Source organism: Parabacteroides sp. Marseille-P3160 (genome assembly GCF_900162725.1).
Classification (GTDB): Bacteria; Bacteroidota; Bacteroidia; order Bacteroidales; family Tannerellaceae; genus Marseille-P3160.
The window spans coordinates 1-57,123 of record NZ_LT799418.1 but is presented as its reverse complement, the minus strand read 5'-3'; the positions used below and the strand labels follow the sequence as shown (position 1 = coordinate 57,123).

The following is a 57,123-nucleotide window of genomic DNA, read 5'->3' as shown; positions in this document are numbered from 1 at the left end:
AAGTCCTGAAGGATCAGTTCTTTCTTGGGATAATCCGTTTTTGTGACATCAACTGTGATGAAATCATCGTTGCCTTCTTGTCTTTGTCCGCATCCTGCCATTATAAACGGGATAAGCGCCCAAATTACATTCACTCTTTTCATATTGATTCGATTTAAGGTTCGTAATAAGCATAGTAAGCTTTATTCTTTCTTATAAGACAGCCCAAAGTTATCCTATGGCCTTTTAACGCATTAAAAATAGAACTTCGCCAGAAATATTCAAAACAACACTAGTTAATATATTCCTGAAATTAAATTTCATACGAAATATCCATGTTTTATTTCCTCGAAATTAAACTTTCAGGTCCAGAAAGTCGGAGAGATTTCCCCGGGGGGGATGCTCAATTTCTTCCGGATGGATGGCAAATAGCGGGTATAATCTTTATGGTAAGCCAGCCCCTGGGCATAGTCTTTGCGGCTCTCTTCTATCCGCGACAGGATGTTGTACAGACCGGCCGGAAAACAGGGATCGCCGCTCCCCTCAGAGACCGTCCGCGCCTTCCCGATATATAAGGAATCCGGCCGGTGGGTCGCAAGGTGCATCTTGGCAAGGTTCAAAAACAGTTTCGACCGTTCTTCGGGAGCGGCATAGGGTAAGGCCCCCCTGTAATAGCTTTCCGCCGGCGTGTATTTATTCTTTTCCGCATATAAAACGTCTATGTTCTGATTGAACCGGGCCATGAGGAGGCTGTCTTTCAGATGTCCAGCGGTCGTAATCCCTTTCGGTAAAACAACAGGGCGCTGTCTGGATTTTAAAAGAACAAACGGTCGGAATCATCCAACCACGATACACCCCTGTTTCAATTCATCAAGATTTTGTCCCTGGATTTTATTCTTTTTTATGTTCTGTTTTTTGCGAATGCTCAATATGTCTGTTATCTTTGTTACTAAAATGAAGGTCGATATATGATTGTTGCTTTTGAAAAAGAATATTTGCGCGACCTATACGAAACCGGTAAGACAATGGATAAAAAACACCGTTTTCAACCGGAAGTGGTGACAAAGTATAAAGAACGCATAAAAACCCTTGAAAATACTGAAAGAATCAAGGATCTGTTTACCATCAATTCCTTGAATTACGAAATATTGAAAGGCGACAAACAAAATATTTCATCTATCAGAGTAAATAAGCAGTATCGCATTGAATTTACAGTAACAGACAACGGTGTTGAATCGTTGGTTACAGTATGTAATATTTTAGAATTATCAAACCATTATAAATAAAAGTATTATGATTACGTTAAATGGGATTGATCCCCGCATGATAGCAAACAACCTCGAACCGTATGAACCAACGCACCCGGGGAATGTGCTGAAAGAAGAAATTGAATACCGCGGCATGTCGCAACGCAAACTTGCCAAGCAAATGGGAGTGTCATATTCCGTCCTTAATGAAGTGTTAAACGCCAAGCGTCCGGTAACAACAGAATACGCTTTGTTGTTTGAAGCCGCCTTGGGAATAGATGCCGGTATTTTTATCCGTATGCAAGCCGACTATGACATGCAAGTAACAAGGAGGAATAAAGCCTTTGCTGATCGCCTCGCACAAGTACGGAAGATCGTGGCGATGTTATGATCTGTAATCTTTATAATTTAATTTTTAACCGTCTACTTTTTAGTGGACAGCAATGATGACGCTATAGAAATTATACAATAAGTGATCATTTTATTGCCTATTACCCTATAGCTTTGTAATAGTAGATTTAAATCGGTTCTTCATATATATCTTAAGTCTTCTATTTGTAATTCTTAGTCAGTCACTTATTTGTAATTCACAAGCCAACTTTCAACTTCACTTGGATCTCCCACTCGAATAATTTTACCTGAAGAATCCAATAAAACAGAAAATGGAATTCCTATGATTGAATAAGCTTTCCTTATTTCATGTTCTGTTTCTTTGTTCCCGGAGAATAATTGTATCCATGGATTTTGTATTTTATCAAGGGATCTTTTCCATGAACTTTCACTTAAATCTAATGAGATGCCAATAATTTCGAAATAAGAACGATCATATTTTTTATATATTTCTTTAAGTTTTGGAAACCCTGCCATACAAGGGCCACACCATGAGGCCCAAAAATCAAGAAGTAGAAATTTGGGCATACCTATGTAATCAGAAAGATGACAGCTCTGACCTTCTCTATTAGTTAGAATAAAATCGACAAATTGTGTTTCCGTTTTCTGTTTTTTATCTTCAGCCTTTTTCAAATACGCAACATACTCCTTTATCCATTTCTTTTGTCTATAAATAGAATCAGCCGCATTATATATTATATAGAAAGCGCTATCTGCAGAATGAATTGAAGGATAAGCGACATCCTCACTAAATCTTTTACCTGCTTCTTTTTCAAAAAAGTATTGTCCTACTATATTATTTATATTCTTTCTTTTGAAATCTACTGTATATCTGCCTAACTCAACATGCTTTTTATATGATGAAAAGTTTTTTCTTATGGAACCTTCTGTATTATTTTCCAAACTATCTAATTCTTTAATGATTTTGAGATAGGCCGCAATTGTATCCTTATAGCCTTGATACAGATCATTTAACTTTGTTCCGGCAATTCGATTATTGTCTAAAGTAACCTCTATCTCTCCGTGTTCAAGAATCACAATTTGAGAAACTACGGAATCAGGATAATTTCCTACACTAAGAATTGCTATATCTTTTAAATTTTCTTTTCCAGCGAACTTAAAAGTCCCATTTTCAATTAATGATGTGTCAACCCGATCAATCGTATCTTCAGCAAATGAAAATAACATTATATTTTTATTATTAAAGAAAGGATTAACTTTCCCTCTTAAAACATATCTATCAGACTGACAATAAGAGTTTAATATGGATAAGAGAACAAAGAAACAGACAATACTAATTTTAATTTCTTCTGTTGCTTTCATTAAGTTCCTCCTCTTTTTTAATTTTTGTCTCAAAAAAACTTATGCCATTTCGATAACGTTCACCAAATAGGATAATGGCCTCTTTTCCAGTCCATCCATATCCGTAAGGTTCAATTTCATTATTAAAAAGCTTTTTGAAAAAAGTCAACTCAGAGACTTCAATCTTATCAATATAATAGACTCCTTTCGATGGATTCTTCGCTATTGAATCGAGCATTTCTAGTTTTCTCTCTGTCGAGATAGACTGATTTTGAGCCATGCCTATATTCAGCGTTGTAAATAAAAAAATAAATATATAATATAAAGCTTTCATGATAGGAAATGAATTCTATTTTTACATATCAACTCTTAGAAATAAGGTCATCTATAGATAAAATATTTTATAAATGAAGTGTCGCATTTTTCATCTATTATATCTCTGTTTTTTATAAAAAAAGAATGCCTCTCGCCTTCATTCATCATTATAAACGTAGAATCAATAGAAAAGCTGTTTCTAACATGCAGGAGCAAATCTCTCTTGCTTTAATAGAATCATATTGATTTGCAACCAAAATGCTAATACAAGAATTCATATTTTTATCTATACTCCGATCAAATTCATCTTTGTAATTTTTCTTCTTTTCAATGCATGAGATATTGAAAAGAGATAACAATAGCAAAGAGAAAAGAATATTTTTACTGAAATTTTCAGATAGGATCTTTTTCATTTTGGTTTGATTTAAATTTTTTGATTATCAAAGATATATCTTTCTTTTAAACAATAACCTCCCGGAGGATATGTTAAAAATCATCGTTTGTCAACTGACAAATTGATACCTCTCTTTCTTGTGCCTTATCAACAGGATAAGCATTAAAATTGGATTTGCCTGTCTCATCTCTATAGTTCGCTTATTATTTTCCATATGGCAAAGATTATTCTTTTTATATCCGGTTGATTTCGCCAGCGGTTTCCCCGGCCGGAACCGGCAGGTAGATCGTGTGCCTTCCGCGTCCCTGGCGGATCAGAAGCCCCGCTTCCACATATTTTCCCAGGCGGACTGCAGCCTGGCGGCGGGAACAACCGGTCAAAGCGCTGAAAAGACGGGGCGACATATAGCCGGTTTGGCGGAGCAATAGGAGCATATCCTCCGTCCAGTCTTTCGTGTCGATCTTGCGATATCTCTTCTCAGCGGCATAGTCGCGTTTTAACGGGGCTTTCCGGAGACGCTCCAACAACTTGGGATCGCAATGGAAATTCACGCCGTTTACCTCGATGCGCATGTGCCCTTCATCCGCCCGGATGGTGCGGAGGGAAAGGGAGAAATAGCCGACGCCTTCGAGCTTAACGTGATATCCCTCGCTCAGGCTTTCCCCCAAAGCCCAGCCGAGCGAATCTAATGCCGCTTTGACATCGGCCGGCGAAAGGCTGGAACGGGAACAAATCAACGGGCAAATACCATCGGTTCCCCGCGTACCCGGAGATTGGGCGCGGGCGTGTTGCAATGTTTTTCCTTTTTCCCCATGGGGATCCGGTATGGAATGAACGGTAAAGGTTATGGCCATCGTATTTATATTTAAGGTCGGCGGCATGAAATGAGTTTCATACCGTACTGAAATCATTTTTTCTCCCTATTCGTTTTTTTATCACACCATGATGGGCCTGCAGGCCCATCATGGTGTGACTGGTGACCAACCTTGGTGGGCCACCAGGCCCAACCGGGTAAAAGATTGGTTTAAACACTTACAAATATACAAACGGATATGCCGAATTATTCCGGCGGATAGGGAAATTTACGGATTTGCAGGTACAAATGAAGAATCATGCGCGCTTTCACACCCAAAAGGGGATTGCTACAGGGCAAACATTTAAACCCCTGTTATGTTCGGCGGAAGCTCCAGCTTGCGTCGGTGATAAAAGCGAGGCTCCCGCCTCGCAATGATTATCCTTTTTAAGGATAGGAGATGTGTCAAAAAGGCCGTAAGGGAATTCGCCCCTACACACCCCACAATGGGCTTTTGACACATTCTTCCAACACGACGGAGTGAGGACATTCCGCCGAACAAATGGGTAAATGCGTCTGCCCCGGGGATTGCTAAACAACTACGTACTTCTCGATCTCGTCTGCAATATCCCTGTTTCCGGCAATGACGGATATGTTCCTGTCCTCCCTATAGTGGTAAACCAGGCCGCCGGCTTCTTCCACAATAAGGATCCCGGCGCAGACATCCCACAGGTGCAGCGACATTTCCCAATAACCGTCCAGGATACCGCAAGCCACGGAGCACAGGTCGTATGCAGCAGATCCGAACCGGCGTAAGTCTCTTACCAGCGGAATAATCCGGCTCGCCTCAACACTATTATTGTCCGGGTTCGTCCCTTTGTCATACGGAAAACCGGTTGCAATAACGGAGCTGTCAAGTTTCCGTTTACCGGAGACATGAAGTTCCTTCCATTCGCCGCCATGATACGTCATATAGGCTCCGTCCCCCTTCGAGGCAACGAACAATTCATCGAGGTAGGGAGCATATACCACTCCGGCAATTGTTTCCCCGCGATGTTGCAAAGCAATGGAAACCGAAAAAATGGGAAGCCCCTGGCTAAAGTTGGTCGTTCCGTCAAGTGGATCTACCACCCAAAGGTAATCGCTGTCATCCTTTCCCCTGAATCCTCCTTCTTCCCCGAGGATCTTATGGCCGGGATAACGGTCGAGGATCGCCTTCGCGATCAGTTCTTCACTCTCTTTGTCGGCGCGGGTGACTACATCCGAAATATTGGATTTCGTCCGGATATCTAACTTATCCGTACGGAAATAAGAAAGTTGGAGTTCTCCTGTCTTTTTTGCCAGGGGAATTATGAAATCAAGATATTCATTGTTCATAATTATATGTTTATTACTTTTTTATCGGGATGTTTACACCAAGTAGCCGAAAAGATCGCTGTCCCGGTTGAGTACGGTAAAGTCATATTCGTATTCATACATACGGTTGATCAGGCCATCGTATTCCTCCGGACTGTCGAGTTCGATGCCGACTAACGCCGGGCCGTTCTCTTTATCGTTTTTCTTCATATATTCGAAACGGACAATATCGTCGTGCGGCCCCAGTACTTTATTTACAAAATCCCTCAATGCGTTGGGACGTTGGGTAAAGCGGATGATAAAATAGTGCTTCAAGCCTTCGAAGAGCAACGAACGTTCCTTGATTTCCTGCATCCGGTCGATATCATTATTGCTGCCGCTGATGATACAGACGACATTCTTTCCTTTGATTTCATTCCGGTAGTGCTTTACGGCAGCGGGGGCCAAAGCTCCGGCCGGTTCGATCACGATCGCATCTTCATTATAGATTCGCAGGATTGCGGAACAGACTTCACCTTCCGGTATCAGGCAGATCTCGTCTACTACTTTCCTGCAGATCGGATAGGTAATGTCTCCCGCCCGTTTTACGGCGGCCCCGTCTACGAACTTATCGATGCGCTTCAATGTTACAGGTCCTCCTGCTTCAAATGCCGCCTGCATGGAAGCGGCTCCTTCCGGCTCCACTCCTATGATCCGGGTCTTGGGAGAATACGTTTTCATATAGGCGCCGACCCCGGCACAAAGTCCTCCTCCTCCAATGGGCACAAAGAGGTAGTCCACGTCCTCCAGTTCTTCCAATATTTCAATCCCGATCGTTCCCTGTCCTTCTATGATATGCGGATGATTGAAAGGAGGAATGAATGTCATCCGGTGTTCGGACGTATACTTTTTCGCAGCTTCGGCACAATCATCGAAGGTGTCTCCTTCCAGGATAATTTCCACAGATTCCTTTCCAAACATTTTCGTCTGCCGGATCTTTTGTTTGGGTGTCGTTTTAGGCATGAAAACCACTCCCCGGATATTCATCTCGCTACAACTGAAGGCAAATCCCTGGGCATGATTGCCGGCGCTTGCGCAGACTACTCCCCGGCGGAGCGCCTCCGGCTCCAAACGATGGATCATATTATAAGCGCCCCGTAATTTGTATGAGCGCACGATTTGCAAGTCTTCCCGTTTCAGGTAAACATTGGCACCATAGAAGGAAGAGATTCTTTTACTGTATTGTAAGGGCGTTTTTTGTACCACATTCCGTATACGCTCCCGAGCTTCCGGTATGGCTAAGTTAAAATCAGTCAATAAGGACATTTTCGTTATATCTAATTTATCAAATCGTAGCAAAGATAGAAAGTTCTTTCCATATACGGCCAGATTATCCGGATAGAAAGGTATCCGGATATACCCGGAAAACCTGTACGGGGGAGCATTAATTCCTGTCAGCAAACCGATTTCAATAAAACATTTGCGAAAGGAAATATCAATTATTTTTCCCTGCAAAAGCGTATCCTTTCATCGATTGAAAAATAAATTTGGTCTGCTGATATGGGCTGTTGGACGTTCCCCATGGCTGTTTCGTATAAAAAAGGTAAAAAAAACATTCGTTCGTAAAATATTTCCGTATGTTTGCCTATCTATTACTTTATTGAAAATGAATTCAAAGGATTTAAAACAAGTTCGTTAATGAAGGGGAAAAAGGTATTCAATATTAAATTAATTAATTTCTTAATTGCTTTATTGATTGGATTTTTTATCATCTTTCCTGATATATCGAGATTACTAAGCAACAACACCCCTCTTTCTATCAAACAACAACGTATGGAAAGGCTTTTCCCATACAAACAACCCAACCAACCGCGAACCATCGATCCCGGTTTTCCTCCTCTTCCTTTCCAACGGGAACGAGAGTTTAAAGAACAGCAAAGAGCTCTGCCGTTTTGGCTGAATCATATTACAAAAGACTTTCTCTTTTTCTTTTTCCTTTCATTGGTTCTGCTTTTTTTTAATACACGAAATTTACTTTTTAAAAACCCGGAAGGAGAACATTACCAAACAAAAACTATTTTATTTTCCCTTTTAGGGAGTATCCTTATTTGTGTGGTTTTTATATGCACCTATTTCTTTTTCGATAACCGAAAGCCTTTTTTTCCCCGGATGGATGGCCTTATTCTATTCAAGTGCCTGTTTGCGTGGATCGTGACATGTTTATTGGGCTATATTTTGCAGTTGTTCTTCTATCAACAGAAAATGAAACTGGAAAACGAACGTCTCAAAACAGAAAATCTGCGAGCACAATATGATATGTTGACTGCCCAAATAAATCCGCATTTCTTTTTTAATTCGTTGAATTCTCTTTCTGCGCTTGTACGCGAGCGGAAACAAGATGCTTCACTAAAATATATAAATGAGTTATCGGATATATTCCGTTATGTACTTAATTCGGGAAAATGCGGACTTGTAACGGTACGGGATGAATTACAATTTCTGAAAGCTTATCAATTTATGTTGGAAATCCGCTTTGAAAATAAGCTTTTCTTCAGGATTGACATCCCTGATTTTTATTTGGATTACCGTCTTCCGGGTCTCTCTTTACAACCTTTGATTGAAAATATTATCAAACACAATGTTATTAGCGAACAAAGTCCCTTAACCGTACATTTATTTATTACGGAAGATCATTCACTCGCGGTCTCTAATCCTATCCAGGAAAAATACGGCACTTCTGATGAAAGCAGCGGAATCGGCCTGCTCAATTTGAATAACCGTTACCAGTTATTGCTTTCCAAGGGGATTTGCATAGAGAAAAATGAGCATTCTTTTTGTGTTAAACTTCCTCTTATAGAACCGTTGATAAATTCTCAATGAAAGCTGTCATCATAGAAGACGAAACGGCTGCCGTCCGTAATCTGAAGGCAATTCTGAAAGATGTAGCACCGGAAATAGACATTGTGGCGACATTGGATAGCATCCGGCAGAGTGTAAGCTGGTTTTCATCTCATCCGATGCCGGATTTATTATTTATGGATATTCATCTGGCAGACGGAGAATCTTTTCATATTTTCCAGGAGATAGAGATCAATGTACCGGTAATATTCACAACCGCCTACGATGAATATGCCCTAAAGGCTTTTCAAGTAAACAGTATCGATTATCTTTTGAAGCCTATCAAATCCGATGATGTTGCTTTGGCGCTCAATAAGTTCAATCGCATCAGCCAGAGTGACCGTGAACAATATATTTCACGCGTTTTGAAAACTTTAGCAGCTCCTCCGGCATTAAGAACTTTATTGATCCCTTATAAGGATAAAATCATTCCCGTCTCTTGCGACTCTATTGCCTTCTTCTATAGTAAAAATGAAAAAGTTTCGGTTTATACCCTAAACGGAATGGTTTATTCTGTTGACAAAAGCCTGAATGGCCTGGCGGAGCTGTTAGACCCGGAGCAATTCTATCGAGCCAACCGGCAATTTATCATCGCCCGTCATGCGATTCGCGAATTAACGGTATGGAGTGGAAACCGGCTGTCTGTTGCCTTAGGTATTCCTACCGAAGAATATGTGTTGATCAGTAAAGAAAGGGTTTCGGAATTTAAACGTTGGCTCGTACAATCCTGAAGAAGGATTATCTCTCTATTATACGCTTTCACCGCTGTATTTGGCTACTTCGCCCCCGAATATCGCTGCTTCATTGGCGATTAACCTTTGTTTATGATAGTTTTATCTTTCTTTGTTGCTATTATTAATCTAAGGAATAATCATTATGTTGAAGTGTATTACGTTCGATGGAGATGCCTCCACTTTGAATTCGTTGATGGATTATTTTGAAAAATTAAACGAGGCGATAGAAACGGTTCATACCATTTTGGATAAGGAATCGACAGAAGGGTTCTTTTTCATAAAGGAAGGAAGTAAAATTACACGTGTTAAATGCGACGAGATCCTTTATATCGAAGGATATGGCGATTATGTTAAAATACATCGCATTAATAATAAACCTTTGCTCTCACAAGTAAGCCTGAAACGTCTTGAGGAGAATTTGGCAGGCGCCGATTTTTGCCGTGTACATCGATCTTATATTGTGGCTATTCCGCAGATAAGTTATATCGAACGGAAACGGATTCGCATAGGAAGCGAGCTCATTCCGATCAGTGATTCGTATCTTCCCCAACTTATGAAACATCTGAAACTGCAAGAATAATCTTTTTAAAGTTTCAGCTTGTAAAACCGTTCGCCGAACGAATAGGTAAGTGCAAATCCAAGCGTGTTCCGTCTCAAGCGGCCTGTCACATTCAGATGATCATAAAAGAAGGCCGTATGCAAACAACCATTCATGACAGGAAGGTCGAGCCCTAGGCTAAGCCGGTATGCAATCCCTGAGTTTCCGCTTATTTTATAATAGGGGGTCGATACATTTACCCCTGCTTTATAGCCGACTCGTTTCCAGTAGCTATCGAATGAATGTTCGCTCGGCAAAAAGGAAAGGCCGTAACGCAGTTCATGCGAATCGTTGAATTTGACACGGCTATCCCCGGAGTTCAGGACGCTGTATTGGTAAAAAGAATAATCAAGCGCTTGTGTCCATTTCTTACGATTCAGTGCAATACCCAAACCGATATATTGGGGTAAATATTGATCTCCCGCCTTCGCCTTGCCGATAGTCGTACTACTTGAGGTCGTGATCGTAGATGTATTTTTAATGGCCAACTCCTGTTTATATCCATATACGATTCCCATACTCAGTGTTGTTTTCCGATCTATCGCCCGCTCGTATTGAAGTCCGAAATCAGCGGAAAAGGCTTTGGCATCCATTTCCTGTGCAACCGACATGGTCGACTGAGTCTCTGTTTGCTTTAACTTGCCGAACACATAATTCAGATTCACTCCAAAAGAAAAGTTCAACGGCAGGGAGAAAGCATTGGATAAATAGAGCTTTGAGAGCCCTCCGCTTCCTTCGAAAATATTGTCATAATACGAATCAACGGTTCCTTCCAACGGAGTCTTCGTCTGAAAATAATAACCGACAGAGCTGTAGGGAAGGAGCCCCACCGAGGCATACCAGTGCTTTTTTAGGCGTCCCCCCAACACAATAGCCGAGAAATTACCGGTTAATACGTTGTTGGAGTTTCCGCTCGACCGGTAAGATTCGTTTTTCAGGAAGGAAGATATTTCACCCAGCAGAGAACTGCTATCTATTGCGGTAAGCCCGGCCGGATTGGCGGTATTCAGCCATTCGCTTTTCCTTATGCCATAAGAAACTCCTCCCATGGAAATATTAGCCCCATACAGGCCGGAAGCCATTTCTCCTATTCCAAACATGGAATAAGGAGAAGAAGTCATGACATTTTGGGCTGAAATACCGCTTGCAGCCATCCATAAGATGACAACAACCATATAATTAATAACTTTCATAAATTCGATAGGTTATTTGTAAAACGATTGGGGAACGTCCGGCTTGGTCATTAATCGTTAGATTTTTAAATGTCTTTGTGATATCATTTTCGTCAAAGACCAACAGTAAATTATGTTTATATTTACCGATTGTCCCTAATTCGTCCTGCATAAAATTGGAAACATCAAAATAATAATAAGTATTCTCTTTGTATATATTATCTTTTACTAAAACGCCCCCTTGTACTTCCGTTCCCAAATAATCATTGACTGTATTTATAACAACGTTATTTTCATCGACAATATATAAGAACAGACTATCCGGCAAAGGGTTAAAATCAGAGTAAGTATTGGGCTCCGGATAGATTTTCAATAACGCCTGGCTTATTTCGACCTGTTCCCCTTGTTGCATCAGATTGTTCAAATACGGAAAAGACAAACGTGTATACCAACCGATCCCCCCGAAAAGGAATCCTCTGTTGCCAATTTCCGCCGAAGGTATTTCTACTTGTTTCGTCGGATAGGATTCCAAAGGTGTTCCTTTGCGATCATGGTCTATATGGTTAAACTGATTAGCGGTCTTAACCGGGAAAACCAAAACCTGGCTATTTTTCAATCCATCGGCAAGATGATAATAGAGTTTCAATGAAGAGGCCGTGTCTCCTACGGCCAATCCTTGAATCGTTTGGCTGTTTTCTCCCGGAAGAATAACGATCCCTTTAAAATAGTCTTCAAAAAAATCCGCTGAAACCTCTTGGTCCCTCCGATGAAAACGGGTTAATAGATCTTTTCCTAAAGCATCGGGCAAACGTATTTCGAGAGATTCGCCGCTCTTGGGCTTAGGCTTGAAAGACCGGGTAGCCAAGGGAGTCGGATCATAATTGAATGAAGAGTTACTGTAGAGATAATCATTATCGTTCAATACCACTTTTTCTTTCAGTTGATGAAGTTCGATCTGTTGGATAAGGGTCGTATCTCCGATAAAATAGCCGGAAAGATTCATTGAAAACACAAATGAATCCAATTCAACTACTTCTTCAATATCCGTACTATAAGAAGGGTGGCTGTAAGGAATATAGGCAGAAGAAATTACTTTCCCCCATAAAGGATGGGTATATCGTCCGACTAATCCGATACCTTTAGCTGAAGTTTCAACGGAATCAATCATCACAGATGTTACCGTAACCGTACTGCTGTCAATTAATATCGTCCGAAATGAGGACTCAACCAGATCTTTTCCATAAGAGTTTGTCTCATCATAGCAGGAAGAGATACCAAAAGCCAATGTCAGATATAGAAATAAAGAATAAAGAAAGTCTGCTCTTTTATACATTCTATCGATTGAATTAATATTACAAAAGACCGATATCTCTTCACTTTATCCAACTCTTACCTGCCAATGGTTTTTTATTTTCTATTAAAGGCATGTTTCAACCCGTTAGCCTTCTCTCGGAAATCCTTCATTTGATTAATCAGTTGCAATAGCCTGCCGGACGACAAAAACAGATAATCCACCGATTCGATTTGTTTACTTACCCGCCACCTCCTTTTTTTGTATTTCCAAACAGTAACAGTAATACATTAGATAATGGTAAACAAACATTCTTTAGTTTTTCTCTTAATACTACTTCCTGTCATTTTCTCAGCTTGCTCAGATGACGACGATGATGATTTAATCGGTAAATGGTATCGAGTATCCGATTTCGACGGATTGACCCGCAGTGGCGCATCCTCTTTTACAATTGGAAACAAGGGCTATCTGGTCTGTGGTTTTACCGGAAAGGTATGGTTGAATGACCTTTGGGAATACGACATGGATCAGGATTTCTGGACACAAAAAGCCGACTTCCCCGGTACGCCGCGTAATTTGGCCGTTTCCTTTGCAATTGGTCAAAAGGGATATTCAGGCACCGGATATTATGATACTACTTATTTTAATGATTTCTGGGAATACGATACGAATTCGAATACATGGACACAAAAAAGTAATTTCCCCGGTTCCGCTCGTTCCGGTGCTGTTGGTTTTGGAATCGATGGTAAAGGATATATAGGCTGTGGGTATGATGGAAATTACCTGAAAGACTTTTATGCATTCAACCCTTCAACCAATAGTTGGTCGCAAATTGTCAGTATTGGGGGAAGCAAGCGGAGAGGGGCGACAAGCTTTACCATTGATAATACAGTCTATGTTTGTTGCGGGGAAAATAACGGGGATTATGTCAGTGACTTTTGGAAGTTTAACGCCTCGACTGCCACTTGGACCCAATTGCGTGACATAGCCAACACTTCCGATGATGATTATGATGACGACTATACAATCGTCCGTACGAATGCTTGCGCCTTTGTTATAGATGGTAAGGCTTATCTGGGATGCGGAGAGAGTGGGAGTGTGCGCAGTGATACCTGGAGGTACGAACCGAGCACCGACTTATGGGTAAATGTATCCAAATTCAAAGGTACCGCCCGGAGTTTAGCCGTGGCTTTCTCTAACGGGGAAAGAGGATTTATTGCTACCGGCAAAAGCGGTACGCTCTACTTCGACGATATTTGGGAACTCCATCCATATGAATATGATGAAGATGAATATTAAGAGAAGAAGAAAGACGGCCTTGCTCCTCTTAACGGCATTTCTTATTCTACTGGCGGGGAATCTATGGATCCGGCATTCCAGCGGGCCCCGATTAGAGACCTTTCAGCTGGAAGAAGGCGGATGGGGATATCAGATCACAATAAACAAGAAAAGACTGATCTATCAGCCGACTATACCGGCTTACGACCGTTCCGTCTCTTTCCCTGACGAAACTTCTGCCCGCGCTGTAGGCCAACTCGTATTAGAGCGGATCAATAAAAAAGAAAATTTTTCGGTTTCTAAAGAAGAAGTTTACGCCAAGCTCACATCAAAGCCTGAATCCTGCAAATGAGTCCGGCAATCTATCCCTTCCTGTTTCGCGGATGGTGATTGATGATCTCTTCCCGGAGAAATTCGCGGTCGATATGCGTATAAATTTCAGTTGTGCTGATGCTCTCATGCCCCATCATCAACTGGATGGCGCGGAGATCGGCTCCTCCTTGCAGCAAATGGGTGGCGAAAGAATGGCGAAACGTATGCGGGCTGATATTCTTGCGAATACCGGCCAGCTCCGCTTGTTGCTTAATAATATGGAAGACCATGATCCGTGAAAGTGCGGTTCCCCGGCGGCTGAGGAAAAGGATATCTTCAAATCCTTTCTTGACCTTTACCAGATTCCGGTCGTAAAGATAGTTTTTGATTTCATGCAGGGCCGGTTGTGAAATAGGAACCAGCCGTTGCTTGCTCCCTTTCCCCTCTACCTTGATAAACTCCTCCTCGAAAAAAACATCCGAATACCGGAGGGTCACCAGTTCGGAAACACGCAGGCCGCAACTATAAAGCACCTCCAGCATAGCCCGGTTGCGCTGCCCTTCCGGCTGGGACAGGTCGATGCTGTCCAGAATATCGTTGATCTCACCGACGGTCAGCACTTCCGGTATCTTGGTGCCGATTTTGGGAGATTCGAGCAATTCAGTCGGGTCGGCAGTTACATATCCGTCCAGCAGCAAGAAATAGTAGAACGACTTGATGCCGGAAATGATCCGGGCCTGGGAGCGGGCCTGGATTCCCTGGTCTTTGAGTTGGGCGACAAATTGCTGTAAATCGCCATAGGTGAGATTCTGCAGGCTCAGATCCGGGCGGCGGCTCTCCCTTTCCGACTGAATAAAGGAAAGCAGCTTGTCGAGATCCTGAAGATAAGCCTCCACTGTATTTGAGGCAAGCGACTTCTCCAAGAGGATGAATTGCTTATATTTCCTGATGATGTTATCGGATTCTTTCATCTGTACCTAAAGAGAAATGAAACATACTGTTTTTTTCACTATGAAGTAACCGGATTAAACTTCTATGTTCCAAATTAAATCATTACTTTTGCGCTATATTTCGATTTTGAAAATAGTCAGGCAAAGGTAATAAACTTATGCTAAAAATGAAGAAGATACAGATAATCAATGGGCCTAACTTGAATCTGTTGGGAAAACGCGAACCGGCAGTTTACGGAAGTACTGCGTTCGAAACCTATCTGGCAGAACTAAGGGGAGGATATCCCGAATGCGAGATTTCCTACTATCAAAGTAACATCGAAGGCGAGTTGATTAACAAGATACAGGAAACCGGTTTCGATTATGACGGGATCATACTCAATGCCGGTGCCTATACACATACCTCTATCGCCTTACATGATGCGATCAAGGGAGTAAATACTCCGGTTGTCGAGGTACATATCTCGAATGTACACGCCCGGGAGGCCTTCCGTCATGTATCCATGATATCGGCGGCCTGCAGAGGGGTCATCCTTGGATTTGGTTTGGATTCGTACCGCTTGGCGATCGAATCGTTCCTGTAGGGGAAAGAACCGTTTCCTTTATATTATTAATTTAGATAAAAGCTTTTTTTATGTTGAAACATACAAAAATCGTAGCAACTATTTCAGATCAGCGTTGCGAAGAACCGTTCATCCGTTCCCTTTACAATGCGGGGATGAACGTAGTACGAATGAATTCGGCCCATCTGAAAGAAGAAGGGTTCACAAAGATTATAAACAATGTCCGCGCCGTATCCAACCGGATCGGTATCCTGATGGATACCAAAGGCCCGGAAGTGCGCACCACGACCATCGACGGCGAAGCTCCCCTCTCTTTCAAGAGCGGAGATATCATCAAAATATATGGCGACCCGGACCGCCTCTCAACCCAAGAAGCGATCAGCGTCACGTACCGGAGTTTCATCGCCGACATGCATGTGGGCGGGGATATGTTGATCGATGACGGGGAAACCGAATTAATTATCCGGGAGAAGCATGACGACTATCTGGTTGCGGAGGTGTTGAATGACTCTACAGTAGGCAGCCGCAAGAGTGTCAATGTCCCCGGTGTACGCATCAACCTTCCCTCTTTGACGGAAAAGGATCGCAATAACATTATTTTCGCTATCAAAAATGACCTGGACTTTATCGCCCACTCGTTTGTCCGGAATAAACAGGATGTGCTGGATATCCAGAAAATATTGGACGAATATGATAGCCCGATCAAGATTATTGCCAAAATAGAGAACCAAGAAGGCGTGGATAATATTGACGAGATACTGGAAGTCGCCTACGGCATCATGATTGCCCGCGGCGACCTGGGAATCGAAGTGCCTGCCGAAAAGATACCGGGTATCCAACGGGTATTGATCCGCAAATGTGTCGAAGTAAAGAAGCCGGTTATCGTGGCAACTCAGATGTTACATTCGATGATTTCCAATCCGCGTCCGACGCGTGCGGAGGTAACCGACATCGCCAACGCTATCTACTACCGGACAGACGCCCTGATGCTAAGCGGCGAAACGGCTTATGGGAAATATCCGCTGGAAGCGGTGCAGACCATGACGAAAGTGATCCGCGAAGCGGAAAAGACAAAGTTATCGGCCAACGACATCCGGGTGCCGATTGAAGGAAATGACCTGGATGTGACCTCTTTCCTTGCCAAGCAGGCCGTCCGCTCTTCCTCCAAATTGCATGTAAGGGCGATTATCACGGACAGTTATACCGGCCGTACCGCCCGTTACCTGGCGGCTTTCCGCGGGCCGGCGACCGTCTTCGCCATCTGCTACCGGAGCAACCTGACTCGCATGCTTTCCCTCTCCTATGGCGTCTGGGCGGTTTACCAGCCCTACGACAACAGCCGCCGCCGTTATTTTTACAGCGCACTGAATGACCTGATTAATATCGGGAGGCTTACCCGCAACGATATGGTGGCCTATTTGAGCGGCAGTTTCGGGGAAGGCGGAGGCACCTCCTTCCTTGAAATCAACAATGTAGGTAAAATATTGGATTCGGGCGACGAATATTCGCTCCCGACATTCAAGAAAATATGATGGAAACCGAGCGGATCGAGGAATATCTTCTGGCACATAGTGATGAGGAAAGCGAGCTGCTGAAAGCCCTGAACCGGGATGCCCATGTGAACCTGCTCCGCCCCAGGATGATTGCCGGCCACCTGCAAGGACGCGTCCTGAAAATGTTTTGCCGGATGATGCGCCCGGAACGGGTACTGGAAATCGGGACTTATACGGGGTATGCCACGCTTTGTATGGCGGAAGGCCTGGAAGAGGATGCGCGCATCGACACGATCGAGATAAACGACGAAATGGAAGACTTCATCCGAAAATATCTCGATCCTTCGCCGGATAAAGGGAAGATCCGCCTGCATTTCGGAGATGCAATGGAAGTCATTCCCCGGTTGGAAGGGACGTTCGACTTGATTTATATCGATGCGGATAAGCGGAAGTATGTAGACTATTACGACCTGGTTTTTACCCGTCTTCGCCAAGGTGGACTAATCTTAGCGGACAATACCCTTTGGTCGGGGAAGGTGGTGGAAGAAGGCTCCCATACCGACGGGCAAACGGCCGGGATATTGGAGTTCAATGAAAAAATTAAAAGGGATACGCGCATAGAGAAAGTGATTCTTCCCCTGCGTGACGGATTAACAATGATATGGAAAAAATAACACGATGGAAAGTACAAGATTAAATAAAATAGGACGTCTGCTCCAAAAAGAATTAGGCGATCTCTTCCTGAAAGAGGCGAAATCGATGCATGGAACGCTAATTACGGTGACCGCCGTACGCGTCAGTCCCGATCTGAGCGTGGCGCGGGTCTACCTCAGTATCTTTCCCCCGGAGAGGAGAGAGGAACTGCTGAAAGCGATAGAGGCCAACGCCAGGACTATCCGGTATGACCTGGGGCAGCGGGTGCGCTTGCAGCTTCGCAAGATACCGGAACTGAGCTTCTTCATCGATGATTCACTGGATTATGTCGACAATATCGACAAATTGTTATCAAAATAAATAACCCTTGAATCTCTCCTTTTATATTGCCCGGCGATACCTGTTTGCCAAGAAATCGCATAATGCGATCAACATCATTTCGATGGTTGCCGTTTGCGGCGTCGTCATCGCAACGGCAGCTTTGGTCTGCGCGCTTTCGATATTCAACGGCTTCAGGGGACTTGTTTCGGATATGTTCAGCAGTTTTGACCCGGAGTTGAAGGTTGTTCCCGTTTCGGGGAAAGTTTTCGACCCGACCGCCGATGCCTTTCGGAAAGTAAAGGAATTGCCGGAAGTTTCCCTTTTCTGTGAAACACTGCAGGAGAATGCTTTGTTGCGCTACCAGCAGCGGGAAGAAATCGTAACGATCAAGGGAGTGGATTCGACTTTCCACGAGCTGGCGCAGATAGACAGTGCCATTTTCGACGGGCGTTTCGCCCTTCAGGAGGGCGATGTGAGTTATGCTACGCTCGGGATCGGTGTCGCCTCCACGCTTGGAGTGAACGCCGGTTTTGTTTCTCCGCTCGAAATGTACGCTCCCAAGCGGGACGAAAAAGTCAACGTAGCGAATGTCGCGACTTCCCTTTCCGTGGAATATGCCTATATCGGCGGTGTCTTTTGCATCAACCAGGCCGTCTATGACGATAATTACGTTTTGATCCCTCTCGCTGTCGCACGCTCCTTGTTCCATTATGAAAAAGAGGTTTCTTCCGTCGAGCTGAAGATCCGCCCGGAAGCGGATCTGTTGCAGGCAAAGAGGAAGATCGCGGACATCCTGGGAAAAGAGTACGACGTGCTCGACCGCTATGAACAGCAGGCCGATTCCTTTAAGATGATGGAAGTAGAGAAGGGTATCACCTATCTCATCCTCTGCTTTATCCTCATGCTGGCCACTTTTAATGTGGTGGGCTCCCTCTCCATGCTGATGCTGGAAAAACGGGCGGACGTGGAGATCCTCCGTACGATGGGGGCGAACGAGCGGCTAATCCACCGGATCTTCCTTTTCGAGGGTTGGTTAATTTCCATCTTCGGCGCCATCATCGGGCTTCTATTAGGGGTAGGGCTTTGTCTCTTGCAGCAGAAATACGGGCTGATCAAACTGGGGCAAAGCGGCTCGTTTATTACAGATGCCTATCCGGTGCAGGTGGAAATCTCCGACCTGATAACCACCTTCCTCACCGTACTATTTATCGGCTTTATCTCCGCCTGGTATCCCGTACGCCATCTAAGTAAAAAATGGTTTCGTAAAGATTAACTGAAAGAGAAGGTGTGACAAAAGGGTCGGTCGTAAGGGAATTCCGTAGGGGCGAATGCAATTCGCCCCTACGGAATTCCCTTACGGCCCTTTTGACACACCTTCTACAATTATCGCCATCGGATGCCTTCATTGTTCTGACAATATAAAAGACCGCATGGAATGGCTGCGTAGAGCTTTTCTTTAAGGCGGTTAACATAAGTTAACCGCATAATGTAGTTCTTTTTACGATATTACCGTAGATTTGGAAACGGTTTCCTTTCCAAAAGAAATTGCAGAAAGAGGCTCGATTTAAAACATGCGTTATATGAGAAAATACAACTACCTTTTGTGTATCTGCCTCCTATCCGTCCTCGCATTGCAAGGGCAGGAAGCAGCCAATAAAAGAGACGGGGAGTGGTTATGGAAGAAGTTCTTCGACCCGGTACTCCTGACGGCGGACAGCCTGACGAAAACGGACTCCATGAATATCGACTTGATGCTTGCCGTCGGTAAAAACTATGAAAACTTACTGGATTACGGGAAGGCTTACCGGACTTACCAGTATTGCTTGACTTTGGATACGGCAAACCTCGGGATACTCTCTACGTTGGGGCGGGCGGCTCTCTCCTTAGGGAAGGCAACCGAAGCCGAGCGCTATTTCAGACAAGTACTGGAGCGCGACAGCAGTCATTTCTTTGCCCGTTACCAATTGGCCCAACTCTATTACCAGAGCGGAAATTATCCGGAAGCGGTCATTCAACTGGAATTCCTGCAAAGGCATTTTCCGGAGAATGCGGCAGTCGAATACGAATTGGGAAACTGCTGCCTGAAACTGCAGGATCCGCTCTCCGCCTTTTTTGCCTATTCAAACGCTTTCAACCTGAATAAGGAAAATCCCCTCTATGCTGCGGCGGTTGTCAACATCCTACTCCGGAATGGAAAGGAACAGGCCCAGGAATCGCTCGCCATCTGCGATACGGCGTTGGTTTACAATCCGGCAAACCGCACCCTTCTGCAATACAAGGGTATGGGGTATTATATCAATGAGGAATATTTGCAGGCGGACACGATCTATACCCAGCTGCTTGCCGCCGGCGATTCTTCGTATATGACGCTCAAATATGGAGGCGCTTCCCGCTATTACGCCGGGTCGTTCTTCAACAGTATCGACCTTCTGGAAAAGGCCTATCGGGAAGATACGACTTCCGCCGAGGTCTGCATGTTGCTGGGTTCTGCCTTAGGCAGGACCTATGACCGCCAACGGGCTTTCTTCCTGTACGACCGCGCGGAGGAAAACATGAAACCGCCCGCCGGTATGGTTAGGAAACTGAGTGTTTTCCGCGCCGAAACATTGGAAAAGGACGGGAAACGCGAACAAGCCATTCCCATCTATTACCAACTCTGGAAAGAGGACCCCGTCCAGGGTTTCGCTTTCCTCACCAAGCTGGCTTATTTTTATTCCTATCCCGCCGTCTATCAATACCCGGATGAAGAGCAAAGGCAGCGGGGACTGTTTATCAACTATCTGTACGGCAAAGAACGGCTCCGCACAGGAAACGATTCGGTCAATATCCGGATGAATCGCAACGCCTTGCAATCATTCCATGATTATATGCTGGCTCGGAACGTTTCCGAACTCCCGACGTTGGCTCCCGATTCGACTACAGGGATCCTGACGGCCGATTCGCTGAAAGTATTGCTCGCCCGCCTCCCGTTCGAAGAGAAAAGGAGCTCACAGCCATTCGGACCCGAAAATTATCTGGCGGACCAGTATAAGCATTGGAAAGAAAAGCCAGAGGATCTACGGATCCTCTACCTCTTGGTTTCATCTTCTTACCGCGCTACGGACCAGGCATATATCGTGAGGGAGGAAGATCGCGGGCTGATCTTATATCTGAACTATCTTTATGCATCCGAATGGCTGAAGCAGAAAAGCAACCGGCCCGAACCCTTGTCGAAAGAGGTGTCGCAATTGCTACGCTCTTTCCATGAATACATGCTGGACAACCAGCTCTCCGAGTTGCCGATGTTTACCCCCGATAAGAAACGGCTCAGCCTGAAAGAGGAGGATTTGGGGCGGCTCTTGGAAATGACCAACGATGAACGATGAGCGCGATGATGGCCCGCAGGGTGATCACCCGGTCGCCTGCTGTAACCGACCGGCCATTTTCATAAGCGACTTGTTTCATGCGCCTGTAATTTAGCATGATATCTCCTTTAGCCAAAATTTATTTAACAATGAGGGGAGAAAATCGGTTCTCCTATGTATCTTTGGTATAAAATGCTATCGGATGAGGAGGTATTTTATTTTAGTAATATTGGCTTTGATTACGTTATGCTGCGTGACCGGCCAGCGGAAGAAAGTAGGGCTTGTTCTGGGAGGTGGCGGAGCTAAGGGCGTCGCCCACATCGGAGTACTGAAAGTACTTGAAGAGGCCGGCATCCCCATTGACTATATCGCCGGAACCAGTATGGGAGCCATCGTGGGGGGGCTGTATGCTATCGGATATGATGCAGAGGCCATCGACAGTCTGGTAAGGGTGCAGGACTGGAGTGCGTTGCTCAGCGATAAAATCCAACGGAACAATCTTTCCTATAACGCCAGGGAACGTTCGGAACGCTATTTCCTGACTCTCCCTTTCGGATTGACAAAAGAAGAACGGCGAATCCGGGGAGTGATTGAGGGACAAAGCCTCCAAAACCTTTTCTCCGACCTGACTGTCGGTTATCATGACACAACCGACTTTAACCGTTTCAGAATCCCTTTTGCCTGCATAGCCGTGGATGTCGTTTCCGGGAAAGACTTTGTATTCCATCAAGGTAATCTGCCGCTGGCGATGTGCGCCAGCATGGCGATACCCGCCGTATTCACCCCCGTCCATCTGGATGGCATGGTCTTGATTGACGGAGGTCTCAACAATAATTTCCCGGTAGATGTGGCGCTCTCCATGGGAGCGGATATTATCATTGGAGTGGACTTGGGAACCAGCGATCTGAAGGACCTGAAGGCCATAAACACGCCGAGTGATGTCCTCGGTCAAATCGTTGCCCTGCATGGAAACGAGAAATACGAAGAGAATATCGCAAAGACTACTTTGCACCTCCGCCCGAATCTGACGCCTTACAGTTCTGCCAGCTTCAATGCTCCTGCTTTGCAAACCATGATCCAGCGGGGAGAATGGGAAGCACGAAGCCACTGGAGCCGGTTGATGGCGATAAAAAAGGATATTTTTGGGACAGATTCTCTCCCGTCTTCCTCCGGATGCTACCGGCCCGAATATCCCCCGGCGAGGCGGGACTCGCTGTCTATCCGTCGAATCCGCTTCGAGGGTATCGATTGGAGGGATGAAAAATGGTTGTTGAAAATCAGCCGGCTGAAAGAAAATAGCCGCATCTCCATCACAAACCTGCAGGAAAGTATTTCCATCCTGGCCGGTACGGACTTGTACGCCAAGGTGACTTACCGCCTCTTAAACCAGGAGCCGTACGACCTGGTGGTAACCATGCAGAAAAAAACCAGTAGTTCACTTAATGCCGGGCTCCGGTTCGATTCGGATGAACAGGTGGCCGTACTGCTTAACGCGACCCTCGATCTCAGGTCAAGATACCAAACCCGCCTGGCCTTTACCGGTCGCGTAGGAAAAAGAACATCCTCCGTTGCGCTTGACTATGCCGCATATAGCACCCTTTCGCGAAACATCAATATCTCTTACCAGCTGGATTACAAAGACTTGGATATTTTCAACCATGGTGATAAAATGCTGATTACAAGCTATTTGAATCATTTGCTTGAAATAGGTTACTCGGACATGAACTGGCTGGGCTTTATGCTGAATGTCGGCGTACGCTACGAGTATTACGACTATACATCTTTTCTGTACCAGAATGCGGAACAGAACTACCAGGTAGACCCTGATGGGTATCTCAATTATTTTCTCAAGGCGCGCTTCGAAACGTTGGACCGGCAATATTTCCCGACTACAGGAATCTCCCTCGAAGGCGATTATATGCTATATACCGATAATCTTTTCCAATATAAAGGGCAGGCTCCTTTCTCTTCCGCCAGGATTGGAGTGACTTCCGTCCTTCCACTCGGCAGGCAGATCAGCCTCCTTCCTTCCCTGTATAGCCGGGTCTTAATCGGACGGAATCCGGCCTATCCGTATTTCAATGCCATCGGGGGGGAAGTTACGGGCCGCTATCTGTCGCAACAATTGCCTTTCGCCGGAATCCAGAATCTGGAAATCATCGGAAACGCCGTCGTCATCGGCGGGCTTCATCTTCGCCAACGAATCGGAACGGCTCATTATCTATCTCTCAAGGGAAGTTTCGGGATGTATCATGACGGTATAATGGATCTTTTAAAAGGGGAATACCTTTGGGGAGCCAGCTTCGGTTATACGTACAACAGTTTGATCGGCCCGCTGGGAGCAAACATTGGTTACTCTAACCATACAAAGAAACCGCAATTATTCTTAAATTTGGGATTCTATTTTTAGGGAAACAACAAAGAGTAAAAACAAGGTACAATGAATGAGCAGATTATTTCATTTTTAAAGGATTTACAAGAGAATAACAACCGTGACTGGTTTCAGAAAAACAAAGAAAGATTCGACACATTGCGCCATTTCTTCCTGGAGGAAGTCCAGTTGTTAATCAACCGGATTGCATCCTTCGACCCGAAAGTTGCCGGTGTGGAAGCCAAAGATTGCATTTTCCGGATTTATCGTGACATTCGCTTTTCTCCCAATAAGCTGCCCTATAAGAATCATTTTGCCGCTTATATCTCAGCGGGCGGGAAGAACAGCGAGTACGCCGGGTATTATCTCCATATGGAACCTGGAAACAGCCTGCTTTCCGGCGGGATCTGGTGCCCTCCTTCCCCTTTGCTGAAAAAGCTCCGGCGGGATATATACGATAATATGGATGAATTTCTGGAAATTATCGAAAAGCAGGAATTCAAGGCGGTTTATCCGGAATTGGACGGAGAGCAACTGAAACGGATGCCGGTCGGTTTCCCTGCAGACTATCCCTACGATTATATTTTGAAACATAAGGATTTTTGTGTCTATACTTCCAAGCCGGACTCTTTCTTTGCACAACCGGACTGGATGGAGCAGGCAGTTGAGGATTTCAAGAAACTATTCCCGTTCAACCGTTTTCTGAATTATTCGGTAGATGAATTCAACGGACGCGTATAGAAATGGGATGGAAAAAAGACGACTATCGAAAGATATACCACGGTAAAGGACATGGAGTCCATTCTCCCTTTGCATTCCAATTAATCACGAAAGTCATCAAGGAGCATTGCCCTTACTATTGCTATTCGGAAATAAAGAAGATAAGAAAAGAAATCGCGACGGTTATACCGTCCGGCGTCTTCAGGAAAGAGGCCATGCGCTCGCGGGATGGGGAATTGCTTTTCCGCCTGGCGAACTATTTCAAGCCGGAAAAGATGCTGTTGCTCGGCTCTTCCTTCGGTTTGGCGGCGTTATATCTCACTGCCTATGCTTCTGGGTTGCATTGCATTGCGTTGGAAACCGATCGCTCCTATCTATCTTCCTTCTTGCCGGTTATCCAAAAAAAGGCGCATAATACGGTCCGTTTTTACGTCGGGGATTATAGAAGGCTTTTGCCCACGGCAGTGGATGAGTTAGGACAGCTCGATTTCATATTCATCGATTCTTATAATGAAGGGGAAACGATCGATTGGATTCTGGAAACCTGTCTTCCCGCCCTGCACGAAAAGTCCGTATTGGCCATAGGCGGCATTCACCAATCCGCCGCATTCCGGGAGTCTTGGAAAACATTGCGCGTTCATCCGGGTATTTCGGTTACCATCGAATCCGGCTTTTTCGGCATCGCCTTTTTCGACCTTAAGCTAAAAAAGCAAAACTATATCTCTCCTTTTTGAGGTACCTTCTTATCGACTCGAACTCATTTGTTTAATCGTCTGTAAGGAAAAGCAAACGTGTCTTGCTTTCTCTTTATAGAACAAATATCAACCTTATAATTATTACACACTATGACATCTGTTAAAATTAAATTCAGGCCTTCCCATGTTTCACACAAGGAGGGAGTTCTCTACATTCAGCTAATCCATGAGAGAAAAGTGAAGCAAATTACTACTCATTTTCGACTCTTGCCGACGGAATGGGACCGGAAAAAAGAGACGATTATCGTCGATTTAAACCGGACCGAACGTTGCCCTTATTTGATCGAGATAAAAAAAGGATTGGAAAAGGAAATGACGTTCCTGAACAATCTCATCGACCTGCTCGAAAGGCGGGGAAGTTATACCGTCGACGAATTATTTTCCTTCTACAGAAGCCGCGTGCTAAACGGCTTCTTTTTTGTTTTTATGGACTACCGCATCAAACAACTGATCCAAAAAGGGCAGGAAAAAACCGCTTCCATCTATAAGACGGCTATGAAAAGCTTCCGTACATTCCTGGAAGGCGAAGACATCCGCATCGAGAAGATCGAATCGAAGCGAATGGAGCAATACGAGAGCTGGCTGAAAAAGAAAGGAGTCGTTCCGAACAGCAGCTCTTGCTATATGCGCGTCCTACGGGCAGTTTATAACCGAGCGGTGCAGGAAGGACTGGCAACCCAAAATTATCCTTTCCGGAATGTCTATACAGGAATCGGAAGGACGGCCAAACGGGCGGTGGACAAATCGGTCATGATACATCTGAAAGACCTCGATCTTTCCACCCATAAGCGGCTGGCTTTTTCACGGGATCTCTTCCTGTTCAGTTTTTATACGAGGGGCATGTCTTTTGTCGATATGGCGCATCTGAAGAAGTCAAATATAAAAAACGGAATGCTCTATTATACAAGAAGCAAGACAAAGCAAAATCTGGTTATCAAAGTGGAAGAAAGCATTCAGGAAATCATCGACCGGTACAGCCGCCTGACTCGAAACAGCGATTGGCTCTTGCCCATCCTCTATACGGAAAAAGATAATTACAGCAGCGCCCTGCGCAAATATAACAAGCGTTTAAAAGATATCTCCCGGTTGCTGCAACTGGATACTCCGCTTACGTCGTATGTCTCCCGCCACTCCTGGGCAAGCCTTGCGAAAAGGACTGGCATCCCGATCCAGGTCATCAGCGAAGGGATGGGGCATGAAAATGAGAAAACAACCCGCATCTACCTGGCCTCGCTGGATCAGAACTTGATCGACCAGGCCAATAGCCAGGTGATTTCCCTGATCTAATCCTCTCTGCATATTGAAACCCAGTGGGTGCTAACCGGTTTTTCCTTTGGCGCTATTCAATTCATCTTTTGACAGCTGTTGAGTTTATATTTAACAGCTGTCAAAAGATTCAAAGAGCCTACTTTAGTAGAGATTCTCAAACGGGAATAATAACATTCGGTAGGGCAAACGGAGAAAACGATGAATGTCTTTCGCCGGCAATTTGTCTATCGATTTATATTCCCGTACTCTGGCATGACTGGCCCATATTTGAAATTTGTTCAACGACGAACAAGGAAAATCAGTTGGCGAATGTTATATTTGCGATAAAAAAGGAGGAAAGATGCTGGAGAAAATGAAAAACAGGCGGACAATCCGTAAGTATACGAAGCAGGAAGTGCCCGAAAGTCTCTTAAGAGAACTTCTGGAAATTGCTGCACGGGCATCCAATACGGGCAATATGCAATTATATAGCGTGGTCGTCACCCGGGATTCGGAAAAGAAGAAGGAATTGGCGCCGGCTCATTTCAACCAACCGATGATCACAAATGCTCCCGTCGTCCTGACCTTCTGTGCCGATGCAAACCGTTTCGTCAAATGGTGCGGGCAGAGGAATGCAACCGCCGGATTCGACAATTTCCAAACGTTCATTGCGGCGGCCATTGACTCCATGCTTTTTGCGCAAAGCTTTTGCACGGCTGCTGAAGAGAAAGGGTTAGGCATCTGCTATTTGGGTACTACCACCTACAACGCCCAACCGATTATCGACGCGCTTTCGCTACCCCGATTGGTTGTGCCCATCACCACCGTAACCATCGGCTATCCGGCCGACCTGCCGGAGCAACCCGAACGGCTTCCGCTGGATGCCATTCTTCATAATGAAACCTACACCGATTATACCCCGGAAGCCATCGAGCGCCTCTATCAGGCCAAAGAAGCCTTGGAGGCAAACCGCCAGTATATCCGGGAGAATAAAAAGGAAACGCTCGCGCAAGTCTTTACCGACATCCGTTACACAAAGCAAAGCAACGAACAGTTCTCTGAAATCTTCTTGGGAGTCCTGAAAGCACAGGGATTCCTCTGATTTAACAAAACCCACGTTCCCTATTATTTAATAATCGTCCATTAATTTATAATAGGATATGTGCATTCTTATTTTTTATGTTGTTGCTTTTATGTCAATCGGAAGAGTTTCTTTTTCTGATTTAGCGATCATGACGGCGACACAGGTATCGCTGTAGACATTCACAGCACTTCTCATCATATCTAATATTCTATCTATCCCCACGATTAAGCCAATTCCTTCAAGTGGGAGTCCGACTGCATTTAACACAACGGTCATCATAACTAACGCGGCCATAGGGATTCCTGCTGCACCGGTAGTACACATCATTACTGTTAAAGCAACAAGAATTTGATGTGAAAAAGAAAGCTCTATGCCATATGCCTGGGCAATAAATAATGTTGCTACACATTCCAACAATGCTGCACCATCCATATTAATCGCAGACCCAAAAGGTATGCTGAAATTGGTTAATTCTTTTGACACGCCGTCTTTCTGTTCTACTGCATAAAGAGAAGCAGGTAAAGCTGCACTTGATGAAGCTGTAGAGAACGCAGTAAGTATAGGGGTCAACATATTTTGAAAATGTTTTATGGGGTTTACTCTAAACCCGATCCGCAATATAAGAGGCAACCATACAAACATATGGATCGTAAGGCCAATCGCCACAGTCAAAACATACAACATCATATTATGAATCAAAGATACTACATCGGAAGTTCCGCTAAATTGTTTTACTATAATAGAAAATATACCAATTGGAGAAAAACGGATTATGACATGGGTAATTTTCAACATTAACTCCAGTCCCCCTTGAAATATATCATTAAATAATTGCTGATATTTATTTTCCAATTTAGGGACATTAAGTGCTATAAGAAAAGCAATAAGAATGATAGGTAATGTGTAATTCTGCGTAAATGCATCAAACATGTTTTTAGGTATTATACCTACAATCATTTCAATAAAAGACGGCTCCTGCAACTGAGGCTGAGATTTAAGTGCGTTATCAATTATGATTCCTTCTCCCGGTTTAATAATGTTCACTAAAATCAGGCCTGTCGTTATGGCTAACAGCATTGTAAGAATATAAAAACTTATCGCACGGACACCTATTTTTTTTAAATTAAACCGTGAACTTTGTATCCCGATTATACTGGTGACTACGGAGCAAAAGATAAGAGGGATAACTATCATACTCAACGCATTAAGGAATAAATCACCAATCCAGGAAATATACTGAGACAATCCCGGGAGAAAAATTCCTGTAAAGGCTCCTAAAATCAGACTAATAAGAATAAGCCAATGCAATTTCATCTTTGTTTTATAAAACAATTAATACTTCTGAATAGGTAACATATTCATATCTAATAAAAAATCTTGTCGTTTTACATTTTCTTACAGATTTATGAATGATATAAATTTATGGTGCAGTTATATTATCAAAATATTTATATCCGCTTCCGGTATTCAATAATAGTACGGTTTCTCCTTCTTTGATCCAACCCGTTTGGTTCAATACTTTGTAAGCATGCCAAAGGGCAGCTCCTTCAGGTGAAACTAATAGTCCTTCACCTGCAGTTAATTCATGTAAAGCTATTAATATATCCGGATCAGAAACACTTACTGAATTTCCATTACTCTCTCTTAATACTTGTAAAATGACACTATCAGCATAAGGTTTAGGTACCCTTAACCCATTAGCAACTGTAAAGCCATTGTCTATGTAGGTTGCATGTTCTTTTTTTTCATGGAAAGCTGTATAAATGCCATTGCAACTATCACTTTGTACAGCAACCATTCTGGGACGTTTTCTCCCAATCCAGCCTAATTCTTCCAATTCATTAAAAGCTTTCCAAATGCCGATGATTCCCGTTCCACCACCAGTAGGATAGAAAATGATATCGGGGACATTCCACTCCAACTGTTCCGCGATTTCATAGCCCATTGTTTTTTTCCCTTCAAGACGGTAAGGCTCTTTAAGAGTGGAAACATCAAACCATCCATTTTCATTGGCCAACTGATTTGCTATTTTGCCGCAATCACTGATATTACCATCTACTTCCGTCACTTGTGCACCTAACAATTTGGCTTCTATTTTAAAAGCAGCAGGCGTGAGTTTAGGCATAAAGATATATGCCTTCGATTTTGATCGTGCGGCATAAGCTGCTAATGCACCACCTGCATTACCAGCGGTAGGAATGACAAAGGTGTTAACTCCCAGCTCTTTTGCTTTAGAAACCGCTACACTTAATCCTCTCGCCTTAAATGATCCGGTCGGATTATTAGATTCATCTTTAAGTAAAACTTTTTTCCCTTTTAAATGTACTCCTAAATTATGGAGTTGTAGTATAGGAGTAAAACCTTCACCTAAAGTAACGATATTTTCTTCATTAAATACTGGCAGAAATTCTTTGTATCGCCAGAGTGATGCCTTTCGATTTTTTAGTTCCTCTGGTTTTAATTGATTTTTCTTGAGATCATATTGGGAGGATAGGATGCCTTTACAATTTTCATCTTCACAGACAGTATGTGTTGTCAGTGGATCATAGATCTTTCCGCATTTTAAACAAACCAGATGTGTAAATAGACTTTTTGTTTTCTTTTTTTCTGACATTATCGATTTTTTTTAAGAAACAGTTTTTAATTTTATTGCTTATTCCCTTACGGCCTTTTTGACACACTCTCATATACCGTTTGGTTGTTATTAAATATCGTTTACGGTAATTTTACGGCTGTAGCTCCTGCATAATAGATACCGTTGAAAAGGAACTTGAAAGTACCGTGCGGCTGTGCACGAAATGTAATCTCAGGGCCGAAAAGGAAGACCTTGCCTTTACCCACAGACGCTTCGACAATCGCGGCGCCGCCGTTGAGGTAATGCTGGCCCCATGCCCATCCGCTACGCAGGGGTTCCGTACCGGAAAACCAAGCGACGGCATTCACTCCTTTCAGCTTTGCGTCGGGCAGCAGGCGGAATACGGGATTATTCCGATACATGATATCGAGATCTTCCGAAACGCCGTAAGCAATGGGCGTGGTGTTATCCACTTTCACTCGTACAACCGATCCGGGTATGTAGAACTTATCTGTAGAAAATTTCTTTTCGGAACCGTCAGGTTTGATTTCCGCAAGAGCATCTGCAATAGGCAAACCAAGATACTTGCCAAAACCGGTAGAATTCCCTATCGTCAGCACTACACCGCCTTCTTCGACAAATTTGCGCAACTGAGGTGCGGTTTTATCCAGGGTAATGCTTCCGACACGGTTTTTGAATTCGTCGGGAACATTCTCCGGTACGGCAGATCTGCGATCTCCTCGTCCTTCAGTGTTATTTTGCGGGAATGCTCCTTCGGGCAAAATCAGCACATCGTATTTGTCGCGTAATTTTCCGGCATCCAGAACGGGTGGATAGACCACTTCAAAAGGAAACGGGAATTGCTGTTCGAGCAACCAGCGAATCCAACCGGAATCCATAGAACCACCGTACCTATCCCACAACGCTACCCGGACGGTGTGAAGTTTTAAAGCTTCGCCACGAGGTTTGGACGAAATAGCATCAAAGCTCAGTCCGACTTCACTTGCTAACTTCTGCAACAGAGCAGGTGTCGATGATTTGGCCGGGATATAGATTGTGCCAACCGGATAATTTTTGCCATCGGCAGTAAACGGCGAAGTGAGCCAATAAACGTCCTCACCGGTTGCAAGCAATCGGGTAGTACCGACAAAAGCATCGTTGACCTGATGGCTGAGCAGATAGCCTGCCGGTTTTGAGTTCCCCGTGATTTTTCCGGCAGGAGCTATAATCAAGTCCGTTATTTTTTCAAATGGCCCGTCGAAACCGTCTAAAATGCGGTCGAACTTCACATCCATCTGGAATGCCAGGGTATAACCGGCGAGGTCGTAAGGAGGTTTGGGAGGGCCGCCGGGGTACTGTAAATCGCTCGGATGGTCCTGTGGTTCGAACATATCGCGCAAATGCGGACGGAATGCCTGCGCAGCTTTTACCACATACGAATTTGCCGGATAGGTTTTTCCTGCGACCTGAAAATCTTTCGTAGCACGATGTACATCCACGCCGGCTTTCAGGAGTGCGTTGACAAATTTGGTGGCTGTCAGGAAATCCGCCTGGTCGGAAGGAATAATATAGCCGCGCGGGTCGCGGGTTTCGGGCGTATGCAGTTTATCCCAAAATTCAACAGGAATACCCTGACCTCGTCCACGGGCATCTACAGGCGGTTGATGATTCGGGTTTTTCTTCTTCTGTTCTTCCTGATACTTCGCATAGTCGGCTTCCAACTCCGTTATCCGTTTGGGTGTCAAAGTCCAGTAATCCTGACTTCCCCGTTCGATGGAATTTTTGCCCATGCGATAAATGCGATACAGGAAATCTTCCCGCATTTTTGCTGCAATATCAAGAATTGCGCGGTCGGCAGAAATAATATATTCAATGCTCTGACGCTGATGCCATGTCTGCTTCGGTCCGATAGGCAAAGGCTGGTCGCCATTAGGGAGTAGTTTTGATGAAATGAGCGGAATATTTATGGGAGTGGGGTTGCCGATGATTTCGGACAACAATCCTATTTGGTTATGAAATCCCACCGTTGTCCGGTCTCCGCCGTTGAACCAAGTGGAATACGGAGCCGCATTGCGCATAACTGCTCCCGCTTTTCCTTCAGCCAAAAACCGGTTGTGGACGGCAGAGCCGACGAGATCGATGCCGATAGGTACCAACGGGTCGTGGTTATAATTGAACGGGTCGCGGAATGGAGACATAAACAGCACCGCTCCGGCGGGACCGGTTTGATGTTGATTGTACATGATTTGCGGAATCCACTCGATATACATCTGCCTGTTGATGATTTCCGTTTCCAACAGATTGGCGATATAGGAATCCCTATTATTGTCGTGTCCGACATATTTCTGATAAAGCCGAGGAATTGCCATATTACGTTTTTTCGGGTCACTCTCACGCATGTACCAGTCCGATACGAGATCCATACCGTCGGGATTTGCCGGAACCAAAAGTAGAATAACATTGTCCAAGATACGCTGTGTTTCTTCATCGTTGCGACTTAGAAGGTCATATGCTTCAATGAAAAGCGCCTGGGAATTGATAGCTTCCGTAGCGTGCAGCCCGCCGTCAATCCAGACTACGGTCTTTCCTTCGGAAGCGAGCGAGCGCGCCTCGTCGTCCGTCAGGCCTTCGGCTTTGGCAAGCTTGACGGAAATCTCCTGGTAGCGTTTCAAGTTTTTATGATTCTCCGGCGAGGTGATGATTGCCATCTTCATCGACCGCCCTTCGGGTGTAGTACCGATTTCGACGAGTTTGAGGCGGTCGGATTCTTTTTCCAGTTTGCTCCAATACTCAAGGAGCTGGGTGTAATTGGCAAGAAAATAATCGTCTCCGACCGTATATTGGCCAAATTTTGGTTCCGATATAGGATCGGCGGCAACAATGTTTACACTGAATAAGAGTGAAAGCAAAATAAAAAAAAGGTTCTTTTTCATTTTTATTTGTCTTTATTTTATTACTCGATAATCTAATTCAGGGCCTTTGTCCGGAACTATAGGTGTATATTTAAAGTCCTTTCCTCGTGACTTATTGAAATCAGTTTTTATAGGCTCCAATAAAGTAGGATCCGAAAACAAATCAATAGCCGTCAGGGCAAAGACTTTAGAGGCATTAAGTAATCCTTTTGTTCCAATAGATGTTCCGCCTGCCGCAACATTTTGCCAAGAGTGTCCAGGAGAACCAGGAACAAATGTTGCTGCAACAAAAGATCCTACGGGAACATTCCAACTAACGTCTGCGACATCAGTAGATCCTGGAGAAAGTCGACCAAAAGAATCTTCGTCATATTTTTTCACCGTTTTAACTTTATCAAGATCTTCCTGACTGGTATTGGTTGTTTCTGCTATTTTCTTTGCATAAGCCGACTCTCTTTCGTCCCATTCAATGCCACCGACCCGTTCAAGGTTCTTTTGTATTAATTTTGTGAAAGGTTTATTTAACAGAAGCGGATAAATAGCACCTCCCAAGCGATTTTTCGTTACAGTTGTGCCTGTACCAAGCGCAGCACCATCAGCAGCGTTATCTACCCGTTTAAGGATATCAAATAACTCTTCTGTATTTTTAGCCCTTACATAATATGACACTTCTGCTTCTGCAGGAACTACATTTGGAGAAAGCCCTCCTCCATTCGTTATTACGTAATGGATACGAGCGTCAGACGGTATATGTTCACGCAATGCATTCACCATCTGATTCATGGCTTCCACGCCATCCAAGGCCGAACGACCTTTCTCCGGATTACCGGCTGCATGAGCCGCTTTCCCGGAGAAATGATAAATTATGCTGATACGGGCTAGAGATGTTTCTGTTCTTACAGCATTCCGGCTTGCCGGATGCCAGTCCAAAACAGCGTCGACTCCGTTAAAAAGTCCCCCTTGAGCAAAAAAAACTTTTCCGCCGCCGCCCTCTTCAGCGGGAGTACCGAATACTTTTAAAGTCCCTTTTATTTGAGCTTTTTCAAGCCATTTCTTGATTGCAATAGCTCCGGCAACGGCACCTGTACCAAGCAACTGATGTCCGCATCCATGTCCGTTTCCTCCTGGTATAAGTGCTTTCTGATACGGAACGGTATCTTGTGAAAGTCCGTTAAGAGCATCAAATTCAGCTAAAATACCAATTACGGGAGAGCCACTACCATAAGTGGCGACAAATGCGGTTGGTATCCCTACCACTCCTTTTTCTACCTTAAAACCATTATCAGCAAGATGTGCTTGAAGTAATGCGCTGCTCTTTACCTCAAGGAAGCCTAACTCGGGGGTCGACCAAATTGTTTTTTGGATTTTATCGTAAGTATCAAATGAATTATTAAGATACCCAATTGCAATCTCTTCCCCCTTGATCTTCTTTTGCTTTTGAGCTTTCAAACTCATTGGCAAAACGAATAATCCGAGTATCCCAATCAATACGAATTTATTACCTATCATATTCTATTTTTAATATTGTTACTTTTTTATTTTTCTCTCTTTTAGATCGTAATGTTGTTTTTTATGCAAAAAGAAGAATGGGGATGAGTGATCATAGATAGCAACCACAGATTTACCTATCACTTCTAAATCATCTTTTTGAACAACAACGGCTGTAGACTCATCTAAACCAAGTCCTATAAATTGAGGTGCTTGCTTTATAAAATCGACTAAATCAAATTGCCTGTTACGGACTATTAAATGTTGGTCTATCGCAGAGTTTTTTAAAAAACCTAATCCTTGCGTATGATCCCCGATAAGAATATTGGGGCCCGATGTATCGCCACGCCACAGAAACGAGCCTTGAATGCTTGCTCCTGCAGAAGATCCTGCAATAACACCACCGCGGCTTAATAAATTGAAAAATTCTTGATGAGCTAACGTATTAAGGTAGGCGTCAGCAATACGCCATTGGCGACCTCCACTAAAATAAATGCCTGTTGCTTGCCTTAAAACTTCAAGCTCTTTCGAATCATTCGCATCGGAGATCGTTTTTAAATGAAAACGTGTTACTTTATCGGCTCCTAACCTACGAGAAAGAGTATCAATTGCTGCCGAATGAAAGTCTTCCCCTTCTCCTGAAGCATTAGTCACTACGACAAAGCGTGCTTTATCTGCTCCTCCTCCTAGTTTGATAATTTCATCCCATATTTCCGAGACAACAGTTCCTCCCCCGATAATTACCAAAGAACCGTTATCCGGCCCATGCACTGCCTTTGAAGGCAGAATTTTTATAGGATTTTGGGCATATGTATAAATTCCAAATCCGTATGCAATAAAAAAAATAATTAGTTGTTTCATCAAAAAACGATCTATAGATATTTGTTAATATACCCCGTCGCCGTTTTGTTCCAGGTCAGGGTCATTCTTCAATTCACTCGTTGGTATGGGAACTACCCAGTAACGAGGATCTTTATAGACCGGATTTTCTGCTCCGAATACTTCACCTGCCCTTTTAGTACGGATAATATCCGGATAGCGATGCCCTTCAAAAGCAAACTCATACCGATTTTCATTTTCTAACGCGAGTAATAATTCGTCTTTGCTTAATGGGATGTCCAAACTAAGTAAAGGCACACCAGCTCTTGCTTTAATTGCATTAATATCATTTATCGCCCCTTGGATATTGGAAGATGCTTTCTTTAAACGAGCTTCTGCACGTATCAAATATTGTTCCGCCAAACGAAAAAGAAAGATTGAAGAAGAACGATCTGATTTATTATATATACGTATTAACCATGCTGCGAGAGAAGTGTCATATTTCAAATAAAGAGATCGTTTACCTCCAATATTCGGATTATTTATTAAATCAGCTAAAACAGGATTGGCACTGTAATCACCAAGCCCCCCTTCTGCGGCAGGAGCAAAATTGGAACGGATTGGATTCGCTTCGGCAGTACTACAAGCAATCTCGAAAATACCTTCTTTTGAAAATTGTGTTATAAACCAACTATCCTCTTCAGCAAGGTTCGTTAATTGTAAATCTGGATTATTAATCAATTTAGAAGCATATGTTTCAGCGTCTTCCCACCTCTCCAAATAAAGATAAAGACGAGCTTTGAAAGCATAAACGGCCCAGATAGAAACTCTTCCTTTATTAGCACTCCATCCTGTCCCTTCCAATTTTTTTTCCGCTTCATCCAGATCATTTTCTACTTGTTTTAATACATCGGATTTGGGGCTTTTTTTTATGCCAATTTGATTTGTTGCTGTTGAGGGAGATAATACAATTGGAATATTACCATAAGTCCGTGCCAAGTCAAAGTAAGCTAAAGCCCGAAGTGTATAGGCCTCTCCAAGAATTTTGTCTTTACTTCCTGCCGTAAACAGATTTCCATCCAGATTATTAGTCGCAGTAATAACATGATTGGCACGATTGATTGTGGTATAATAACTACCATATCCTCCACCATTCGTCCGATCGGCTCCTCCTGTGACACCCCCATCTGCTTTTAAAGTTGGTACGACTACTGTCCGTAAACTATTTAGGATGACATTGTCGGCAGCCGTTTCATATGTTAGAATGGCCGTACCCGAATTACTACGAGTGGAGGAATAAATTCCAAAGAGGGCTTTCTCTGCAGAAGATTGGCTAATAATAATATCACCATCTTGAATTGCAGTTTCTGGAGGAAAATCCAACAATTGGTCCTCACAAGACACAAATACGAATATGGAAACAAGAAACAAAGCATATATCGCTTTTGATTTCAGACATTTTATATAGTTTGCCATTGTTGAGATTATTTTTGATATTTTTTATTCAATTAGAATGTGACATCTAGGCCTAATAATATAGTTTTTGGTTGTGGAGGAGTTCCAAAATCAAGCCCTTGTACAATACCGCTACCGGCATTAACTTCCGGATCCGGCCCTGTATAATCGCTTATTAGCAATAAGTTTGTTGCTGTTATATGAAAACTGGCTTTTTGAATATTAAGACGGGAAATCAACGTGCGTGGAAAAGCATATGACAGCGTTACATTCTGTAAACGAATAAATGAACCATCTTCCAAATTACGGGTGGAACGTTGCTCATAATTTGTAGAGCCGTCAGGATTTTTTATTGATTTAGGTCTAGGTAATACATCCGTAATGAGACCCTTATCATTTACTCTATAGGTATCTTTATTCTCTTCTTTCCAGTAATTGATCGAGCTTTTTTGTATACTGCGACTTAACGTACGAGTACCGCCTGATTCTAAGAAAGATCTTGTATAATTGAACACCTGATACTTGTATTTATAATAAAAGCTGAAATCAAGTGCAAAACTTTTATATGTAATTGTATTCTTAAATACACCTTCAACGCGTGGCCAAGCATTCCCAAAAATCTTTTTGTCGGCTTCCGTAATTTTCCCATCAGGTTTTCCATCCGGCCCCGTCCAATCATCATAGACCGCATCACCCGTTTCAGGATCGACACCTTTATAATCATACAAATAAAAAGAATGTAAAGGATAACCTTCTCTCGCAATAGAACCATAGCTTGCATTCAGTTGCTCAATGGGAAGTTTTACTATTTTGTTTTTATTTCGCGATGCCGTAAAAATTGTTCTCCAAGAGAAATCCCTATTGCTGATATTCAATGAAGTCAAAGAAAATTCGAACCCTTTATTACTTATTTCCCCTGAGTTCTTAGTGACCGAATTAAAGCCTGTCTTCCCAGGAAGAGCTTCACTCAAAAGTAAATCATACGTAAACTTATCATAAAAGTTCAATTCAACCTCCAAACGATTTTTTAACAGGGACGTATTTATTCCAATATTCCATTGTCTGGTAGATTCCCACTTTAAATCAGGATTCCCTAATTGAGAAGGAGCTAACCCCGATTGTCCATCATATGTACTTCCTCCACTCCATAGACCGAGGTGTGCATTACCGCCTGATATATTCCCTACGATACCATAACTACTTTTCAAACGCAAATCATTTATAATATCTGTTTTAGGGAAGAAAGCCTCATTAATAGGGTTCCAGCTTACTCCAATCGAGGGGAAATAACCGGCACGATTATTTGCTCCTAATTGGGAAGAAGCGTCACGACGTACTGTTGCTTCAATGCTGTAACGGTTATCATACGAATAATTAGCGCCGCCAAAGTAAGAAACTAATCCTGAACCAGAACCACTGGCCGAACCAGTCTGAGTGGCAGTAGACGCCACCCGTTTGAATGCATCACTCGCAAATCCTCTACCTAAAACGCTTACATCTTCATTGGTTTTCTTCACATAGGCATAGCCGGCATAGGCAGATACACTGTGTTTTCCAAAAGATTGCAAATAATTTAATGTTTGTTCCGTTGTGAAAAGATTGGAAATACCTATTTCATCTTCTGCCGCACCATCAGGATATCCTTGACTTAGTAAAGGGCTATAATAATATGTATCATGCCCGCTATTTCTATCATTACTCCATGAAGACTTAAAAGAAAGATAATCCGTTATTTCATATTTTGCATAAAAATTATTTGTCACACGAAATCCTTTAGAGCCGCCATCCCAATTTTTCAGGATAGCGATATGATTATTAAAGGCTCCCGCTGAATTATAACTTCCATCTTCTTTATAAACTGGTAGGAAAGTAGGAGTATGCAAAGACGCTTGAAAAAAACCGGAAGGACCATCACCCACTTTTACATTACTACGATGATTGACAGATATAGCGTTACTTGTTCCAATCTTTAACTTTTTGGTAATGGAATGATCTACGTTGATACGTAAACCATAACGTTTAAAATCTTCCAATTTTAAAGTAGCCTCCTGAAAGGTATAATCACCTCCGATATAAAAATTTGTTTTTGCATCACCGCCAGATACTGACAAATTATAGGTATGTTGAAAAGCTGTGCGGAATACATCCGGAACGCGATAATAAGTACCTTGTTCTTCAGGAAGACCGATTCCTCCCTCACTCACAGGCTTAAAAGGCCTCTGATCCCATTTCCCATCATTCTTATATGCCTCGTTTACAATTTCAGCATGTTCGGGACCCGTAGTTAATTCCCATAACTTGCCAGATTTAGATAATCCAATCTCTGCCTTAAAGTTCACACGCGTCTGCGAATTACGAACCCCACGTTTGGTTGTAATAAGAATTACTCCATTGGCTCCCCGAGCTCCATATGCTGCTGTCGCACTTGCATCTTTTAGTACGGTGATTGTCTCAATATCTTCCGGATTAAACTCAGCCAATGGATCGGCGCTTTGAGATTGATCTATCTGTTGGGAACTACCCGTGGTAGCTACACCATCTATGATATAAAGAGGGCCTCCTCCTCCAAGTGATGTTGCACCACGTAAACGAATAAAAGAGCTTGCACCCGGAGCTCCCGTATTTCGAGCTATCAATAATCCTGGAACAGCTCCTTGTAATTTTTCTGTAATACTGGCAGAAGGTACATTGTCAATTTGATCTATCTTAATTGTAGATACAGCCGAAGTAACTGTATTTTTCAAAGATTGAGCATAACCGATAACAACTACTTCTTTCAGCTTATTAGCATCCTCTTTCAACGCAATTTGAATCGCCTTAGTCTCAAACACGAGAGTTTCCTCCGGCCTATAGCCCAGATACGATGTTTTAATCGTAACCGGCAATGCCTGGTTCACTCTAAGGGTAAATTTCCCATTGGCATCTGTTGCGGTTCCAATCGTACTACCTTCAACAATTACTGTGGCCCCAATAACTGGTTGCTTTGAATAAGAATCATAAACATACCCTTCTAAAATAGGGCTTTGAACATTTTGGGCAAATGTTTGGATGGTAAAAAAGAAAGAGAGGAAAGTTACTATCATACCCAATCCCCATAACCTGTTTGTTTTTATTTTGAACAGGTTGTTGATAAAGAAATAGAAAAATTGCTTGGAACTCTTTAGGAAAAAATATAAATTTGCCATATCTAAATGAAAATTTAGTGTCGAGTATCTCTTGAAGCCAATTGCAGTCGGATGAAAGAGATACTCATTTTTATTATAAGTAAATATTTTACTATTTTATGCACTTATAAGAACACAACATTGCATTGTACCGCTTAGAAGTGTGATTTTTGGTTTTTTTCTGATTAATTTTGAATACTAGTTGACATATGCATTATTTAAGTGCAAAGTAAGACTTCTTAACAACACTAAAAAATACCATAAACAGGGTATTTTTATGATCTTTTTTGTTAAAATAGCCATTTTAATCATTTACGAATATGTCTTCAGTAAATTAGGAAGATCTGAAACTGAAAGGGATAGAAGCTCCGGTAAAATCTCTTTATTGCTAAATTTTGATCATATACGATCCAAGACAAGCTCTATCAGGCGGGGAAGACTGTCTTTATAGTCTGTGTTCATCCGCTGGTCGACACGGCCGGCGATGATGCAGCATACCGTCATTGCTCGGTGTCCCATTAAGGCGGCGAGACCGGACAGGGCGGAACTCTCCATCTCATAGTTGGTAATGGAACACCCGTTAAAATCAAAGGCTTCAATTTTCCGGTTCAGCTCCGGATCCGCCAGCGGAAGGCGCAATTCACGCCCTTGGGGACCATAAAAACCATTGGCGGCAATGGTCACGCCCCGGAAAATATCTTTCTGCGTGATCTGTTCGATAAGAGAAGCGTCCGCCGATACGACATAAGGATGCAGTTCCTTCACTTTCCAATCCAATCGGGCAAGTAATTCTTTTTCAAAAGCAGTGTCGCGCACTTTCTCGTTTCCCGCATAGAAATAGATGACTCCGTCGAACCCGATGGATTTCTCGGCGGCAACATAACTGCCGATCGGGACAAAAGGTTGCAACCCTCCCGAAGTGCCGATACGCACTAAGGATAATCGGGTAAATGCAGGTTTGATTTCCCTCGTCTGGAAATCTACATTCGCCAGAACATCTAATTCATTCAGGACAATGTCGATATTATCGTTTCCGATCCCATGGGAAACGACGGAAATCCGTTTGCCTTTGTATCGGCCGGTGACGGTATGAAACTCCCGGCTGGAAACATCGCATTCCACGTCCTCCAGGTAGCGGGCAATCATCGTGACCCGGTCCGGATCTCCGACCAAGATCACTCGCTCCGCCAACTGCTCCGGGCGGAGATGGAGATGGAAAACACTACCGTCGGAATTGATTATCAACTCCGACGGAGGGATAATTCGTCCCATGGAATTAGTCCTTGATGGGTTTGGACGGACCGCTTCCCGGTTTGGCGATTGAATCGCGCATGGAGGTATCCGCCTCGATATTCTTCATTCGGTAATAGTCCATGATGCCTAAATTACCACTTCGGAATGCTTCGGCCATGGCTTTGGGGACTTCGGCTTCCGCTTCGATCACTTTGGCGCGGGCCTCCTGAGCCTTGGATTTCATCTCCTGCTCGGAAGCGACTGCCATGGCCCGGCGTTCCTCGGCCTTTGCCTGGGCGATATTTTTATCAGCCTGCGCCTGATCCATCTGAAGAACGGCGCCGATATTCTTACCGATATCGATATCGGCAATATCGATAGACAGTATCTCAAAAGCGGTACCTGCATCCAAGCCTTTACTCAGAACCAGTTTCGAGATGGAGTCCGGATTTTCCAATACGCTTTTATGGCTACCCGACGAACCGATGGAAGACACGATCCCTTCTCCGACACGAGCCAGAATCGTCTCTTCGCCGGCTCCACCGACGAGCTGTTTGATATTGGCGCGGACCGTTACACGCGCTTTGGCGATCAACTGGATGCCATCTTTTGCCACGGCCGTTACGGGAGGTGTGTCGATGACCTTCGGATTAACCGACATCTGTACGGCCTCAAAAACATCCCGGCCGGCCAGGTCGATCGCGGTCGCCATCTGGAAAGATAGATCGATATTCGCTTTTGAAGCCGAAACCAATGCATGTACGACACGTTCTACATGGCCGCCGGCCAAGTAGTGCGCTTCCAATTCGTCACGGGTCAACGTTTTCAATCCGGCCTTATGCGCTTCAATCATCGCACGGGCAATGATTCCGGGCGGGACCTTACGGATCCGCATGAGAAATAACTGTACCAACGATATGTTTACGCCGGATACTTTGGCTGAAATCCAAAGGAGAAAGGGTACATAATAGAAGAATATGCACAATAAAATAAAGGCGGCGCCTAATAGTAGAATAGGCAAAATGCTTAATTCCGTCATCTTTCTTGTTTTTAATTATGGTTTGTATTATTAATGTCTTCCTTCACTTTTACAACTACGTTATAACCGTCGATACGGACAATAACGACAGGGGTATCCACATCAATGAATTCGCCCGTCGATTTCGCTTCGACGGTCAGGTTTCCGAAACGGGCCTTCCCGATAGGTGCCAACCGTGAAATGGCAATACCTTCTTCCCCGACTTCCAGGCCCATATTCCGAACGGAAGCCAGCGTCGAATCGACATTTGTTTTCAGCGCTACCCGGCTGAACGATTTGGAGCGAAGCAACCAAAAGAACAATCCGGTAAAGATAAGAACCGCTAAAGCCAGTGTTACATGGCCGGCCATCGTCCCTATCGTATAAGCGAATATGATTCCTCCCAAGCCAAACAAAATCCCTCCGATGCCGGCAATCGTAATACCGGGCAAAAGAAAGATTTCCAACAAAAGGAGAAAAATTGCCAGAACAATTAAAAAGATAATAATGATAATATTTAATAGCATAGGCTGGAAAATTATAGAGTAGATTATTTTTTTCTCAGATATATAATTTCTGCATTCCGCGCTTTCTTTTCCAATTCCCTGGGTTGCGGATACAAACCGGCCAGTTGTTCTTCCGCCTGAAGAATGGTTGTTTTCAGTTGTTCACGAACAGCGGGGCTTCCTTTCGTATACTTTGCCCGCAATTCGGAAACTTTCTTCTCCAATCCGGCAATCTGCTTGTTCAATGCCAGCGCCTTTTCATAGAACCCTTTTGCTTCCGGGCTGTTGATTTCATTAAGCGTGTAATAAACAAGCGAATTGTTGATTATAAATTCAAAGTCCTTCTGCCTCTCCTTTTTGCCGTAAGGCAAGGCGGCATGAGCCAGCTCGACTTGTTTGCTGTAATCCGCTCCGGGCTTCCAGGACGCCGCAATGGAAGTCAGCATCGCCCTGTTTTTCTTCCATTCGTAATCCTCGCTTTCAATCCGCTTGCGCGAAGGATCTGGTATGAATAAATAGGCGCAGGCCTGCCCTTCCGGCTGGTTCCGGTCGGTCACAAACCATCCCAGCCCCTTTGTCTCGTCAATGACGATCATATAATCGTTCGCCACGGAATTGAAAGGCATCCCCAATTGTTCCGGCGCCAGGAATGAATCGTTGCTCGTATTATAGCGAGTCACAAACAGATCATATCCCCCGATAGAGCCGCTCCCTTTCGAAGCATAATAAACCGTTACCCCGTCTGAAAGGACATAAGGATAATTATCATCTTCCTTGCTGGATGGATCCACCTTCAATTTACGTTCGTCTCCCCAATTATCCATCAGCCTCGACTGGGAATAGAGCGAATAAACACCCTTCTCATCGGGGCGCCCGAAATAGATCTTGTCGGCTTTCTGATTAATGTAGACCGTCGATTCCACTGTTTTCCCTCCCTCGAAGAAATTCCGGTAGGGGAGTAACGTCCCGCTTTCTTCGCTCAATTGGTAAGCCGTAAGGAAATCCTCCTTATTTACCAGGACGCTGTCGATGATCTGTACGTCCTCCGTCTTGTCTACCATCCGTAAAAGATTCTGGGCCTGTTTCAACCGGGCTTCATATTCTTCCGTACTTTCTTTCTTCTTAGTTAAGAGATCGATATATTGCTCCCATAGATCCGTAGCATCCCCAAAATCGTACTCGCGCATATGAATCTCGGCCAGATAGCGGTAGGCTTCCTGAACTTTCTTCTTCATCGCCACGGTCAGATGCTTCTTGGCTTCTTCAAAATCGCCTGTCTCATAGCAGCAGACGCCGTACCAATGATTGTAGGAGGAGTTATTCGGAGATTGCTTTACCAATTTCTCAAAGGCCGGCTTGGCCTCTTCATATTTCCCTTCATTGTACAATTTCTTTGCCTGGTCCAAGCTTTGCGCTGAAATGTTCAAACAAAGAGAGAGCAGTAACAAAACGGCATATATCTTTCCAACTTTTTTTCTCATTTGCTTTTCAATAAAAATTGATGCACTTCAAAGATAGCAAATATTTCAGAAGCAATGCTTATCCTTCTTTAAAAAGTACAAAAGCCTTGGAATTACATCTCTTCGGAATGCTTTTCTATTCCTTTTTAATTAGTTTTGTAACTTCATATAAAGAATCGAATATGCTTGAGTTCTTGATGCAGTATGGCTATGTGGGCCTTTTTACGGCCTGCTTCCTGGCTGCAACCATCTTACCTTTCAGTTCGGATTTTATCTTCGCCGGGCTGCTGGTGGCCGGACTGGCTCCCTGGCCGTGTGTCGTCATTGCAACACTGGGCAACTGGCTGGGCGGAATGACCAACTATTTCCTGGGACGGCTCGGCAAACTGGAATGGATCGAGAAATACCTGAAGATCGACCCCGCAAAAATTGAAAAGATGCAGGTTTGGCTCAATAAGAAAGGCGCTTATATGGCGCTGTTCAGCTTTGTCGCTTTCGTTGGGGACGTGATGGCTGTTGCCTTGGGGTATATGCGCGCCAATCTATATATCGTGACGATTTGCATGCTGATCGGCAAGTTCTGCCGGTATGTCGTCGTGATGTATGCGGTTCAATATGGCGTCAGTTTGTTTTAATTGGATTTTTTTTATTTGTATCTTTGCCGAACGTACCCAAAAATACTCGGCTTATGAATTTTAGTGAAAGAAGTTACAGCATATTCGAGAAGGCGACGGCGGACTACCATCTGAAAGATGATGTAAATGCAACCGTACGTAACCCATATGAAGTAAAAAGCATCGAGTTTTACCTCTACCTGAAGAATTGGATCGACGCAGTCCAATGGCATCTGGAAGATATCATCCGGAACCCGTCGATCGATCCGGTCGAGGCGCTGGCGATAAAAAGGCGTATCGACAAATCGAATCAGGACCGTACCGATCTGGTTGAGTTGATCGACAGTTTCTTCTTCGAGAAATATAAAAAGATACAGCCTTTGCCGAATGCAACGATTAATACTGAAAGCCCGGCGTGGGCAGTCGATCGCCTGTCGATTCTGTTGTTGAAGATTTATCATATGCGGCAGGAGGCGGAACGGACGGATACGGATGCCGTACACAAGGAAAAATGCGAGAAGAAGCTGGCCGTCTTAATGGAACAGAAAAAGGACTTGTGCACAGCGCTCGACCAACTGCTGGATGACATACAGGCCGGACGAAAATATATGAAGGTCTACAAACAAATGAAAATGTATAATGACCCGACGTTAAACCCCGTTTTATACGGGAAATAAAACCGGATGGCAAACGTTTTAGTGATACGTCTTTCCGCTATCGGGGATGTCGCCATGACGATCCCCGTCATCTATTCTGCGGCCAAAGCAAATCCTCAGGACTCTTTTACGGTTCTGACGCAATCCTTTTTGATGCCTATTTTCCTTCATCGCCCCTCGAATGTAAACATTATCGGAATTAACACGAAGACTTCCGAAAAAACTTTATGCGGGCTCCTGCGCTTTGCCACCGCTTTCTCACGGTACGATTACGACCTCGTCCTGGATCTGCACAATGTGATCCGAACCAAGATCATCCGTACCTTTTTCCAATGGAGAAAGAGGCCGGTCTATGTCCTGGACAAGGCCAGGAAGGAGCGGGAGGCGTTGACCCGGATGTATCACAAAAAGCTGAAGCCTCTCCCGTTGATGACCGAACGCTACGCCGATGTCTTCCGGAAAGGCGGATTGAAATACGAGGACACCTTCCGGACGCTGTTTTCGGAAGAAAAACCGGATAGGAAGGCTTTGGAAAGCATCGCCGGGGTCAAGCAGGAGCCATGGGTTGGCATTGCTCCTTTCGCCAAACACCGGGGAAAGATCTATCCGCTGGAAGCGATGGAAGAAGTTGTTGCCGTACTTTCTAAAAAAAAGCATTTCCGCCTTTTCCTTTTCGGAGGAAGAGGGAAGGAAGAAGAGATGCTGGCCCGTTGGGAAGCGAAATACCCACATGTGAAAAGCATGGTCGGCATTTGTTCGCTGGATCAGGAGTTGATGCTGATCAGCCGGTTGGATGTCCTGCTCTGCATGGACTCTGCGAATATGCACTTCGCCTCCCTGGTCGGTACACCGGTTCTCTCCATCTGGGGGGCGACTCACCCCTACAGCGGCTTCTATGGTTACCATCAGGACTTGGAGAATGCCATTCAGTTGGATCTCCCTTGTCGTCCCTGCTCCATCTATGGGGAGAAGAAATGCTACCGGGGCGATTGGGCCTGTATGACGCAGATCCTTCCCATGGATGTGGTAAAAAGAGTGGAAGCCTTTCTGCAAAAACAACAAACAGACAGAGATGAGAACCATTATAAATCCTGAATATAAACAATATACCTCCTTTATCCATCAAATCCCCGATCGGTTTGCACAAGGAGGAACGACGATTTATCAGGGAAGAAATGAAATAAAAGTATTCGATATAGAGGGAACATTGCTGAATGTGAAGCAATATAAGGTTCCGATCTGGATCAACCGGCTGGCATATACCTATCTTCGACCGCCTAAAAGTGTACGAGCCTATGCGTATGCCTTAAAACTACTGAACTTAGGTTTCGAGACCCCCAGGCCGATCGCCTCTATTTTGTTAAAAAGAGGCGGACTGATCGAGAGAAGTTATTTTGTCAGCTTACAATCTCCCTACGAACGATGTTTCTATGAGTTTGGAGAAGGAGGAATTGCAGGCAGGGAAGATATTATTGTTGCCTTCGCTAAATATACCGCCCGCCTTCATGAAGCCGGTATTTACCATCAGGACTATTCTCCGGGGAATATCTTATTTCATAAAGAGCAAAACCTGATTTATTTTTCTTTAATCGACCTCAACCGGATGGCTTTCGGCCCGGTCTCTTTAGAGAAAGGTTATCGTAACTTTGCCCGTCTTTGGGGTAAAGAAGATTTCTTCCGTTTATTGGCCCGGGAATATGCGACAGCCCGCGGAGCGGATATAGAAACAGCTACACGTAAAATTCTCTTATACCGGGATCAATTCTGGCGCTCTTATTCCAAGCGAAAGGAAATGCCTTTTGAATATGATTAAATATGTGTAAATATCCTCCGATATTAAATTAACTTGCCTGGTTAATGTAAAAAGAGGCGTACATAGCGCCGCTCTAAAAACAGTATTATTCTTTTTCCAATCGTTTTTCAATATGGTTTAGTGCATGTTTTAAATAATAACCGGTAGATAGCCTCTCGCTTATTTTTATTGTATTTTCTTTCATGACTACATATTCATTTCTCGAAACAGAAGGTATAATCTCTTTTAAATCCTGTAAAGAATTTATACAAATTCCTATTCCATTCTTTTCCACAAAAGAAGCTAAAGCGGCTTGTTTCCAGATGATAACCGGAAGATGGCATCTAATATAAAGAGACATCTTGTGAGGATTATTATATTTTAGGTATTCACCGAAATTGCCTGAACAGGTTGTGATAGATTCCCCGTCCCAAACTAAACCATAATCTCCTTGTGCTGTAGCGATCAGTTGATCAGAAGGGACAAACCCTAAATAATTAAAACAGTCTTTATTTTTAATGCGATCCTTTTCAAATCCGCTTCCGTACAAATTAAAATACCATTTACTAATATAGGTATCCAAAGCATATAGAAATCGGTTCTTTTTATAACTCAACCCTCCTGCATATATAACCTGACAAGGAATATCCGGGATTTTATGATCCAAAGGGAGTGTTTTTGAAAGATAATCAAAGATTTCCAAACAGGTCATCGGATTTCGATAGCCTTGGTCAGACAACCATTTTTCCATGAACCGATTATGTACGATTAAGAAATCAGAAAAACTCAATCGCTTTATTTCCTGAGCCGCAGTAAGTCTCTGTCTGCGAAAAGTGCCCAAATCATGAATTACGGTAATTACTTTGCATCCACGAAGATGAGCCATACGACATGCAAAATTATAATATTTTTTAAAGGGATATTGTAGTACCAAAATACTATCCTTAGATATGGAAAATGGTAATTTCAGCACAGAGATTAAAGTTAAAAAGAATCCGGATATATTGTTTTTATTTATTGTTTGCTTTATGCCTGCATTTTTAAACCCTAATTCTACAAGAATTTGTTCTATATCAGTCTTGGCTTTGTTTCCGGCGCTGGATATTTCTTTATAATTTTTAGATAAATAAAATTTCTTCATCCGATACTTTGTTTATTTATAGAATTCTCTTTGAGCTAACTTTAATGCCGCCGCTATCGTATCATCCATATCAAAATAGGCATATTGTGCCAATCGACCGCCAAATAATTTATCGGGACAAGAGGAAGCACGTTCTTTGTATAAATTGAACAATTGAGTGTTTTTTTGATCGTTGACCGGGTAATATGGCTCATTATCCGCATGATACGATTGCGGATATTCTTTTGTTATAACAGTGAAAGGCTGTTTGCCGAATTGAAAATGTTTATGTTCAATGATACGGGTATAAGGAATTGCCGATTCATCATAATTAACGACCGCATTTCCTTGAAAATCTTCTATATCCAACAGCTCGTGTTCAAAACGTAAACTTCGATATTCTAAACATCCATATTCATAATTGAAGAACTCATCAATACAGCCAGTAAACAATATCTTATCCGCCAGATTATCAAAATAAGGCCTGTTTTGAAAATAATTAACATCTGTTTTAATCTCTATCCCTTCTAACAGATTACTTATTAACGAATTATATCCTTCTATCGGTATTCCTTGATACGGATCATCAAAATAGTTGTTATCGTAGACGAAACGAAAAGGTAGACGTTTTATAATAAATGCCGGTAATTCTGTGGCAGGTCGTCCCCATTGTTTTTCAGTATATTCTTTGATAAATATACGATAAATCTCTTCTCCACATAATTTCAAGGCTTGTTCTTCCAGATTTACCGGATTAACAAGGTGAACATACGGTCTTCGTTGCTCTTCTAATTTTAATTTTGCTTCTTGTGGCGTGTTTACTCCCCACAGCTTATTAAATGTATTCATATTAAAAGGCAGATTATATAGCTGTCCTTTGTATTTGGCAAGGGGAGAATTTATATAATGATTAAACTTTGTAAACCGATTTACATATTGCCAAACCTCTTCATTATCCGTATGAAAAATATGCGCTCCGTATTCATGTACCAAGATACTGTTTTTATTTTTGCAATGAATATTTCCTCCGGTATGGCTACGCTTATCTATAACCAAACAACGTTTCCCTTTTTCTTTTGCTTTTTGAGCGAAAACGGAGCCGAACAAACCCGATCCGACAATAAGATAATCGTATGTTTTCATTGTTTCTATGATCTATCGCATTGCTTACAAAAATAGATAATCTTTTTGTTCAATATAAATTTTCAACGGATCTTATTTAAGATTTACATAGAGATTCATGATCTGTGATGCGATTACTTCGTCTTCAAACCGACGGACATATGCGTCTCCTTTCAGGCACATCTGCTCTGCAACAGACGGATTCTGCAGGATATGTTCTATCAACTGCTGTAATTCTTCAGGATTATTGGGATCTGTATACAACGAATCCGGACCACCCGCCTCTTCCAGGCATGAGCCTGTTGCTCCGATGACCGGAATATGAGAATACAACGCTTCGACGATAGGAATTCCAAATCCTTCAAAAAAAGAAGGATAGACGAATAAGGAAGCCATCTGATAAAGAGCAGGCAAGTCCGCAAACGAAACGTTGTGGAGCAACAGAAGCCTGCCTTCCATTTTATTTTCTTTTATATACGATTCGACCAGAAAGGCGTAAGGCGTTCTTTTACCTACCGCAACAACTTTGATATCTTCCCGGATATTTTTTAGGGCTTTGGCAAGTAGTAGTAAATTTTTCCGCTGTTCCATGCTTCCTACATATAAGATATAAGCGGAAGGGAGGTGGTATTTCTCTTTGACACGCTGTCTGTCCTGTTCTGTTTGGCGCTGCTTAAAGGTAGCATGACAACTTTGATAAACGACCTCTATCTTGTCTTCCGGAATAGGATAAAACGAAAGAATATCCCGGCGCGTCATCTCACTGATCGCAATAATCTTATTTGCATTCAGACATGCTTGTTTAAATTTGTAGTTATAGATAACCCGGTCTATGCTTTTATAATAGGACGGATAACGGAGAAATATGAGATCGTGGATCGTGACGACCGAAGGAACTCCACTCTTCTTTATATTGAGCGGCAGTTCGTTACTAAGTCCATGAAACAGATCGGCCTTCTCCTTTTTCAAACTGGACGGGATGCCCCATGTTCTCCAGATAGAGGACTGTAACTTACCACCCGATCGGGGATAAATATAAGAAATGCTGTCGTCCTGCTTCACCTGATTCCTTAATTCCTCTTTCCCCCGATCAGGAGCATAAAGCAGATAGTCATTGCCGGGGAAGAAGGTACAAAGTGTATTTACCACAAAACGGCTGTAATTTCCAAGTCCGGTACTATTGTGCGTTATACGTTTCGCATCAAATGCTATTCTCATTCCTTGTTTTTTATTCTTAATTAACTGTTTAAATTTTCCGAAAGCATTTTAAGAAAGGCATTTCGTTATTTGTTTGTCTTGTTTTTGTGTATTTGCTCCCTTTGCTTAGTTCAAATAGCCCGCTATTCTCACTTCGCAAATGAATCAACTACCCTAAAAAACAGAGCGAAACAAATTAACGAGCAAAATTTAAACAGTTATTATCTAAACTATACGATTGAAAAGTCAAATCTACGATTTATTATTCAACATTCTCCAATAGAGAACAATATATAATAGAAATAAGAAAAGAAGCCTACTAATTCCATGATCCATTTCCTTTATAACTGCAACATTTTCTCTGAGCCCTGCATTTCTATTCCGGTGAGAAATGCCTGACCGATCATAGATTACAATCGGATAGTCCAAATGCTTAAAGACGCAATCGGCATAAAAGCATTGCTTGAAAAATTTAAGGTCCGCAGACATTTTATAGCGAGTATCAAAAGGATACTTCTGTAACCATTTGATGGAAACAAATGCACTTTGATGGCAGAAAAACATACGCTGCTTGTTGGTCGGTTCCGAAGCTTTCTTTTCTTTTAATGCGTTTTCCGAATTCTTCACGCAAATATTACCATAAAAGATACTTGCGTCCTTTCCTGATGCTATATCCTTTACGACCTGCTCGATCGTATTATCAGAGACTAGCATATCTCCACTATTAAGAAAGCAAAGATAATCTCCTGAAGCCAAACGAGCCCCTTTATTCATCGCATCATAGATTCCTTCATCTTTCTCCGTAATCCACTTTGTTATATGTGATTCATTCTTTTTTATTAATTCAATAGAATGATCCGTCGAACCTCCATCTACAATAATATATTCAATATTACTGTAGGTCTGATTTATAACCGATAACATTGTACACTCAAGTAATTCCCTATGATTTAATGTAACGGTAACAATTGACATTTTAAACATTAGCTTGCTAAATTATAGATTATTATTCTATTTCCGGCCGAAGTCCGCGGGTATTTCGCCCCATTCGACCGTCTCCCACTTTAGTATCTGTGTAGTTAAATATTTGTATGCAACCACCGTTCCGCCCGCTCGATGAGATCAAAGATCGGCTCATTCTTCGGTACACGCTCCAACAGAGTTTTGCATTTCTTGTTTCGTACCCATAGGATTGCAATCCTGATCGGTAAAGATCAAATAATCCGCCTCCGTATTCATAATCGCCCGGTTGAGTATCTCACATTTCTGGAAACCGTTATCCGGATGCCAGACGTGTTTGATCGTTAATCCGCTTGACCTTTGGAACTGCTTGACCAGCGTTGCCGTCTCTTCTCCGGAGCCGTCATCGGCAATCAGCACGTCAAAGTTTTTATACGATTGGCATTCATATCCCCACAGGGTTTTCTCTAACCATTCGGGATGATTATAGGTCGAAATAATAATGGAAATATGTTTCGGCGCGATGTTTACCATATCAATCGTTTTCCGTCTATTATTTGTAGGTTATTAATATCCCGGATTCTGCTTCGCGTTAGGGTTTCGCATTATTTCAGACAGAGGAATTGGGTATAGAAGTTGATAGGATTGTATCCCCAATTCACTCGTTGCAATTCCATTGCGTTTTAAAAAAGGAAAATAGGTGCCACTTCCTTTTAGCTCGCTCTTCCAAGCCGTTTTTAAGTCCGTTAAAAAACTGGAAGATTGGGCTAAAGGAATGTTACGAACCTTATTTACTTGATTCAAGAAAGAAACGGCTTGGCTAATATTATTCAGTTTGTACTCACATTCAGCAATACTCAATAGTACCTCTGTAAAAGAAAAAACAGGTATAACGTCATTTGCTTCAATAACTTTTCTAAATATATTCTGATTGCCGGACTCTGATAGGTAGGCATAAATAAGTTCTTTGCTTTTATCCTTCAAAGAAGCTTGTCTTGTCGATTCCAAAGAGTAATTTCCCTTGTTAATTATATCCTTCAATAAAGATAATGCTTGCGAATATTTTCCTAAATGCATATATATCCGTATTAAAATCATGGAAGGAAAATCCTCATTCGGAAAGGCCATATTATATGTTGTAAAGTCCCAATTGTTTTTTGAGAAGGTTGATATGGAGTATAACAAATCACTTTCAAAAAGAGGAAAAAGTTCTTCTGCCTCCATTTGTCGGCTATTCCAGTTTTCTTCCCAATTTGTCGAATTGACATAAAAGACATTTCCCCAAAGTACCTCCATCTGGTAATATAGTAGAGCCTTCAGCGTTCTAAATGCCGAAATCACATATCGATCTTCGGAGCGTTCTTCAAAGATATTAAGTTGATTAATTATTGCATAACTCTCAGAAAAAAGATCGTTTATGTAAGGGTCGGATGGATTAATCCTATGTTTAAAATAATCAGGAAAATCATGATCCCAACATTGGGTATAAAAGGCTTCCATCGTATACATTAAAGAAGAATAATTGTTCATTCGATCCATTAATGTTGAGAGAGCACCTATTCCTTCTTTTGTGAAAGATACGGGTTTCGTCAGATCTCCTTCTTGCACGATCACTAGCCGGGCGCTTCTTTTTCCATCCATGCTATAAATCGTAATCTCGGAGGGTTCCATCAAACGGGAAGAGGCAGGACGAATGCTTATATTTATGTAATTATCAGATGTCAGTTCTTTCCTTGAATAACCGATCGAATCTTTTTCATATATATAAAACTCCTCTGGTATATAAATGCTATAAGGCGGTTCTTCTAAAGAAATTGGATTCAAGCTTATAGGAATGTTTGTCTCGATTTTTATCTTATGATCTCCGCCCGAAGAGGGAACAAATAAGGTGTCTATATCAAACTTAAGGATCGGGGTTACTCCTTCTTCTCCTAATTCATTGCCTGCAATTCCGTCTTTGTCCCAATCAATAAACCAAGATAAATCTTTTACTGAAATCTCTTTTCCTAACTCTTTATATCGGTCAACGACATTACTTTTTATTCTGTCCCAATCAATCTTTATAGCGTTTCTCCATAATTTTTCCCTTGCTGATTCTCCTAAAGATCCGTTGTCTGTAAACTCTTTCCGGATCGAAGCCATATATTCTGTAACTTCGGCATCCGATTTATCGGTTAAAAGAGTAGAGGAAACGGCAATTAATGCGCCGGCCTCATTTGTTCCTAAAGTAATTGAGAAAGAACTAACGGTAGAAGAAGAATATGCCTGAAGTCCAAAAAGAGTTAGCAATTCTTTTTGGGCCTGCTTATTTGCATCGTTGAAGGACAATCCGTTTTCTTTTATTAATTTCAGAACCCGATCTTTTATTAAATGTGTAAACATATTTATATTTACATTCTCGGCATCCGAGAAATCTGCCAACGCTTGTAATGTGATTTGCCCGCTGGACAATCTTCCTTCAACTTCATTAAAATAATATCCGTTTGAGGTTAAAAGAGCATAGGGGGAATTTAATTCAGTAGATCCCATGAGAAAATTACCTTCATTATCCGAGATAGTCTCATTAAATGTACGTCCGGTTGGGTTCATTGAAGCATCTAATTCCTGAACGGTTATGGTTGAACCACTAACAAAAGGCCCCTTTTCAACTTTACCTTGTATATTATAAATCACCGGTTCTCCGAATTTATCCTCTTTTGAACAAGAAAGAAGAAAATTAATTGCGATTAAAAGGAAGCATATGTTTCTCATTTTTATGTGTTTTAGCAATATCTAATTGTAGGTTGTTTCAATATTTCTTTTAATGATAAGATTATGCAAAGGAAGTAAATCTTTTAATTATTTCAAAGGACGATCAGGCTTTGATGGAATGGCCATGGTTCATCTTTTAAATAATCATGGCTCAAGCGTAAATTTATACTGAATCCTGCGGCTTAAATCACAATTGTAGTATTAATTCTGTGGTTTAAACCATAAAATTATATCGAATTTTGCGGTTTGCTTATTCTTGTTATTAACTTTGCAGAAAAAGAATTTATGATAAAACGAATAATTAAGGACTTAATATTGGCCGATTACGGGCGTAAAAAGGTGATTGTCCTGCTGGGAGCAAGACAGGTCGGGAAAACGACATTGCTTTCCGAACTGCAGGACGGGACGGACAAAGCGCTTTTCTTGAATTGCGACAATGTAGACGATGTCCTTGCTTTAGAAGGAAGGACCTCTACCGAGTTAAAGCATTTGCTCTCGTCATATGATTTGGCCTTTATAGACGAGGCCCAACGAGTCAAAAATATAGGTCTGACCTTAAAGATGATTGGCGATTTGAAACTGTCGACACAGGTTGTTGTCACCGGATCTTCTTCACTTGATATGGCGGATGAGATAAATGAACCGGCAACGGGTCGATTGATAGAGTATAACTTATATCCGTTCTCTTTGTCCGAATTGGCCGTAGCTTCTTCCGAAAGAGAAGAAAACAGGTTGCTTGAAAGCCGGATGATTTATGGGCTTTATCCGGAAGTGGTGACAGAGCCGGCTAATGCGAAGCGCACGTTAATGGCTCTTACCAATAATTATTTGTACAAGGATTTATTTGCCTACAAGGGAATAAAGAAACCGGAACTTATCCAGAAACTGGTTAGGGCGTTGGCTTTGCAGTTAGGAAGCGAGGTGTCATATAATGAGTTGAGTAATCTCTTGGGAGTGGACCGGGGGACGGTTGAAACCTATATCAATTTATTGGAGAAATGTTTTGTGGTGTTCCGCTTAGATTCGTTCAGCCGGAATCTGCGAAATGAGATTAAGAAAGGGAAAAAGATATATTTCTATGATAACGGCGTAAGGAATGCCATACTGTCGAACTTTGCCCCGTTGGAGTTGCGAAATGATGTCGGTGCGTTATGGGAAAACCTCATGGTAAGCGAGAGAGTGAAGCGAAACTCCTATTCATCTAATTTTGCGCAGCTATTTTTTTGGCGTACCCATGAGCAACAAGAAATAGACTTAATAGAGGATCTGGATGGAGTCTTGCACGCGTTCGAGTTCAAATGGAATGGCAAGGCAAAGAGCCGTCCGCCGAAAGCCTTTGCGGTTACCTATCCCCATTCGACCTATGAGGTCGTTACACCCGAAAATTATTGGCCGTTTGTGAAGTAGGCGGCTGCTTTTTCCAGTAGGAGTTCGTTCCGCCGGGAGGAGAGGTAATGTCTTTCGTTTATTTCCGTCCGAAGTCGGCAGGGATTTCACCCCAGGCTTCCGTTTCCCACTTCAGGATCGGGGTGGTATAAGTATTTGATTGGAGCCAGTGCTCCGCCCGTTCGATCAAGTCGAAGATCGGTTCGTTCTCCGGCAAGCGTTCCAATTTTGTTTTGCATTTCTTGTTTCGTACCCATAGGATGGCATTCCGGCTGTCGGAATAGAGAGGCAGATCCGAAGTGTTTTTCTTCAGGAAAGCCAGTCCGTGTACGATTGCCAGAAACTCACCTACATTGTTTGTGCCTTTTTTCATCGGACCGACGTGAAAGAGTTCCTGGCCATTCGCTGCATAAACGCCGCGGTATTCCATATCCCCCGGATTACCGCTGCAGGCGGCGTCTACCGCAAGACTATTCAGGATCGGCTTGCCGATGGCTCCATCTGTTTTTTTCACAGAAGCTTTCCGCCGCCCGGGATACGCCGGTGCGCCTTTTGCCCAAGCTTCCCGAGCCTCCTCCGGGCTCTCGAATGACTTGTAGCGTGCGCCTTTCTGTCCTTCCACCTGTCTTTTGCACTCTTCCCAGTTGTCGTAAACGCCCGGATCAAGTCCCTTCCAAACCACATAAAACTTCTTTTTAGCCATTCTTCCATGCAATGAATCTACCGCAAAGATAAGAAGCTTCTCTCGTAACAGATGCATTTTCAAACAGACATTTGCAGTCACTCATATTAATTCTTCGTGATTCTGTCTATTATTCGACTTTAGTTGATCACCCGGGATTAATCAAGGTAGAGCTGGTTCCTGGGCCAATGCGTTTCCCCATTTCCCCGTACTCGTTTTTTTATTACACCTTGGTGGGCCTGCAGACACACCAAGGTAGGCCTGGTGGCCCATCATGGTGAGCCACCAGGCCCACCTTGGTAAAATAAAACATGGAGTACCTGAAAATACGGCACCGGATTGGCCGAATGATCCGTGTGGATATGTAAATTAGCCATAATCAGTTTATTCCCATGTCTTTGATGCAGTCGAAGGCTGTTTTTCCGCCGTTTTTCCGCTTTTTCCCCTTGCCTCTGGCGGAAGAAAAACAGCCATTCCCCCGTTCAGAAAGAGCGTTTAATTACGAATCATCTCCTCTCTATTCCATTCTATCCCATCCCTTTATATTTTCCCTGTAAAAAAAGCTCAAAAAAACCGGTAAAAAGATTTGTACAAGCCAAAAAGAAGGTTTACTTTTGCACCCACGTTCGACAATAACCAGCCGGACGCAAGCAAAAGAGTTCATTGAAAGAC

General features: G+C 43.1%; 50 protein-coding genes and 2 pseudogenes. 23 read left to right on the top strand and 29 right to left on the bottom strand.

Annotated features, from left to right (window positions below):
* Window positions 1–341 precede the first annotated feature (341 nt).
* The gene (locus BQ8014_RS00290) at window positions 342–722 is read right to left on the bottom strand and encodes a hypothetical protein (RefSeq protein ID WP_080902600.1); all 381 of its coding nucleotides are present in this window, start codon (window positions 720–722) and stop codon (window positions 342–344) included.
* Window positions 723–947: 225 nt separating this feature from the next.
* Here BQ8014_RS00290 and BQ8014_RS00285 point away from each other — a divergent pair, with 225 nt between their 5' ends.
* Together BQ8014_RS00285 and BQ8014_RS00280 are read left to right on the top strand one after the other, a co-directional pair.
* A complete protein-coding gene (locus BQ8014_RS00285) occupies window positions 948–1,265 on the top strand; it encodes a type II toxin-antitoxin system RelE/ParE family toxin (RefSeq protein ID WP_080902599.1) in 318 nt (105 codons plus the stop codon).
* A 7-nt stretch (window positions 1,266–1,272) separates the two neighbouring features.
* Window positions 1,273–1,617: a HigA family addiction module antitoxin gene (locus tag BQ8014_RS00280; RefSeq protein WP_080902598.1), complete on the top strand. Its 345-nt coding sequence runs from the start codon at window positions 1,273–1,275 to the stop codon at window positions 1,615–1,617.
* A 185-nt stretch (window positions 1,618–1,802) separates the two neighbouring features.
* On the opposite strand, the gene BQ8014_RS00275 is transcribed toward BQ8014_RS00280, so the two are convergent.
* From BQ8014_RS00275 to ilvA, 6 genes are all read right to left on the bottom strand, one after another.
* Window positions 1,803–2,939, bottom strand: a complete 1,137-nt coding sequence (locus BQ8014_RS00275) for a TlpA disulfide reductase family protein (protein WP_080902597.1) — start codon at window positions 2,937–2,939, stop codon at window positions 1,803–1,805.
* Entirely contained in the window at window positions 2,917–3,252 is a 336-nt protein-coding gene (locus BQ8014_RS00270; protein WP_080902596.1) for a hypothetical protein, read from the bottom strand. The genes BQ8014_RS00275 and BQ8014_RS00270 overlap by 23 nt, the downstream gene beginning before the upstream one ends.
* A 148-nt stretch (window positions 3,253–3,400) precedes the next feature.
* Window positions 3,401–3,646 (bottom strand): hypothetical protein, encoded by a 246-nt coding sequence (locus tag BQ8014_RS00265; protein ID WP_080902595.1) that lies wholly within the window; start codon window positions 3,644–3,646, stop codon window positions 3,401–3,403.
* Between the two features lie 214 nt (window positions 3,647–3,860).
* A complete protein-coding gene (locus BQ8014_RS00260; protein ID WP_139785042.1) occupies window positions 3,861–4,481 on the bottom strand; it encodes an HU family DNA-binding protein in 621 nt (206 codons plus the stop codon).
* 530 nt (window positions 4,482–5,011) lie between these two features.
* Window positions 5,012–5,797 carry an inositol monophosphatase family protein gene (locus BQ8014_RS00250; RefSeq protein WP_080902592.1) on the bottom strand — a complete coding sequence of 262 codons (786 nt, stop codon included), beginning with the start codon at window positions 5,795–5,797 and terminating at the stop codon, window positions 5,012–5,014.
* A 33-nt stretch (window positions 5,798–5,830) separates the two neighbouring features.
* The gene (gene ilvA / locus BQ8014_RS00245) at window positions 5,831–7,270 is read right to left on the bottom strand and encodes a threonine ammonia-lyase IlvA (RefSeq protein ID WP_234997944.1); all 1,440 of its coding nucleotides are present in this window, start codon (window positions 7,268–7,270) and stop codon (window positions 5,831–5,833) included.
* A gap of 183 nt (window positions 7,271–7,453) precedes the next feature.
* Here ilvA and BQ8014_RS00240 point away from each other — a divergent pair, with 183 nt between their 5' ends.
* The 3 genes from BQ8014_RS00240 to BQ8014_RS00230 all read left to right on the top strand — a co-directional run bounded on the left by BQ8014_RS00240 (window position 7,454) and on the right by BQ8014_RS00230 (window position 9,967).
* Window positions 7,454–8,635 (top strand): sensor histidine kinase, encoded by a 1,182-nt coding sequence (locus BQ8014_RS00240; RefSeq protein ID WP_139785041.1) that lies wholly within the window; start codon window positions 7,454–7,456, stop codon window positions 8,633–8,635.
* On the top strand, window positions 8,632–9,384 hold the full coding sequence (locus BQ8014_RS00235; RefSeq protein ID WP_080902590.1) for a LytR/AlgR family response regulator transcription factor: 753 nt from the start codon (window positions 8,632–8,634) through the stop codon (window positions 9,382–9,384). The genes BQ8014_RS00240 and BQ8014_RS00235 overlap by 4 nt, the downstream gene beginning before the upstream one ends.
* Window positions 9,385–9,529: 145 nt before the next feature.
* A complete protein-coding gene (locus BQ8014_RS00230) occupies window positions 9,530–9,967 on the top strand; it encodes a LytR/AlgR family response regulator transcription factor (protein WP_080902589.1) in 438 nt (145 codons plus the stop codon).
* A gap of 5 nt (window positions 9,968–9,972) precedes the next feature.
* Here the strand turns inward: BQ8014_RS00230 and BQ8014_RS00225 are convergent, their stop codons facing one another.
* Both BQ8014_RS00225 and BQ8014_RS00220 read right to left on the bottom strand, forming a co-directional pair.
* A complete protein-coding gene (locus BQ8014_RS00225; protein WP_080902588.1) occupies window positions 9,973–11,178 on the bottom strand; it encodes a hypothetical protein in 1,206 nt (401 codons plus the stop codon).
* Complete coding sequence (locus BQ8014_RS00220) at window positions 11,165–12,490, bottom strand: DUF4270 family protein (protein ID WP_080902587.1); 1,326 nt, start codon at window positions 12,488–12,490, stop codon at window positions 11,165–11,167. The genes BQ8014_RS00225 and BQ8014_RS00220 overlap by 14 nt, the downstream gene beginning before the upstream one ends.
* Before the next feature lie 255 nt (window positions 12,491–12,745).
* Here BQ8014_RS00220 and BQ8014_RS00215 point away from each other — a divergent pair, with 255 nt between their 5' ends.
* Both BQ8014_RS00215 and BQ8014_RS00210 read left to right on the top strand, forming a co-directional pair.
* Window positions 12,746–13,747, top strand: a complete 1,002-nt coding sequence (locus BQ8014_RS00215) for a Kelch repeat-containing protein (protein WP_080902586.1) — start codon at window positions 12,746–12,748, stop codon at window positions 13,745–13,747.
* Window positions 13,737–14,078, top strand: a complete 342-nt coding sequence (locus tag BQ8014_RS00210) for a DUF4907 domain-containing protein (protein ID WP_234997943.1) — start codon at window positions 13,737–13,739, stop codon at window positions 14,076–14,078. Before BQ8014_RS00215 ends, BQ8014_RS00210 begins: the two co-directional genes overlap by 11 nt.
* A 10-nt stretch (window positions 14,079–14,088) precedes the next feature.
* On the opposite strand, the gene xerD is transcribed toward BQ8014_RS00210, so the two are convergent.
* Complete coding sequence (gene xerD, locus BQ8014_RS00205; RefSeq protein WP_080902584.1) at window positions 14,089–15,009, bottom strand: site-specific tyrosine recombinase XerD; 921 nt, start codon at window positions 15,007–15,009, stop codon at window positions 14,089–14,091.
* 146 nt (window positions 15,010–15,155) lie between these two features.
* Between xerD and aroQ the strand changes: the two genes are divergently transcribed.
* From aroQ to BQ8014_RS00150, 11 genes and pseudogenes are all read left to right on the top strand, one after another.
* Window positions 15,156–15,572 (top strand): type II 3-dehydroquinate dehydratase, encoded by a 417-nt coding sequence (gene aroQ / locus BQ8014_RS00200; protein WP_080905726.1) that lies wholly within the window; start codon window positions 15,156–15,158, stop codon window positions 15,570–15,572.
* Between the two features lie 50 nt (window positions 15,573–15,622).
* The gene (pyk, locus tag BQ8014_RS00195; RefSeq protein WP_080902583.1) at window positions 15,623–17,083 is read left to right on the top strand and encodes a pyruvate kinase; all 1,461 of its coding nucleotides are present in this window, start codon (window positions 15,623–15,625) and stop codon (window positions 17,081–17,083) included.
* Window positions 17,080–17,718 (top strand): O-methyltransferase, encoded by a 639-nt coding sequence (locus BQ8014_RS00190; protein WP_080902582.1) that lies wholly within the window; start codon window positions 17,080–17,082, stop codon window positions 17,716–17,718. The genes pyk and BQ8014_RS00190 overlap by 4 nt, the downstream gene beginning before the upstream one ends.
* Window positions 17,719–17,722: 4 nt before the next feature.
* Window positions 17,723–18,058 carry a 30S ribosome-binding factor RbfA gene (rbfA, locus tag BQ8014_RS00185; protein WP_080902581.1) on the top strand — a complete coding sequence of 112 codons (336 nt, stop codon included), beginning with the start codon at window positions 17,723–17,725 and terminating at the stop codon, window positions 18,056–18,058.
* Between the two features lie 7 nt (window positions 18,059–18,065).
* Window positions 18,066–19,292: an FtsX-like permease family protein gene (locus BQ8014_RS00180; RefSeq protein WP_080902580.1), complete on the top strand. Its 1,227-nt coding sequence runs from the start codon at window positions 18,066–18,068 to the stop codon at window positions 19,290–19,292.
* 298 nt (window positions 19,293–19,590) lie between these two features.
* Window positions 19,591–20,118 (top strand): annotated as a pseudogene (locus tag BQ8014_RS19965) (tetratricopeptide repeat protein); the annotation flags it as partial.
* 1,447 nt (window positions 20,119–21,565) lie between these two features.
* A complete protein-coding gene (locus BQ8014_RS00170; RefSeq protein WP_080902578.1) occupies window positions 21,566–23,773 on the top strand; it encodes a patatin-like phospholipase family protein in 2,208 nt (735 codons plus the stop codon).
* Window positions 23,774–23,803: 30 nt separating this feature from the next.
* Window positions 23,804–24,475, top strand: a complete 672-nt coding sequence (locus tag BQ8014_RS00165) for a DUF2461 domain-containing protein (RefSeq protein ID WP_080902577.1) — start codon at window positions 23,804–23,806, stop codon at window positions 24,473–24,475.
* A 2-nt stretch (window positions 24,476–24,477) separates the two neighbouring features.
* Window positions 24,478–25,188, top strand: coding sequence for a class I SAM-dependent methyltransferase (locus tag BQ8014_RS00160; protein WP_080902576.1), 711 nt, complete (start codon window positions 24,478–24,480; stop codon window positions 25,186–25,188).
* 111 nt (window positions 25,189–25,299) lie between these two features.
* Window positions 25,300–26,496 carry a site-specific integrase gene (locus tag BQ8014_RS00155; RefSeq protein WP_080902575.1) on the top strand — a complete coding sequence of 399 codons (1,197 nt, stop codon included), beginning with the start codon at window positions 25,300–25,302 and terminating at the stop codon, window positions 26,494–26,496.
* 322 nt (window positions 26,497–26,818) lie between these two features.
* Window positions 26,819–27,559, top strand: coding sequence for a nitroreductase family protein (locus tag BQ8014_RS00150; RefSeq protein WP_080905725.1), 741 nt, complete (start codon window positions 26,819–26,821; stop codon window positions 27,557–27,559).
* Window positions 27,560–27,634: 75 nt separating this feature from the next.
* Here the strand turns inward: BQ8014_RS00150 and BQ8014_RS00145 are convergent, their stop codons facing one another.
* The 11 genes from BQ8014_RS00145 to BQ8014_RS00095 all read right to left on the bottom strand — a co-directional run bounded on the left by BQ8014_RS00145 (window position 27,635) and on the right by BQ8014_RS00095 (window position 44,192).
* Window positions 27,635–28,855 (bottom strand): dicarboxylate/amino acid:cation symporter, encoded by a 1,221-nt coding sequence (locus BQ8014_RS00145; RefSeq protein WP_080902574.1) that lies wholly within the window; start codon window positions 28,853–28,855, stop codon window positions 27,635–27,637.
* Between the two features lie 106 nt (window positions 28,856–28,961).
* Window positions 28,962–30,155 (bottom strand): threonine synthase, encoded by a 1,194-nt coding sequence (locus tag BQ8014_RS00140; protein WP_080902573.1) that lies wholly within the window; start codon window positions 30,153–30,155, stop codon window positions 28,962–28,964.
* A 101-nt stretch (window positions 30,156–30,256) separates the two neighbouring features.
* Window positions 30,257–33,049 carry a M14 family metallopeptidase gene (locus BQ8014_RS00135; protein ID WP_080902572.1) on the bottom strand — a complete coding sequence of 931 codons (2,793 nt, stop codon included), beginning with the start codon at window positions 33,047–33,049 and terminating at the stop codon, window positions 30,257–30,259.
* 12 nt (window positions 33,050–33,061) lie between these two features.
* Window positions 33,062–34,537 (bottom strand): amidohydrolase, encoded by a 1,476-nt coding sequence (locus tag BQ8014_RS00130; RefSeq protein WP_080902571.1) that lies wholly within the window; start codon window positions 34,535–34,537, stop codon window positions 33,062–33,064.
* An 18-nt stretch (window positions 34,538–34,555) separates the two neighbouring features.
* Entirely contained in the window at window positions 34,556–35,377 is an 822-nt protein-coding gene (locus BQ8014_RS00125; protein WP_080902570.1) for a cyanophycinase, read from the bottom strand.
* Window positions 35,378–35,401: 24 nt separating this feature from the next.
* Window positions 35,402–36,811 carry a RagB/SusD family nutrient uptake outer membrane protein gene (locus BQ8014_RS00120; RefSeq protein ID WP_080902569.1) on the bottom strand — a complete coding sequence of 470 codons (1,410 nt, stop codon included), beginning with the start codon at window positions 36,809–36,811 and terminating at the stop codon, window positions 35,402–35,404.
* A gap of 32 nt (window positions 36,812–36,843) precedes the next feature.
* Window positions 36,844–39,975 (bottom strand): SusC/RagA family TonB-linked outer membrane protein, encoded by a 3,132-nt coding sequence (locus tag BQ8014_RS00115; protein WP_080902568.1) that lies wholly within the window; start codon window positions 39,973–39,975, stop codon window positions 36,844–36,846.
* Window positions 39,976–40,353: 378 nt separating this feature from the next.
* The gene (locus BQ8014_RS00110) at window positions 40,354–41,226 is read right to left on the bottom strand and encodes a nucleoside phosphorylase (protein WP_080902567.1); all 873 of its coding nucleotides are present in this window, start codon (window positions 41,224–41,226) and stop codon (window positions 40,354–40,356) included.
* Between the two features lie 4 nt (window positions 41,227–41,230).
* Window positions 41,231–42,226, bottom strand: a complete 996-nt coding sequence (gene floA, locus BQ8014_RS00105; protein ID WP_080902566.1) for a flotillin-like protein FloA — start codon at window positions 42,224–42,226, stop codon at window positions 41,231–41,233.
* A gap of 11 nt (window positions 42,227–42,237) precedes the next feature.
* Window positions 42,238–42,732, bottom strand: coding sequence for an NfeD family protein (locus tag BQ8014_RS00100; protein WP_080902565.1), 495 nt, complete (start codon window positions 42,730–42,732; stop codon window positions 42,238–42,240).
* Window positions 42,733–42,755: 23 nt separating this feature from the next.
* Window positions 42,756–44,192, bottom strand: coding sequence for a tetratricopeptide repeat protein (locus BQ8014_RS00095; RefSeq protein ID WP_080902564.1), 1,437 nt, complete (start codon window positions 44,190–44,192; stop codon window positions 42,756–42,758).
* A gap of 161 nt (window positions 44,193–44,353) precedes the next feature.
* On the opposite strand from BQ8014_RS00095, the gene BQ8014_RS00090 reads away from it, so the two are divergent.
* From BQ8014_RS00090 to BQ8014_RS00075, 4 genes are read left to right on the top strand one after another with little or no spacing between them, the layout of a single operon-like run.
* Window positions 44,354–44,806 carry a YqaA family protein gene (locus BQ8014_RS00090; protein ID WP_080905724.1) on the top strand — a complete coding sequence of 151 codons (453 nt, stop codon included), beginning with the start codon at window positions 44,354–44,356 and terminating at the stop codon, window positions 44,804–44,806.
* A gap of 53 nt (window positions 44,807–44,859) precedes the next feature.
* Window positions 44,860–45,462, top strand: a complete 603-nt coding sequence (locus BQ8014_RS00085; RefSeq protein WP_080902563.1) for a DUF4254 domain-containing protein — start codon at window positions 44,860–44,862, stop codon at window positions 45,460–45,462.
* Between the two features lie 6 nt (window positions 45,463–45,468).
* Complete coding sequence (locus BQ8014_RS00080) at window positions 45,469–46,536, top strand: glycosyltransferase family 9 protein (RefSeq protein WP_080902562.1); 1,068 nt, start codon at window positions 45,469–45,471, stop codon at window positions 46,534–46,536.
* Complete coding sequence (locus BQ8014_RS00075) at window positions 46,514–47,254, top strand: lipopolysaccharide kinase InaA family protein (RefSeq protein ID WP_080902561.1); 741 nt, start codon at window positions 46,514–46,516, stop codon at window positions 47,252–47,254. Before BQ8014_RS00080 ends, BQ8014_RS00075 begins: the two co-directional genes overlap by 23 nt.
* Window positions 47,255–47,339: 85 nt before the next feature.
* Here BQ8014_RS00075 and BQ8014_RS00070 read toward each other — a convergent pair whose 3' ends face one another.
* The 7 genes and pseudogenes from BQ8014_RS00070 to BQ8014_RS00040 form a co-directional block, all read right to left on the bottom strand.
* The gene (locus BQ8014_RS00070) at window positions 47,340–48,374 is read right to left on the bottom strand and encodes a glycosyltransferase (protein ID WP_080902560.1); all 1,035 of its coding nucleotides are present in this window, start codon (window positions 48,372–48,374) and stop codon (window positions 47,340–47,342) included.
* A gap of 12 nt (window positions 48,375–48,386) precedes the next feature.
* Window positions 48,387–49,496 carry a UDP-galactopyranose mutase gene (glf, locus tag BQ8014_RS00065; RefSeq protein ID WP_080902559.1) on the bottom strand — a complete coding sequence of 370 codons (1,110 nt, stop codon included), beginning with the start codon at window positions 49,494–49,496 and terminating at the stop codon, window positions 48,387–48,389.
* A 72-nt stretch (window positions 49,497–49,568) separates the two neighbouring features.
* On the bottom strand, window positions 49,569–50,693 hold the full coding sequence (locus BQ8014_RS00060; protein WP_080902558.1) for a glycosyltransferase family 4 protein: 1,125 nt from the start codon (window positions 50,691–50,693) through the stop codon (window positions 49,569–49,571).
* Between the two features lie 231 nt (window positions 50,694–50,924).
* Window positions 50,925–51,647 carry a glycosyltransferase family 2 protein gene (locus tag BQ8014_RS00055; protein ID WP_255376284.1) on the bottom strand — a complete coding sequence of 241 codons (723 nt, stop codon included), beginning with the start codon at window positions 51,645–51,647 and terminating at the stop codon, window positions 50,925–50,927.
* 36 nt (window positions 51,648–51,683) lie between these two features.
* Window positions 51,684–51,868, bottom strand: a pseudogene (locus BQ8014_RS00050) (ribonuclease H); the annotation flags it as partial.
* Window positions 51,807–52,166, bottom strand: a complete 360-nt coding sequence (locus tag BQ8014_RS00045) for a glycosyltransferase (protein ID WP_200814313.1) — start codon at window positions 52,164–52,166, stop codon at window positions 51,807–51,809. The gene BQ8014_RS00045 and the pseudogene BQ8014_RS00050, both read right to left, overlap by 62 nt.
* Before the next feature lie 33 nt (window positions 52,167–52,199).
* Window positions 52,200–54,383, bottom strand: coding sequence for a RagB/SusD family nutrient uptake outer membrane protein (locus tag BQ8014_RS00040; RefSeq protein WP_080902556.1), 2,184 nt, complete (start codon window positions 54,381–54,383; stop codon window positions 52,200–52,202).
* A gap of 285 nt (window positions 54,384–54,668) precedes the next feature.
* On the opposite strand from BQ8014_RS00040, the gene BQ8014_RS00035 reads away from it, so the two are divergent.
* Window positions 54,669–55,790, top strand: coding sequence for an ATP-binding protein (locus tag BQ8014_RS00035; protein ID WP_080902555.1), 1,122 nt, complete (start codon window positions 54,669–54,671; stop codon window positions 55,788–55,790).
* A gap of 58 nt (window positions 55,791–55,848) precedes the next feature.
* Here BQ8014_RS00035 and BQ8014_RS00030 read toward each other — a convergent pair whose 3' ends face one another.
* The gene (locus tag BQ8014_RS00030; protein ID WP_080902554.1) at window positions 55,849–56,472 is read right to left on the bottom strand and encodes a ribonuclease H1 domain-containing protein; all 624 of its coding nucleotides are present in this window, start codon (window positions 56,470–56,472) and stop codon (window positions 55,849–55,851) included.
* Window positions 56,473–57,123 lie beyond the last annotated feature (651 nt).

What these genes read in the sequence shown, in the direction of transcription:
- BQ8014_RS00265 (WP_080902595.1), bottom strand. Translation starts at nt 3,646, where the DNA reads ATGAAAAAGATCCTATCTGAAAATTTCAGTAAAAATATTCTTTTCTCT.
- BQ8014_RS00060 (WP_080902558.1), bottom strand. Translation starts at nt 50,693, where the DNA reads ATGAGAATAGCATTTGATGCGAAACGTATAACGCACAATAGTACCGGA.
- BQ8014_RS00250 (WP_080902592.1), bottom strand. Translation starts at nt 5,797, where the DNA reads ATGAACAATGAATATCTTGATTTCATAATTCCCCTGGCAAAAAAGACA.
- BQ8014_RS00190 (WP_080902582.1), top strand. Translation starts at nt 17,080, where the DNA reads ATGATGGAAACCGAGCGGATCGAGGAATATCTTCTGGCACATAGTGAT.
- BQ8014_RS00170 (WP_080902578.1), top strand. Translation starts at nt 21,566, where the DNA reads ATGAGGAGGTATTTTATTTTAGTAATATTGGCTTTGATTACGTTATGC.
- BQ8014_RS00275 (WP_080902597.1), bottom strand. Translation starts at nt 2,939, where the DNA reads ATGAAAGCAACAGAAGAAATTAAAATTAGTATTGTCTGTTTCTTTGTT.
- BQ8014_RS00270 (WP_080902596.1), bottom strand. Translation starts at nt 3,252, where the DNA reads ATGAAAGCTTTATATTATATATTTATTTTTTTATTTACAACGCTGAAT.
- BQ8014_RS00285 (WP_080902599.1), top strand. Translation starts at nt 948, where the DNA reads ATGATTGTTGCTTTTGAAAAAGAATATTTGCGCGACCTATACGAAACC.
- BQ8014_RS00080 (WP_080902562.1), top strand. Translation starts at nt 45,469, where the DNA reads ATGGCAAACGTTTTAGTGATACGTCTTTCCGCTATCGGGGATGTCGCC.
- BQ8014_RS00260 (WP_139785042.1), bottom strand. Translation starts at nt 4,481, where the DNA reads ATGGCCATAACCTTTACCGTTCATTCCATACCGGATCCCCATGGGGAA.
- BQ8014_RS00030 (WP_080902554.1), bottom strand. Translation starts at nt 56,472, where the DNA reads ATGGCTAAAAAGAAGTTTTATGTGGTTTGGAAGGGACTTGATCCGGGC.
- rbfA (WP_080902581.1), top strand. Translation starts at nt 17,723, where the DNA reads ATGGAAAGTACAAGATTAAATAAAATAGGACGTCTGCTCCAAAAAGAA.
- BQ8014_RS00290 (WP_080902600.1), bottom strand. Translation starts at nt 722, where the DNA reads ATGGCCCGGTTCAATCAGAACATAGACGTTTTATATGCGGAAAAGAAT.
- BQ8014_RS00165 (WP_080902577.1), top strand. Translation starts at nt 23,804, where the DNA reads ATGAATGAGCAGATTATTTCATTTTTAAAGGATTTACAAGAGAATAAC.
- xerD (WP_080902584.1), bottom strand. Translation starts at nt 15,009, where the DNA reads ATGAAAGAATCCGATAACATCATCAGGAAATATAAGCAATTCATCCTC.
- BQ8014_RS00075 (WP_080902561.1), top strand. Translation starts at nt 46,514, where the DNA reads ATGAGAACCATTATAAATCCTGAATATAAACAATATACCTCCTTTATC.
- BQ8014_RS00095 (WP_080902564.1), bottom strand. Translation starts at nt 44,192, where the DNA reads ATGAGAAAAAAAGTTGGAAAGATATATGCCGTTTTGTTACTGCTCTCT.
- BQ8014_RS00045 (WP_200814313.1), bottom strand. Translation starts at nt 52,166, where the DNA reads ATGGTAAACATCGCGCCGAAACATATTTCCATTATTATTTCGACCTAT.
- BQ8014_RS00210 (WP_234997943.1), top strand. Translation starts at nt 13,737, where the DNA reads ATGAATATTAAGAGAAGAAGAAAGACGGCCTTGCTCCTCTTAACGGCA.
- BQ8014_RS00040 (WP_080902556.1), bottom strand. Translation starts at nt 54,383, where the DNA reads ATGAGAAACATATGCTTCCTTTTAATCGCAATTAATTTTCTTCTTTCT.
- BQ8014_RS00150 (WP_080905725.1), top strand. Translation starts at nt 26,819, where the DNA reads ATGCTGGAGAAAATGAAAAACAGGCGGACAATCCGTAAGTATACGAAG.
- BQ8014_RS00235 (WP_080902590.1), top strand. Translation starts at nt 8,632, where the DNA reads ATGAAAGCTGTCATCATAGAAGACGAAACGGCTGCCGTCCGTAATCTG.
- BQ8014_RS00230 (WP_080902589.1), top strand. Translation starts at nt 9,530, where the DNA reads ATGTTGAAGTGTATTACGTTCGATGGAGATGCCTCCACTTTGAATTCG.
- BQ8014_RS00085 (WP_080902563.1), top strand. Translation starts at nt 44,860, where the DNA reads ATGAATTTTAGTGAAAGAAGTTACAGCATATTCGAGAAGGCGACGGCG.
- BQ8014_RS00090 (WP_080905724.1), top strand. Translation starts at nt 44,354, where the DNA reads ATGCTTGAGTTCTTGATGCAGTATGGCTATGTGGGCCTTTTTACGGCC.
- BQ8014_RS00100 (WP_080902565.1), bottom strand. Translation starts at nt 42,732, where the DNA reads ATGCTATTAAATATTATCATTATTATCTTTTTAATTGTTCTGGCAATT.
- BQ8014_RS00115 (WP_080902568.1), bottom strand. Translation starts at nt 39,975, where the DNA reads ATGGCAAATTTATATTTTTTCCTAAAGAGTTCCAAGCAATTTTTCTAT.
- BQ8014_RS00135 (WP_080902572.1), bottom strand. Translation starts at nt 33,049, where the DNA reads ATGAAAAAGAACCTTTTTTTTATTTTGCTTTCACTCTTATTCAGTGTA.
- BQ8014_RS00240 (WP_139785041.1), top strand. Translation starts at nt 7,454, where the DNA reads ATGAAGGGGAAAAAGGTATTCAATATTAAATTAATTAATTTCTTAATT.
- BQ8014_RS00225 (WP_080902588.1), bottom strand. Translation starts at nt 11,178, where the DNA reads ATGAAAGTTATTAATTATATGGTTGTTGTCATCTTATGGATGGCTGCA.
- BQ8014_RS00220 (WP_080902587.1), bottom strand. Translation starts at nt 12,490, where the DNA reads ATGTATAAAAGAGCAGACTTTCTTTATTCTTTATTTCTATATCTGACA.
- BQ8014_RS00155 (WP_080902575.1), top strand. Translation starts at nt 25,300, where the DNA reads ATGACATCTGTTAAAATTAAATTCAGGCCTTCCCATGTTTCACACAAG.
- pyk (WP_080902583.1), top strand. Translation starts at nt 15,623, where the DNA reads ATGTTGAAACATACAAAAATCGTAGCAACTATTTCAGATCAGCGTTGC.
- BQ8014_RS00110 (WP_080902567.1), bottom strand. Translation starts at nt 41,226, where the DNA reads ATGGGACGAATTATCCCTCCGTCGGAGTTGATAATCAATTCCGACGGT.
- BQ8014_RS00130 (WP_080902571.1), bottom strand. Translation starts at nt 34,537, where the DNA reads ATGATAGGTAATAAATTCGTATTGATTGGGATACTCGGATTATTCGTT.
- floA (WP_080902566.1), bottom strand. Translation starts at nt 42,226, where the DNA reads ATGACGGAATTAAGCATTTTGCCTATTCTACTATTAGGCGCCGCCTTT.
- BQ8014_RS00055 (WP_255376284.1), bottom strand. Translation starts at nt 51,647, where the DNA reads ATGTCAATTGTTACCGTTACATTAAATCATAGGGAATTACTTGAGTGT.
- BQ8014_RS00160 (WP_080902576.1), top strand. Translation starts at nt 24,478, where the DNA reads ATGGGATGGAAAAAAGACGACTATCGAAAGATATACCACGGTAAAGGA.
- BQ8014_RS00215 (WP_080902586.1), top strand. Translation starts at nt 12,746, where the DNA reads ATGGTAAACAAACATTCTTTAGTTTTTCTCTTAATACTACTTCCTGTC.
- BQ8014_RS00140 (WP_080902573.1), bottom strand. Translation starts at nt 30,155, where the DNA reads ATGTCAGAAAAAAAGAAAACAAAAAGTCTATTTACACATCTGGTTTGT.
- BQ8014_RS00145 (WP_080902574.1), bottom strand. Translation starts at nt 28,855, where the DNA reads ATGAAATTGCATTGGCTTATTCTTATTAGTCTGATTTTAGGAGCCTTT.
- BQ8014_RS00125 (WP_080902570.1), bottom strand. Translation starts at nt 35,377, where the DNA reads ATGAAACAACTAATTATTTTTTTTATTGCATACGGATTTGGAATTTAT.
- BQ8014_RS00035 (WP_080902555.1), top strand. Translation starts at nt 54,669, where the DNA reads ATGATAAAACGAATAATTAAGGACTTAATATTGGCCGATTACGGGCGT.
- BQ8014_RS00120 (WP_080902569.1), bottom strand. Translation starts at nt 36,811, where the DNA reads ATGGCAAACTATATAAAATGTCTGAAATCAAAAGCGATATATGCTTTG.
- BQ8014_RS00280 (WP_080902598.1), top strand. Translation starts at nt 1,273, where the DNA reads ATGATTACGTTAAATGGGATTGATCCCCGCATGATAGCAAACAACCTC.
- glf (WP_080902559.1), bottom strand. Translation starts at nt 49,496, where the DNA reads ATGAAAACATACGATTATCTTATTGTCGGATCGGGTTTGTTCGGCTCC.
- aroQ (WP_080905726.1), top strand. Translation starts at nt 15,156, where the DNA reads ATGAAGAAGATACAGATAATCAATGGGCCTAACTTGAATCTGTTGGGA.
- BQ8014_RS00070 (WP_080902560.1), bottom strand. Translation starts at nt 48,374, where the DNA reads ATGAAGAAATTTTATTTATCTAAAAATTATAAAGAAATATCCAGCGCC.